The organism is Spirosoma gilvum, from assembly GCF_054776815.1.
The window spans coordinates 403,102-460,772 of the sequence record NZ_BAAHBH010000006.1 but is presented as its reverse complement, the minus strand read 5'-3'; the positions used below and the strand labels follow the sequence as shown (position 1 = coordinate 460,772).

53 protein-coding genes (2 of these 53 only partly in view) are annotated in these 57,671 nt (G+C 48.9%); 28 read left to right on the top strand and 25 right to left on the bottom strand.

The genetic code is table 11. The features are described 5' to 3' along the window. The 6 genes from ACYVFD_RS18415 to ACYVFD_RS18390 all read left to right on the top strand — a co-directional run. Nucleotides 1–1,684 carry the 3' portion of a RelA/SpoT family protein gene (locus ACYVFD_RS18415; protein ID WP_461091873.1) on the top strand. The gene continues 587 nt to the left of window position 1, outside the view, so the window shows 1,684 of its 2,271 coding nt (coding positions 588–2,271); the start codon falls outside the window, past its left edge; its stop codon occupies nucleotides 1,682–1,684. Between the two features lie 122 nt (nucleotides 1,685–1,806). Further along, nucleotides 1,807–2,316, top strand: a complete 510-nt coding sequence (locus ACYVFD_RS18410) for a Fur family transcriptional regulator (RefSeq protein WP_461091872.1) — start codon at nucleotides 1,807–1,809, stop codon at nucleotides 2,314–2,316. 169 nt (nucleotides 2,317–2,485) lie between these two features. Beyond that, nucleotides 2,486–2,716: a hypothetical protein gene (locus ACYVFD_RS18405; RefSeq protein WP_461091871.1), complete on the top strand. Its 231-nt coding sequence runs from the start codon at nucleotides 2,486–2,488 to the stop codon at nucleotides 2,714–2,716. Beyond that, nucleotides 2,703–3,101 carry an HNH endonuclease gene (locus ACYVFD_RS18400; protein WP_461091870.1) on the top strand — a complete coding sequence of 133 codons (399 nt, stop codon included), beginning with the start codon at nucleotides 2,703–2,705 and terminating at the stop codon, nucleotides 3,099–3,101. The genes ACYVFD_RS18405 and ACYVFD_RS18400 overlap by 14 nt, the downstream gene beginning before the upstream one ends. A gap of 11 nt (nucleotides 3,102–3,112) precedes the next feature. Next, nucleotides 3,113–4,399, top strand: coding sequence for an adenylosuccinate synthase (locus ACYVFD_RS18395; RefSeq protein ID WP_461091869.1), 1,287 nt, complete (start codon nucleotides 3,113–3,115; stop codon nucleotides 4,397–4,399). Between the two features lie 89 nt (nucleotides 4,400–4,488). Next, nucleotides 4,489–5,193 (top strand): hypothetical protein, encoded by a 705-nt coding sequence (locus tag ACYVFD_RS18390; RefSeq protein ID WP_461091868.1) that lies wholly within the window; start codon nucleotides 4,489–4,491, stop codon nucleotides 5,191–5,193. Here the strand turns inward: ACYVFD_RS18390 and ACYVFD_RS18385 are convergent. Then, nucleotides 5,190–6,200, bottom strand: coding sequence for an ankyrin repeat domain-containing protein (locus tag ACYVFD_RS18385; protein WP_461091867.1), 1,011 nt, complete (start codon nucleotides 6,198–6,200; stop codon nucleotides 5,190–5,192). The genes ACYVFD_RS18390 and ACYVFD_RS18385 overlap by 4 nt on opposite strands. Nucleotides 6,201–6,314: 114 nt before the next feature. Beyond that, nucleotides 6,315–6,749 (bottom strand): DUF3592 domain-containing protein, encoded by a 435-nt coding sequence (locus ACYVFD_RS18380; protein WP_461091866.1) that lies wholly within the window; start codon nucleotides 6,747–6,749, stop codon nucleotides 6,315–6,317. 291 nt (nucleotides 6,750–7,040) lie between these two features. Between ACYVFD_RS18380 and ACYVFD_RS18375 the strand changes: the two genes are divergently transcribed. Together ACYVFD_RS18375 and ACYVFD_RS18370 are read left to right on the top strand one after the other, a co-directional pair. Further along, a complete protein-coding gene (locus tag ACYVFD_RS18375) occupies nucleotides 7,041–8,117 on the top strand; it encodes a hypothetical protein (RefSeq protein WP_461091865.1) in 1,077 nt (358 codons plus the stop codon). A gap of 164 nt (nucleotides 8,118–8,281) precedes the next feature. Further along, a complete protein-coding gene (locus ACYVFD_RS18370; protein ID WP_461091864.1) occupies nucleotides 8,282–9,658 on the top strand; it encodes a hypothetical protein in 1,377 nt (458 codons plus the stop codon). A gap of 105 nt (nucleotides 9,659–9,763) precedes the next feature. Here the strand turns inward: ACYVFD_RS18370 and chrA are convergent, their stop codons facing one another. The 5 genes from chrA to ACYVFD_RS18345 all read right to left on the bottom strand — a co-directional run bounded on the left by chrA (nucleotide 9,764) and on the right by ACYVFD_RS18345 (nucleotide 14,043). Next, the gene (gene chrA, locus ACYVFD_RS18365; RefSeq protein WP_461091949.1) at nucleotides 9,764–10,969 is read right to left on the bottom strand and encodes a chromate efflux transporter; all 1,206 of its coding nucleotides are present in this window, start codon (nucleotides 10,967–10,969) and stop codon (nucleotides 9,764–9,766) included. A gap of 102 nt (nucleotides 10,970–11,071) precedes the next feature. Then, on the bottom strand, nucleotides 11,072–12,031 hold the full coding sequence (locus tag ACYVFD_RS18360) for an isopenicillin N synthase family dioxygenase (protein ID WP_461091863.1): 960 nt from the start codon (nucleotides 12,029–12,031) through the stop codon (nucleotides 11,072–11,074). 160 nt (nucleotides 12,032–12,191) lie between these two features. Next, on the bottom strand, nucleotides 12,192–12,884 hold the full coding sequence (locus ACYVFD_RS18355) for a superoxide dismutase (protein ID WP_461091862.1): 693 nt from the start codon (nucleotides 12,882–12,884) through the stop codon (nucleotides 12,192–12,194). Between the two features lie 164 nt (nucleotides 12,885–13,048). After that, on the bottom strand, nucleotides 13,049–13,660 hold the full coding sequence (gene recR / locus ACYVFD_RS18350; protein WP_461091861.1) for a recombination mediator RecR: 612 nt from the start codon (nucleotides 13,658–13,660) through the stop codon (nucleotides 13,049–13,051). Nucleotides 13,661–13,752: 92 nt separating this feature from the next. Continuing rightward, on the bottom strand, nucleotides 13,753–14,043 hold the full coding sequence (locus tag ACYVFD_RS18345; protein WP_461091860.1) for an ATP-dependent Clp protease adaptor ClpS: 291 nt from the start codon (nucleotides 14,041–14,043) through the stop codon (nucleotides 13,753–13,755). A gap of 165 nt (nucleotides 14,044–14,208) precedes the next feature. Here ACYVFD_RS18345 and ACYVFD_RS18340 point away from each other — a divergent pair, with 165 nt between their 5' ends. The 5 genes from ACYVFD_RS18340 (at nucleotide 14,209) to ACYVFD_RS18320 (ending at nucleotide 19,646) form a co-directional block, all read left to right on the top strand. After that, the gene (locus ACYVFD_RS18340) at nucleotides 14,209–15,672 is read left to right on the top strand and encodes a sodium:solute symporter (protein ID WP_461091858.1); all 1,464 of its coding nucleotides are present in this window, start codon (nucleotides 14,209–14,211) and stop codon (nucleotides 15,670–15,672) included. Between the two features lie 22 nt (nucleotides 15,673–15,694). Continuing rightward, on the top strand, nucleotides 15,695–17,587 hold the full coding sequence (locus ACYVFD_RS18335) for a redoxin domain-containing protein (RefSeq protein ID WP_461091857.1): 1,893 nt from the start codon (nucleotides 15,695–15,697) through the stop codon (nucleotides 17,585–17,587). 35 nt (nucleotides 17,588–17,622) lie between these two features. Continuing rightward, a complete protein-coding gene (locus tag ACYVFD_RS18330; protein ID WP_461091856.1) occupies nucleotides 17,623–17,985 on the top strand; it encodes a cupin domain-containing protein in 363 nt (120 codons plus the stop codon). A gap of 68 nt (nucleotides 17,986–18,053) precedes the next feature. Then, nucleotides 18,054–18,554 (top strand): GNAT family N-acetyltransferase, encoded by a 501-nt coding sequence (locus ACYVFD_RS18325; protein WP_461091855.1) that lies wholly within the window; start codon nucleotides 18,054–18,056, stop codon nucleotides 18,552–18,554. Between the two features lie 84 nt (nucleotides 18,555–18,638). Next, nucleotides 18,639–19,646, top strand: coding sequence for a bestrophin family protein (locus tag ACYVFD_RS18320; RefSeq protein WP_461091854.1), 1,008 nt, complete (start codon nucleotides 18,639–18,641; stop codon nucleotides 19,644–19,646). Nucleotides 19,647–19,650: 4 nt separating this feature from the next. Here the strand turns inward: ACYVFD_RS18320 and ACYVFD_RS18315 are convergent, their stop codons facing one another. Beyond that, nucleotides 19,651–20,676, bottom strand: coding sequence for an MBL fold metallo-hydrolase (locus ACYVFD_RS18315; protein ID WP_461091853.1), 1,026 nt, complete (start codon nucleotides 20,674–20,676; stop codon nucleotides 19,651–19,653). Nucleotides 20,677–20,812: 136 nt separating this feature from the next. Here ACYVFD_RS18315 and ACYVFD_RS18310 point away from each other — a divergent pair, with 136 nt between their 5' ends. The 3 genes from ACYVFD_RS18310 (at nucleotide 20,813) to ACYVFD_RS18300 (ending at nucleotide 23,569) form a co-directional block, all read left to right on the top strand. Then, nucleotides 20,813–21,466 carry a response regulator gene (locus ACYVFD_RS18310; RefSeq protein WP_461091852.1) on the top strand — a complete coding sequence of 218 codons (654 nt, stop codon included), beginning with the start codon at nucleotides 20,813–20,815 and terminating at the stop codon, nucleotides 21,464–21,466. Nucleotides 21,467–21,842: 376 nt separating this feature from the next. Continuing rightward, on the top strand, nucleotides 21,843–23,255 hold the full coding sequence (locus tag ACYVFD_RS18305) for a sensor histidine kinase (protein WP_461091851.1): 1,413 nt from the start codon (nucleotides 21,843–21,845) through the stop codon (nucleotides 23,253–23,255). Nucleotides 23,256–23,401: 146 nt separating this feature from the next. Next, entirely contained in the window at nucleotides 23,402–23,569 is a 168-nt protein-coding gene (locus ACYVFD_RS18300) for a hypothetical protein (protein WP_461091850.1), read from the top strand. A 340-nt stretch (nucleotides 23,570–23,909) separates the two neighbouring features. Here ACYVFD_RS18300 and ACYVFD_RS18295 read toward each other — a convergent pair whose 3' ends face one another. After that, a complete protein-coding gene (locus ACYVFD_RS18295; RefSeq protein WP_461091849.1) occupies nucleotides 23,910–25,979 on the bottom strand; it encodes a tetratricopeptide repeat-containing sensor histidine kinase in 2,070 nt (689 codons plus the stop codon). Nucleotides 25,980–26,321: 342 nt separating this feature from the next. On the opposite strand from ACYVFD_RS18295, the gene ACYVFD_RS18290 reads away from it, so the two are divergent. From ACYVFD_RS18290 to ACYVFD_RS18270, 5 genes are all read left to right on the top strand, one after another. Then, nucleotides 26,322–28,028, top strand: coding sequence for a trypsin-like peptidase domain-containing protein (locus ACYVFD_RS18290; RefSeq protein ID WP_461091848.1), 1,707 nt, complete (start codon nucleotides 26,322–26,324; stop codon nucleotides 28,026–28,028). Between the two features lie 104 nt (nucleotides 28,029–28,132). Beyond that, nucleotides 28,133–29,347 carry a serine/threonine-protein kinase gene (locus ACYVFD_RS18285; protein WP_461091847.1) on the top strand — a complete coding sequence of 405 codons (1,215 nt, stop codon included), beginning with the start codon at nucleotides 28,133–28,135 and terminating at the stop codon, nucleotides 29,345–29,347. Nucleotides 29,348–29,360: 13 nt separating this feature from the next. After that, complete coding sequence (locus ACYVFD_RS18280; RefSeq protein ID WP_461091846.1) at nucleotides 29,361–30,305, top strand: Stp1/IreP family PP2C-type Ser/Thr phosphatase; 945 nt, start codon at nucleotides 29,361–29,363, stop codon at nucleotides 30,303–30,305. Between the two features lie 20 nt (nucleotides 30,306–30,325). Further along, nucleotides 30,326–32,131 (top strand): serine/threonine protein kinase, encoded by a 1,806-nt coding sequence (locus ACYVFD_RS18275; RefSeq protein ID WP_461091844.1) that lies wholly within the window; start codon nucleotides 30,326–30,328, stop codon nucleotides 32,129–32,131. A gap of 39 nt (nucleotides 32,132–32,170) precedes the next feature. Then, nucleotides 32,171–32,809, top strand: coding sequence for a porin family protein (locus ACYVFD_RS18270; RefSeq protein ID WP_461091843.1), 639 nt, complete (start codon nucleotides 32,171–32,173; stop codon nucleotides 32,807–32,809). On the opposite strand, the gene ACYVFD_RS18265 is transcribed toward ACYVFD_RS18270, so the two are convergent. The 4 genes from ACYVFD_RS18265 to zwf form a co-directional block, all read right to left on the bottom strand. Next, nucleotides 32,806–33,297 (bottom strand): methylated-DNA--[protein]-cysteine S-methyltransferase, encoded by a 492-nt coding sequence (locus ACYVFD_RS18265; protein ID WP_461091842.1) that lies wholly within the window; start codon nucleotides 33,295–33,297, stop codon nucleotides 32,806–32,808. The genes ACYVFD_RS18270 and ACYVFD_RS18265 overlap by 4 nt on opposite strands. A 160-nt stretch (nucleotides 33,298–33,457) precedes the next feature. Further along, entirely contained in the window at nucleotides 33,458–34,186 is a 729-nt protein-coding gene (gene pgl / locus ACYVFD_RS18260; protein ID WP_461091841.1) for a 6-phosphogluconolactonase, read from the bottom strand. Nucleotides 34,187–34,317: 131 nt separating this feature from the next. Then, nucleotides 34,318–34,668: a cupin domain-containing protein gene (locus ACYVFD_RS18255; protein ID WP_461091839.1), complete on the bottom strand. Its 351-nt coding sequence runs from the start codon at nucleotides 34,666–34,668 to the stop codon at nucleotides 34,318–34,320. Nucleotides 34,669–34,780: 112 nt separating this feature from the next. Then, the gene (gene zwf / locus ACYVFD_RS18250; RefSeq protein ID WP_461091837.1) at nucleotides 34,781–36,280 is read right to left on the bottom strand and encodes a glucose-6-phosphate dehydrogenase; all 1,500 of its coding nucleotides are present in this window, start codon (nucleotides 36,278–36,280) and stop codon (nucleotides 34,781–34,783) included. Nucleotides 36,281–36,521: 241 nt separating this feature from the next. Here zwf and ACYVFD_RS18245 point away from each other — a divergent pair, with 241 nt between their 5' ends. From ACYVFD_RS18245 to ACYVFD_RS18225, 5 genes are all read left to right on the top strand, one after another. Next, nucleotides 36,522–37,685 (top strand): sensor histidine kinase, encoded by a 1,164-nt coding sequence (locus tag ACYVFD_RS18245; protein WP_461091835.1) that lies wholly within the window; start codon nucleotides 36,522–36,524, stop codon nucleotides 37,683–37,685. Further along, nucleotides 37,651–38,061: a response regulator gene (locus tag ACYVFD_RS18240; RefSeq protein WP_461091833.1), complete on the top strand. Its 411-nt coding sequence runs from the start codon at nucleotides 37,651–37,653 to the stop codon at nucleotides 38,059–38,061. Before ACYVFD_RS18245 ends, ACYVFD_RS18240 begins: the two co-directional genes overlap by 35 nt. A gap of 180 nt (nucleotides 38,062–38,241) precedes the next feature. After that, a complete protein-coding gene (gene rpiB, locus ACYVFD_RS18235) occupies nucleotides 38,242–38,676 on the top strand; it encodes a ribose 5-phosphate isomerase B (protein WP_020600763.1) in 435 nt (144 codons plus the stop codon). Between the two features lie 103 nt (nucleotides 38,677–38,779). Next, entirely contained in the window at nucleotides 38,780–40,543 is a 1,764-nt protein-coding gene (locus ACYVFD_RS18230; RefSeq protein ID WP_461091832.1) for an ABC transporter ATP-binding protein, read from the top strand. 15 nt (nucleotides 40,544–40,558) lie between these two features. After that, complete coding sequence (locus ACYVFD_RS18225; protein ID WP_461091831.1) at nucleotides 40,559–42,694, top strand: FUSC family protein; 2,136 nt, start codon at nucleotides 40,559–40,561, stop codon at nucleotides 42,692–42,694. A 108-nt stretch (nucleotides 42,695–42,802) separates the two neighbouring features. Here ACYVFD_RS18225 and ACYVFD_RS18220 read toward each other — a convergent pair whose 3' ends face one another. The 8 genes from ACYVFD_RS18220 to ACYVFD_RS18185 form a co-directional block, all read right to left on the bottom strand. Continuing rightward, complete coding sequence (locus ACYVFD_RS18220) at nucleotides 42,803–45,610, bottom strand: CHAT domain-containing protein (protein WP_461091830.1); 2,808 nt, start codon at nucleotides 45,608–45,610, stop codon at nucleotides 42,803–42,805. A 260-nt stretch (nucleotides 45,611–45,870) separates the two neighbouring features. Continuing rightward, nucleotides 45,871–46,314 carry a hypothetical protein gene (locus ACYVFD_RS18215; RefSeq protein ID WP_461091828.1) on the bottom strand — a complete coding sequence of 148 codons (444 nt, stop codon included), beginning with the start codon at nucleotides 46,312–46,314 and terminating at the stop codon, nucleotides 45,871–45,873. Nucleotides 46,315–46,326: 12 nt separating this feature from the next. Beyond that, on the bottom strand, nucleotides 46,327–47,151 hold the full coding sequence (locus tag ACYVFD_RS18210; protein WP_461091827.1) for a tetratricopeptide repeat protein: 825 nt from the start codon (nucleotides 47,149–47,151) through the stop codon (nucleotides 46,327–46,329). Beyond that, nucleotides 47,148–47,738, bottom strand: coding sequence for an RNA polymerase sigma factor (locus tag ACYVFD_RS18205; RefSeq protein ID WP_461091826.1), 591 nt, complete (start codon nucleotides 47,736–47,738; stop codon nucleotides 47,148–47,150). Before ACYVFD_RS18205 ends, ACYVFD_RS18210 begins: the two co-directional genes overlap by 4 nt. Before the next feature lie 60 nt (nucleotides 47,739–47,798). Further along, a complete protein-coding gene (locus ACYVFD_RS18200; RefSeq protein ID WP_461091824.1) occupies nucleotides 47,799–48,950 on the bottom strand; it encodes a site-2 protease family protein in 1,152 nt (383 codons plus the stop codon). Nucleotides 48,951–49,027: 77 nt separating this feature from the next. Continuing rightward, the gene (locus tag ACYVFD_RS18195) at nucleotides 49,028–49,639 is read right to left on the bottom strand and encodes an HAD family hydrolase (protein WP_461091823.1); all 612 of its coding nucleotides are present in this window, start codon (nucleotides 49,637–49,639) and stop codon (nucleotides 49,028–49,030) included. Nucleotides 49,640–49,735: 96 nt separating this feature from the next. Beyond that, nucleotides 49,736–50,689 (bottom strand): acetyl-CoA carboxylase carboxyltransferase subunit alpha, encoded by a 954-nt coding sequence (locus ACYVFD_RS18190; RefSeq protein ID WP_461091821.1) that lies wholly within the window; start codon nucleotides 50,687–50,689, stop codon nucleotides 49,736–49,738. A 107-nt stretch (nucleotides 50,690–50,796) separates the two neighbouring features. Further along, nucleotides 50,797–52,227 carry an MBL fold metallo-hydrolase RNA specificity domain-containing protein gene (locus tag ACYVFD_RS18185; protein WP_461091819.1) on the bottom strand — a complete coding sequence of 477 codons (1,431 nt, stop codon included), beginning with the start codon at nucleotides 52,225–52,227 and terminating at the stop codon, nucleotides 50,797–50,799. Between the two features lie 265 nt (nucleotides 52,228–52,492). Here ACYVFD_RS18185 and dacB point away from each other — a divergent pair, with 265 nt between their 5' ends. Then, a complete protein-coding gene (gene dacB / locus ACYVFD_RS18180) occupies nucleotides 52,493–53,908 on the top strand; it encodes a D-alanyl-D-alanine carboxypeptidase/D-alanyl-D-alanine endopeptidase (RefSeq protein ID WP_461091817.1) in 1,416 nt (471 codons plus the stop codon). A gap of 62 nt (nucleotides 53,909–53,970) precedes the next feature. Here the strand turns inward: dacB and ACYVFD_RS18175 are convergent, their stop codons facing one another. The 4 genes from ACYVFD_RS18175 to ACYVFD_RS18160 all read right to left on the bottom strand — a co-directional run bounded on the left by ACYVFD_RS18175 (nucleotide 53,971) and on the right by ACYVFD_RS18160 (nucleotide 57,075). Next, nucleotides 53,971–54,444: a response regulator gene (locus ACYVFD_RS18175; RefSeq protein ID WP_461091815.1), complete on the bottom strand. Its 474-nt coding sequence runs from the start codon at nucleotides 54,442–54,444 to the stop codon at nucleotides 53,971–53,973. Continuing rightward, nucleotides 54,398–55,843 (bottom strand): sensor histidine kinase, encoded by a 1,446-nt coding sequence (locus tag ACYVFD_RS18170; protein WP_461091813.1) that lies wholly within the window; start codon nucleotides 55,841–55,843, stop codon nucleotides 54,398–54,400. The genes ACYVFD_RS18175 and ACYVFD_RS18170 overlap by 47 nt, the downstream gene beginning before the upstream one ends. 61 nt (nucleotides 55,844–55,904) lie before the next feature. After that, nucleotides 55,905–56,444: an ATP-dependent protease subunit HslV gene (hslV, locus tag ACYVFD_RS18165; RefSeq protein WP_461091811.1), complete on the bottom strand. Its 540-nt coding sequence runs from the start codon at nucleotides 56,442–56,444 to the stop codon at nucleotides 55,905–55,907. A 157-nt stretch (nucleotides 56,445–56,601) separates the two neighbouring features. Beyond that, on the bottom strand, nucleotides 56,602–57,075 hold the full coding sequence (locus ACYVFD_RS18160; protein WP_080057511.1) for an Lrp/AsnC ligand binding domain-containing protein: 474 nt from the start codon (nucleotides 57,073–57,075) through the stop codon (nucleotides 56,602–56,604). A 482-nt stretch (nucleotides 57,076–57,557) separates the two neighbouring features. Here ACYVFD_RS18160 and lepA point away from each other — a divergent pair, with 482 nt between their 5' ends. After that, on the top strand, nucleotides 57,558–57,671 hold the 5' end (the start) of the coding sequence (gene lepA / locus ACYVFD_RS18155; protein ID WP_461091809.1) for a translation elongation factor 4. It continues 1,674 nt past the right edge of the window; 114 of the gene's 1,788 nt are visible here — the first part of the coding sequence; it begins with the start codon at nucleotides 57,558–57,560; its stop codon lies beyond the right edge, outside the window.

Below are 57,671 nucleotides of genomic sequence, written 5' to 3'. Positions count from 1 at the left end.
ACTGGGGCTGTACACGATCAAATCAGAGCTGGAAGACCTGTATCTGAAGCACGTTGAACCGGAAGCCTATAAAGATATTGCCCGAAAATTACGCGAAACCCGTCTGGCCCGTGATCGGTTTATTGGTCGTTTCATCGAACCGATCGAGAAAGATCTGGCCGAAACAGGGCTTAAATACGTGGTTAAAGGCCGGCCCAAGTCCATCTATTCGATCTGGAACAAACTGAGTAAGTCTAAAAAGCCGTTCGAAGAAATATACGATCTATTTGCGGTTCGTATTATTCTTAACGTACCGCAGGATGAAGAAAAAGCAGCCTGCTGGCGAGCGTATTCGATCGTTACTGACCACTACAAACCCAATCCCGACCGGCTAAAAGACTGGATTAGCACCCCCCGCGCCAACGGCTATGAGTCGCTGCATACGACCGTGATGAGCAAGCAGGGACAGTGGGTAGAGGTGCAGATTCGTACCGAGCGGATGAACGAAATTGCCGAGAAAGGCTACGCAGCCCACTGGAAATATAAAGGCAACGACACTCAAACCGGAGCAGGGATCGAAGCCTGGATCAGTCAGGTACGCGACATGATCGAATCGGCAGGTAGTGATGGGAAAAAAGCGGCTATCGAGTTCGTCGACGACTTCAGAAGTAATCTGTACAGCGAAGAGGTTTTTGTGTTTACCCCCAAAGGCGAATTACAGGTATTGCAACGTGGAGCTACGGCCCTCGATTTTGCCTTCAGTATTCATACCCAGATTGGGGCTCGCTGTATGGCAGCCAAGGTCAATAATACCCTTGTTCCGCTGAGTTATGTCCTGCAAAATGGCGACCAGGTAGAAGTGATTACCTCCAACCGACAGAAGCCCAATGAAGACTGGCTGCGGTTTGTGGTTACCTCCAAAGCCAAAACCAAGATTAAGGATTTAATCAAGGAAGAAAATAAGCGCTACGTGACGGATGGCCGGGATATGGTCAGTAAGAAACTCCGCTTATTAAAGGTGGACATGACTAATGAGGTCATTAACCAGTTACGAGCCTATTTTGGCTCAAAAACATCCGATGATTTCTTCTATCGGGTTGGCAAAGGGCACATCGATGTGGCGGAGCTGAAGAAATTCAAAGCCGATAAGGAAGCCAAAGAAAATCGGACCAATAAACTGAATACCGACGCGCTACCCGATGCCAAAGCATTCGTTAAGGAACTGAAGAAGATCCACGGCGAACGAGCCGATGCCGACATGCTGCTCATTGGCGAAGACATGGACCGGATCGATTACACGCTGGCCAAATGCTGCAATCCGATTTCTGGCGACGATGTGTTCGGTTTTGTAACTATCAATGAAGGGATAAAAATTCACCGGGTCACTTGTCCCAACGCCGTCGAACTGATGTCGAACCACGGCAACCGGATCATCAAGGCGAAGTGGACATCCCAGAAAGAACTGGCCTTCCTGGCGGGGTTACGCATTACAGGAACCGACCGGGTGGGGCTGATCAACGACGTAACCCGAGTGATCAGTAATGAGTTGCACATCAACATGCGCTCGGTAGCCATCGACTCGAAGGATGGCATCTTTGAAGGGAACATCAAACTTTACGTCCATGATACCGAACACCTCGAAACCCTGATGCGCAAACTAGAGCGGGTACCGGGTGTGTTTGAGGTCATTCGCTTCGACTCCTAGCGATTTCAGGTTTCAGGTTTAACGTTTCAGACGTCTTCCACCTATTGAAACTTTGAACCTGAAACTTGAAACCTAGAACGATAAACCTCTACCTTTGCACCTTAAACTAATCGGAACCGGATATGCCTGCGCCGAATCAATCTAATTTAGACGCGGCTCAGTCGATTTTTCGGGCTTACCTCGAACGGAAAGGCCTGCGAAAAACCCCTGAGCGCTTCGCTATACTCGAAGAGATTTACAACCGGCAAGACCACTTCGACGTGGACGAGTTATACATCTCGATGAAAAACAAGAAATACCGGGTGAGCCGGGCTACGGTTTACAATACCCTGGACGTACTGGTTGACTGCGACTTAGTGACGAAACATCAATTTGGTCGAAACCTGGCCCAGTACGAAAAATCGTATGGGTATCGCCAGCACGACCATCTGATCTGTACGGACTGCCATAAGGTCATGGAGTTTTGTGACCCACGCGTTCAGAATATACAGAATATGGTGGGTGATATGCTGAAATTTAACGTCATGCACCACTCGCTGATTTTTTACGGTTCCTGTACCCGCGACTTTTGCGAAAATCGTCAGGAAGCCGAAAAAGACGCTCAGGGCGTTCAGGTACCTGTAGAAGAATAAATGCTGAATACGGGAAATGTGAATCGCTGGTATCCGTTAATTCCCATAGGAGGAGACCTAAACGGTTTGATTAACGGAATGCCAATAAACCGAAGTGTGAAAGTTTACGTTTCGAGCGATTTACGATAACTGTCTAATTAGTAACAATAAAGCTACCTGGAGCTTGGTTATGAATCCATACGAAACGTTAGTAGATTTTATTCTCACCCATGTAAAACCAGAGGCAATCCTCCAGTTTAGAGCTTCGGAAGAGATGCATGACCACTTTTATAGTTTATTGGAAAAGGAAAAAAGTGGAACAACTACACGGGAAGAAACGGACCTGATCAACGACTTTATGAATGTAGAGCATATTATGCGGTTGGCAAAAGCCAAAGTGAAACAGCATGCCCACCAATAATATCCCTATCACCGCTACCGTTCGTAAACGTGTCGCCCAGCGAGCCTCTTACTACTGCGAGTATTGCCTAGCTCAAGACGACAACTCATTTATTGGCTTCGAAGTAGACCATATTATAAGCCGTAAACATAACGGCTCCAATGACGAACATAATTTGGCATATGCCTGCCCCGATTGTAATCGAAATAAAGGAACGGATATTGCCTCTATCGATTGGGATGATCAGCAAATTGTCCGTTTTTTTAACCCTAGAACCGACATCTGGGCTGAACACTTTAGATTAGTCAGTGGATTTATTGAGCCGCTCACTGGGATCGGAAAAGTTACCGTTACCATCTTTCGATTTAACGACAAAATACGACTACCAGATCGGGGCATTTTTTAAATTACTAAACAATGATCGATGTTTTATTAGGCCTCCAGTGGGGCGACGAAGGAAAGGGCAAAATTGTAGACGTACTGGCCCCAAAATATCAGGTGGTTGCCCGATTTCAGGGTGGACCTAACGCCGGACATACGCTTGAATTTAACGGCCTGAAGCACGTATTGCACCAGATTCCGTCGGGTATCTTCCGCGACGACATTCTCAATATCATTGGCAATGGCGTGGTGCTCGACCCTATTGTCTTCAAAAAAGAAATCGATGGGCTGGCAAAATATAACCTGGCCTTAACCCAGAACTTACAGATTTCCCGGAAGGCTTCTATCATTCTGCCCACGCACCGGCTGCTGGACGCTGCCTATGAACAAGCCAAAGGTGAGTCAAAAATTGGATCGACCTTACGCGGTATTGGCCCCACGTATCAGGACAAAGTGGCCCGTCAGGGTTTACGGGTTGGGGACATTCAATCGCCTAATTTTCGGGCTAAATACGACAAGCTGGTAGCTATTCATAAAATCATTCTGGACCAGAATAACTTCGACTATGCGGCTGTACTCCCCCAGGCTGAAGAGGAATTTTTCGGTGCCGTGGAGTTCATGAAGCAGTTCAAACTTACTGATAGTGAATATACAGTAAACGAAGCGTTGGCGGAAGGCAAAAAAGTACTGGCCGAAGGCGCTCAGGGCTCACTGCTCGATATTGACTTCGGTTCGTATCCATTCGTAACCTCGTCCAGCACCATGACGGCAGGAGCCTGCACAGGCCTTGGCGTGGCTCCCGGCCAGATCGGTGAAGTATACGGAATCTTCAAGGCCTATTGCACCCGCGTCGGTAGTGGTCCGTTTCCAACCGAACTCTCGGACGAAACCGGCGAACGCATTCGTCAGGAAGGGCGCGAGTTTGGCGCGACAACAGGACGCCCTCGCCGGACTGGCTGGCTCGATCTGCCTGCGCTCAAGTATGCCATTATGATTAACGGCGTGACGCAATTGGTCATGATGAAAGTCGACGTGCTGAATATTTTCGACGAGATCAAGGTTTGTACCCACTATCAACTGCCCGACGGTACCACCACGGAGCAACTGCCCTACGATCTTTGCGACACAGATGTAACGCCCGTTTACAAAGCATTTAAAGGCTGGCAGACTGACTTGACCAATATTCGTTCCTTTAGCGACGTGCCCGAAGCGCTGGCCGACTACGTTTATTTCCTGGAAGACACACTGGGCTTACCCATCAATTTCATATCAACCAGCCCTGATCGGGAAGCGATCATTCACCGGCAGGCTGTAATTGCTTAAGGTACTCTCTACGTTTATGATCCCGGCAAGGCGATTCACAAAACTCCCTGCCGGGATTATAGCAATAATCTATCTGTCCATTCTGCGCCATGTCAGTAACCGATTTTTACCGGACCTTCTATCAAACTGACCAGTTATATCGACTGGCCGATGAATTGTGGGAGCCATCCAGACCGGCTGAGGTAGTGGTTGCTGACAATCCAGACGCTACCCTGGTAGAAGTCGATTTACTGGCCGAACTGGATGTTCTGGCAACGAGTGGAAAATCCGTAAGGGTAGAACAGGTAGTTATTGAAGAGTTGCAACCAGCCGAAGAACCCGTCAGATTTCCAACGGAACCAATAGCACAAATGCCGGAGGTTTTGCCGGATCCTGCCCCGCGCCCTAAAGTCCCCCCAGTGGTTCCTCCTGTTCAGCAAAAGCCACAGGTGCCCCTGTTGAATCATAAGGTGCTGCTCCTGGCCGATGAAGAACTGGACCCCAGTAATCTGCTGTTTCTGGAAAAAATTCTGAAAGCCGTTAATCTGAATATTGAAGGGGTTGATCTGCTGAATCTGCACGGCGTAAAAGACCTGAACTTTGCGGAGTTGCTGCGGGGTAAATACATCAATCACTTTATCACCTTTGGCGTACCCTTCGAGCGAATTAATCTCGACATTATGATGGACCGCTATTCGCCCGTTCGCTTCGAGGGTATTACGTTCCTGATGGCCGATTCGTTACCGACTATCGAAGCCGACCAGAACCTCAAAAAACGTCTTTGGACAGCTCTGCAACGGGTATTTTTGCGCTAACGGCTCAGTCGCTTCAATTTTTTTACAACAGCTTTGACCTGATCGAATTCGGCTGGCCGGAGGTCATCGGCCCCTTTATAATGGTCTTCAAAAAAATCAATGTAAGTCTGGATGGTCGTCCCATCCGGCGATGCATACTGCGTATTGGCTCCCCGCTGAATCAGTAAGAGACAGGTATCCCAATAGCCAAAGGCAGATGCAAAAAGCAAGGGTGTATAGTCTTTTGTATTTCTGTCGTAAGTACCTACCATCATACAATCGGCCCCGCGATCCAGGAGGAGCCGAACTTTATCGATCGAATCTTCACCTCCTGAACGAATGGCTTCATAAAGGATGGGAACCCCATTGCTGCCAATAGCATTCGGGTCGGCTCCGTGATCAAGAAAGAACTTTAGCATGTCAGGAGTAGCGTTCCAGACCGATGCGGCATGGGTCGATACACGAGCTGGGTTTGTACTATTGATCGTTGCCCCGGCTTGCAGTAGAAGCTCCATTATCTGCTTTGTTTTTTCCCAATCATTCGAATATTGGCTATAGTGCGTCGCTATATAATCAAGTATGTTTTGTTCACCCTCCGTATCCAGATCATTGATTTGTGGCACGGGTTCCTGCAACAGCGTTGCTACTTTATCGACATCCTGATCGAAACTGGCAGCCAGTAATTTCTTAAGTGTAGGGTCCGAAAAATACTTTGAGCCATCGTAGTCGGATTGTGAATAGGTAATTGCGTTAACAACTTTTTTCAGTCCAGAACCTACGTTATTCAGCAACATGATCGCAAAGGGCAGCATGATCATGGAAAAAGCCACGTATTTTGCCCAGGCAAAGGGAATCAGATTAAGTACCAGTAAAACACCCAGCACGATACGGGCTAGTAGTTCAAAAGCCTCACCGATACCTCGCCCAGCCGCTTCGCCCCCCTTCGTCGGAGAAAGCAACGAGCCGATGACCAGAATCCCTAGAATCGCGATAGCAATCCAATTGATAACCGTAATGTATTTCAGCATAGCTGTGCGTTTCGTTTCAGTGAGCTTTATGGCTTGTTTTGACCCTATGGATTCCATATGTTTTCTTCTAAGCAGACGGATAACTGGTTAACGCCAATAAATCCTGATTCGCGGTTAGCCAGCTACCAGCCATTTCCAGATAGCCCCAAACGACTCCCCAATTGACCAGACAGATAGTAGCAGAAATACAGCCCCTATTCCTGAAAATACATACACCATCAAGTAATCACCTGCCAACTGAACCCTCTCAGGTTTTGCTGTATCGTAATATAGAGTCACCTCTTCACCAATGGAATAAGCAGGTGGATTACGCCCTTCCGAACTATGAAACACCAGCTCACGGCCATCCTGTGTGTGGTAGCGAATGGAAGGGGCGACTGGATATTCGCGCGGCTTCATCCGATGCATACCAATCACAATCCCTTTGGTCATGATACCCTTTTTGATCAATTGTTGATGATCATAATAGAGGTAAACGGCGATACTAATCAGCAGCAAGCCGATTAGAAAAAAGAGGGAAATTAACAGATCAGCCACGGGGAGTTTCATGAGTTGTACAACCAGAGCATACGACATGCGGAAACCGTATGGGTATTCTACACTACGAAACTGGTTGAAAACGCAGATTAAGTCCAGAGACAGTCAACAACTGGTGGCTTTGAGCTAACAGTTCACAGAAAACACTTCATTGAAAGCAATGCCAGGTTACGGCTTCTGATGAAATTAATTCTCCGTCTGTCCAGAATGATTTGCATTCATACGGTACTATTTCCGTATTTACAGCCGTTTTCTGTTTAACAACCTGATCCGGCCAGCCTATCCGATTGCCCGGCTTCGATAATGACGCTTTTTCAACGATTTCAGTCTTTTTTTTCCCGTAATACGCTCATTCCTGCGACGCTCCCTCCCGCTTCGCTGGTACCAGCACCCGTTTTAAGTCCGATTAACAAGGAACCGCTCAACGAGTCCCCTGCTTACTCGATTCCGGCAGTACCAGTTCCGGCCGATCCCCTGCCCCACTGGCTGGCCGACGAAGAAAGTTTACGCGACGAAGGGGTCCTGTTCGGCCTGTCGGATGCGCGACCAGACAGTAAACTCGCTCAGATTCGGGCTTATTTTGGGCAATTGACGGCTCCGCTGGAAGAAGCCGTTGAGCAGTACACCGAAAAAATCGGCGAACTCAACCTGTTCATCGAACAACGCGAAAACCGTCTAACGGCTCTTCGCGACCAGCTCGATACATTACGGAACAAACAGCCGATCCCCAATAACCTGTTTCGAAACTGCTTTAGCCTGGTACTTTCTCTGGCTCTGTGCGTCGGAAATTACTACCTAATCGACGAAACACTGCGCCCTGCCTTTGTCAATCGTTGGATTACCATTGGTGTATTTCTGGCGGGTATGTTCAACCTGGCAGGTCGTACCTCATTTTTCTACGAAACAGGTACTAGGCTAACGGTTCGTCGGCTTCTGGAAGAGGTTGGCCTACCCCTGGCAACCTCCGTTTTCATCTTTATACAAGCGCTTCAAAGCCAGTCTTTGAACAAGTCTGTCGGCTTGTTCATCTTTGTTTTTTTCCTGTTTTTACTGGCGGGCAAACTGCTACTGAACACGTTATCAGCCATCCAGACCGATCTCTCGGTTATTCAGCAAAATCGTCAGTTAGCTATCCAAAAAGCGCAAAATATAGCCGTCTGGGAGGCCGATATTGAACGGCTTACGCAGGAGATCGACGCCTTTCGGATGCAGAAGTGGCCAATCGTGACAACTCTGAATCATGTCGAAACTAATCTGACTCGTTTGAACACTCAGCGCGATGGCTTTGTTCATCTATTTATAAGCGAGTTTGAACTGGCCCGCAGCCTTCGGGATCGGCTCTCCGAACAACAGCGAAGCCGAATTATTAATTATGAATGATAGATGATAAAAATCTACTTAACCAGATAGAATCCCAATTCAGTGAATTGTTATAGTTGATTACGCATCAATGTAAAACGCTATAAATCAATGGCTCTTCATTCTGGTTTTCTTTATCTGAATTGCAAAATGCATCATTCATAATTTATCATTCATCATTAATTATGGAGCCAACGAATAATCCCGACTTTCAACATGGGTATACAAGCGGTGTTGAGGGCGTAAATCGGGAAACATACGAAGGATATTTATCGAGCCAGATTAACACCGATTGGCTAACGGAGCGCATTCAGGAAAAGCGTACCGAACTGGCCAATACCGAGCAACGACTGGCTGAAACCACCGAAGCAAACCGTACGGCCTTTGCCGAACTGCAAAACCATACGTTGCAGGTAGAACGGTTGGATAAACAGGTGAAACAGCGCGAAGCTGATCGGCAGGCGCTCGAAGCCGACCGCGAAGCCTTACGTGAACGGCGTACCAAAGCCGCTCCCGATTACTCGCTGCTGGCCGGAATTCTGTTTCTGATTGCAGGTATTTCCTTCCTGGCGGGCGATTTGATCATCTCCCACGAAATTGTTGCCTACGCGCTCAACATTCGTAATACGAACGAAGCCTGGGCCTTTGCTGTCGGGTTGGCGATGGTATCGATTCTGCTGAAGCCTGCCTACGACCGTCTGATTGAAAAGCCCTACCAGGAAAACCCAGAGCAAAATGAGCGTAAATACAGCCGATTTAAGATGGCTCTGGCCGTATTCGCCGTACTGACACTGGCCGTGCTGGGCTGGTTCCGGTATGAAGCCTATCGAACCGATCAGCTCAAAGCCGCCATCAACAAATCGATTCGGCAGTTGCAGGTGAACCCCGATCCGACGGCCGCTACTCAGTCGCTCAGTCCATCGGCCATGCATCAGATCGAGAAACAACTGAATGAGTCGAGTGAGTTGAATCTGGCGCTGGTCAATAGTCCCTGGGCGTTGTTGTCGTTTGTCCTGAGTGGCATTCTGTTCGCCATAGCAGGGGCTGTCTGTTTGGGTATTGCCCTGCCGGTTCTGTCGGCGTTCTGGTTTCGATGGTTGCAGGCCGATATTAAGCTCTGGAAGCTACGACGGCGGATAAAACGGGTGACAAATGAGTTGGCCCCTTTAGATGCCCAGTTAGCCGAGCAACGGACACAGCAGAATGTACTTCAGCATAATTTGGAGCTGCTCCCCTCGCTTACCGAGCTGAAAGCCCAACGGCAGACACTGAACGCCGAACTGGCCGAACTTCTGGCCGAACTCAAACTAGCTCAAACCGACAGTCGAATCAGCAATTTCAACGACGGCTATGGGCAGGGCGAAGCTACGCGCACGGGACTGACCGAAGAAGAGCAACAGCAGTTACGTAAAGAAATGCTTACGCTTCAAAACGGTAGCCGTAAGCGGGTTGAAGAACCCCGAATCAACGGGAATCAGCCCGCTAATGGAACAAATGGCAAAACCAATGGTATGCGACCGTACCAGACCATTCGAAAATTCCTTTCGGACGAGAATCTTTAACTAGCTTTTGTGCTTCATCACAACCTCTCTTCTGTGTTAATCTTGAAGGGGTTGGGGTGAAGCATAAAAGCTAGTTAAATTAGGTATTCGTATTTTCTGATAGTTTTAGCTGATCACCACGCCTGCCAGTAGGCCGCCTAAAATCAGCAGGTAAGGTGGGGTCTTGGTGTACAGTAGCATCAGAATTGTCAATACAACCACGACCACCGAAGGCCAATGGGGAGCCATGGGTTCGAACAGCGCAATGGCGGCCGCTGCCGTAAGTCCGGTACTAGCAGCATTGATACCCGCCAGCGACGCTCGTACTACCCGATAACGCTTAAGCTGTTCCCAGAACCGATACACAAAAAAGATCAGGAAGGTGCCGGGCAGGAAAATCCCTACTGTAGACACCAGGCTACCCCAAAGCTGCCCATGCCAGCCTGTTCCCCGCATCGATAAAGCCCCAATGTACGAGGCAAACGAAAACACCGGTCCTGGCATAGCCTGTACAAGGCCCAGTCCCGACAGGAATTCCTCATGCGTCAGGTAATGCTTAAACGCCACAAACTCGTTATAGAGCATTGGCGTCAGCACTTGCCCCCCGCCGAAAACGATACTGCCGTTCCGGTAGAAGTTCTCGAACAGTCGTACGGGTAGCGAACGGGTAAATGCCCCCAGCAACGCAGCGGTAATAAAAACGCCCATCCACAGAAAAAAATTAGCCCACTGCACGCGCAGGGGCTCTTTTTCCATTCGCTGTTGCTTTTCGTACGTGAGAGCCGTTGTCAGTCCCCCAACGGCAATTACTATGGGCGTCATTACGGGCGAGTGAAACACATAAGCTGCCAGGGCGGCCGTGAGTGCCAGCGCCAGACTGACTTTATCATGAATCACCTTCTGGCCAATCCGATACCCGGCAACAACCATGAACCCGACCGCCATGGGTTGGATAAAACGGGTAAAATGCAGCGAAAGCTGATGCCGTTCGAGGTAATAAATACCGATACCGGCGGCTGTCATAACACTGGCAGCAGGCAGTATCCAAATCAGCAGAGTTAGGTAAGCCAGGTTTGGCCCCCCGATTTTAAACCCTAAGGCCGTAATGGTTTGCGTCGACGTAGGGCCGGGCAACACCTGCCCTAACGCGTTCATTTCCAGCAGTTCTTCTTCTGTCAGGTATCTCCGCTTTTTCACCAGCCTCTCAAAAAACATAGCCAGATGCACCTGAGGCCCCCCAAACGTTGTACACGCCAGAATCAACACATCTTTTAGAAAGATGATGTAGCGTATTCGCCGTACTGGTTGATGAGCGGTCAGGTAAGGGAGCATCACAGAGGAGGTCATTGATGGTCAATTGCAGTCAGGCATAGTCAGAAATAGATGCTTATCTACAACTCTTGACCATTTCTGACCAAGCCTGACTACAATTGACTATTTTTTCTTCAACCCCAGCTCCATCAGGCGCTCGTCAAGGAATTCCCCCGCTGTCATGTCGACGTAAAGCTTGGGATGTTGCGCATCAATGCAGCTATTCAGACTGGTAAGGTCCATATCAGCGCGGGGGTGCATGAAGAACGGAATCGAGTAGCGCGACTGGTTCATCTTCTCACGGGGAGGGTTTACCACCTGATGGATCGTTGATTTCAGTTTGTGATTGGTCAGTCGGTCGAGCATATCACCTACATTGACCACCACCTGATCAGGCAAGGCCGTAATGCCAATCCATTTGCCATCCCTACGCAACACTTCCAGGCCATCGGCCGAGGCTCCCATGAGCAGTGTAATTAGGTTAATATCGCCATGCGCGGCTGCCCGGACTGCTCCTTCCGGTGTAGTTTCGGGATCGAGCGGGAAATAGTGTAGTGCCCGCAGAATGCTGTCGCCGTTCCGAACTTTGTCGTCGAAATAGGTTTCCGGCAATTCCAGATAAAGCGCGATGGCCCGAAGAAGTTGTTTTCCAGCATTTTCCAGTGTGGAGTACGCTTCCTGTGTGGTGTCACCAAATTCGGGATCTTCCTCCGGGAAGACATTGGCAGGCATGTCGCCTTCCGGCTCTGGCTGACCAACGTGATAAAACTCCTTTAAATCGGCAACTTTAAATCCTTTGGCGGTTTCTTTTCCTTTGCCAACATAGCCACGCTGGCCATTCAGTTCGGGATGTTCGTATTTTTGTTTAACGCTGTCGGGCAGCGAAAAGAATTTCTGGGTCGAATCGTACAGGCGCTTGACCAGGGCATCGCTTAAGCCGTGATTACGGATAGCAACAAAACCGATCTGATTGAAAGCCCGGCCTAAATCCTGGACAAATTTGGCCTTACGTTCGGGATCGCCTGAGGTGAAATCCGCCAGATCTAATGACGGGATTTCATTGTATAATTCTTCGGTTAACATAGACTAAATCAATTTGTACAAAAATACAAAAGTTTAAAGGCTAGTCACAGCGTTATAAAGGTATAGAGTCATAAAGTTATAAAGTTAACTGACGCATTTATATGAGTTTCGTCAGTCACCTCTACAACCTTATGACTCTACAACTTTATAACTTAGAAGGTTACGCGAAATTCTTCGCCACTTTGTTCCAGTCCACTACGTTCCAGAAGGCCGTAACATAATCAGGACGGCGATTTTGGTATTTCAGGTAATAGGCGTGCTCCCACACATCAAGGCCCAATACGGGTGTTCCTTTTTTCTCCGCTAAGGCCATCAGCGGGTTGTCCTGGTTAGGGGTTGAGACGATTTCGACATCGTTTCCGTTTTTGATCAGCCACACCCAGCCCGAGCCAAATCGAGCGGTTGCCGCTTTTCCCCATTCGGTTTTAAAGTTATCGAACGATGTGTATTTTTTGTTGATAGCTTCAGCGAGGGGCCCTTTTGGCGCACCACCTGCATTTGGCCCCATGATGTTCCAGAAGAATGTATGATTCCAATGGCCACCCGCATTATTCCGAACGGCGGCCGGAGTGCTAGCATTTACGCTTTTTACCAGCGCGTCGATACTCATTTTCGCCATGTCGGTTCCGGCAACAGCTTTGTTCAGGTTATCCACATAGGCTTTATGGTGTTTGCCATGGTGAATTTCCATCGTCATTTTATCGATATGCGGTTCGAGCGCATCGGTCGGATAAGGCAGCGCGGGTAAGGTAAACGGGCCTTCTGCCTGCGTGGGCGACAATCCAAAGGAGCGAAAAGCGATCAGCCCGGCCGATGCACCAAAAGCCAGTTTTAAAAACTCGGAGCGATTCATGCGAATGATTGGTTTTGGGAAAACAAAAAGCGTTTGATGAACAAACCTGTTTTCGGAGCAGATGTTCATCAAACGCAAATAAACGACATTTTTACCTCTAAGGCTATGTCCTTACCGTTATGTTTTCAACCTGTAGAGCCGACGATCATCACTTATCAGCCCTCCTATTCGTAGGCGATCCGGCTCAGGATGCTTCGACCCAGTGTGATCTCATCAGCATATTCCAGATCGCCCCCAATCGGAACCCCACGGGCAATGGTCGAGATTTTCAGATTGAACGGCTTCAGTTTCTTCTGAAGATAAAACGCCGTTGTATCTCCTTCCATCGTCGGACTGATGGCCAGAATGATCTCCCGTACCTGTTCACGTTCAGAACCACGCAAACGTTCCATCAACGACTCAATCTGTAAGTCGCTGGGGCCAATGCCTTCCACGGGCGAAATAATACCCCCAAGAACATGATACAAGCCTTTATACTGCGCTGTGTTTTCAATGGCCAGTACATCACGGGTATCTTCCACCACACAAATCAATGACTGATCACGTTTGTGGCTGGCACAAATCGTACACAGATCGTTGTCCGACAGGTTATGGCATTTCTGGCAATATTTGACGTTAGCCCGCATCGCCGTCAGGCTCTGGGCAAGCAATTCGGTTTGATCTTCGTCGCGTTTGAGCAAATGGAGTACAAGCCGAAGAGCCGTTTTCTTCCCGATACCCGGCAGCTTCGACACTTCATTCACCGCGTCTTCGATAAGTTTGGATGGATACTCCAAGAGAATTATGAATTATGAATGAGTGAATGATAGAATGACTGAATGAATCGTGCGGCAGCTATTCTATCATTCACTCATTCTATCATTCAAAATTAATTTAGGACTTCCGCTGAGATGCCCCGGCGGCAGATTTCGTTCCGCATCGGGACCAGTTCGTCCCAGGAACCATTTTTGACCGTACACTTGCCTTTATAATGGATCAGTAACGTACACTGCTCGGCCTGCTCGGGCGTATGCTTGCACACATCAATCAGTGTTTCGATAACATGATCGAACGTATTTATATCATCGTTGAAAACGACGAGGTTATGCACGTCAGTTTCAATCACTTCGTCGAGTACATCGACATCCGTCGACCAGTCGTTTTCTTCAAAAGGTTGCATGGGAGCGAAAAGCGTATTTACTTAGCAAATTTACAAAAAAACGGCCACTTTTGAAAGTCGTTCCTGTATTCAAAAAACCTGAATCGGGGCCGAAAAGTTGCCAGAATTAGGCTCCCTGTCTCACAATTTGTACCGCGTTTGCGGACCGTTTCGTAAATTTCCTTCATGAACACAACGCTTGCTTTAGTTATCCTGATTGTCTATTTCGGTGTACTCATTGCCGTTTCGTTTTATACCGCCCGTGGAGCCGATACCAATACCTTTTTCACGGCCAACCGGCAATCGCCCTGGTGGCTGGTGGCTTTCGGTATGATCGGCACGTCGCTGTCGGGCGTTACGTTCATTTCAGTGCCGGGTGCGGTGGGCAAAATTGGGTTTTCGTATTTTCAGGTCGTGCTGGGCTACATCGTCGGCTATTTTGTGATTGGCTCCGTACTGATGCCGCTCTACTACCGACTGAACCTGATTTCGATTTACGGTTACCTCGAAAAACGCTTTGGCTTCTGGTCGTATAAAACCGGGGCTGGGTTCTTTCTGCTTTCCCGAACGGTCGGCTCGGCGGTGCGACTCTACGTAGCGGCCGGGGTACTTCAATTGGCCTTGTTCAATTCGCTGGGCATTCCGTTTAGTGTTTCGGTCCTGATCACCATCGGACTCATCTGGATTTATACCTTCAAAGGGGGTGTAAAAACCATCATCGTTACCGATACCCTGCAAACGGTGTTTCTGGTCACCGCCGTTATTTTAACCATCATTCTGATCTCACGCGAGTTGGGGTTATCCTTCAGCGGACTCATCAAAACCGTGAATGACAGTTCAATGTCGCAGATTTTCTACTGGGAGGGCAACGACCCCAAGAACTTCTTCAAGCAGTTTATTTCGGGTGCTTTCATTGCCATTGTGATGACGGGTCTCGATCAGGATTTGATGCAGAAAAACCTGACCTGCAAAAACATAGGGGAAGCCCAGAAAAATATGTTCTGGTTTACGGTTACGCTGGTCTTTGTGAATTTTATGTTTCTATCGCTGGGGGTGCTGCTCTATGTTTATGCACAACGTGAGGGGATTCCTATTCCGGAACGCACTGACGATTTATACCCAACATTAGCGCTGAATAACCTCGGTCTTATGGTGGCTATTACGTTTTTGCTGGGCATTACAGCCGCTACCTACGCCAGTGCCGACTCAGCCCTGACTGCGCTGACGACTTCGTTCTGTGTAGATTTTATGAACGTCGAGAAACGTCCCGAAGCCGAACGGTCGCGAATCAAGCACATTGTCCATATTGGTTTCTCGCTGCTCTTTTATGTGGTGATCATTGTGTTCCGCCAACTGAACAGCAAAGAAGTCATCACGGCTGTTTTCGACATTGCCGGATACACCTACGGGCCTTTGCTGGGCTTGTATGCGTTCGGCATTTTTAGTAAACGTCCGGTCATCGATGGGTTTGTTCCGTTCATTTGCCTTGCTTCGCCCGTATTAACCTACATTATCAATGAAAATTCAGCAGCCTGGTTTGGCGGCTATCAGTTTGGTTTCGAACGGTTATTATTGAATGGTCTGATCACCTTTTTAGGGCTGCTGGCCGTTTCGAAGCCAGTCCAAGAGGAAAAGTCTGTAGCGGTCTAAATGGCCCTTTTACCTTTACGTTATGAAATTAGTTTTCAGTCTATCCTTCCTATTCCTGACTGGTTGCCTGTCTGCCAGCGCCCAGTTATGCTTCTCGCCCGAACGTCCGCAAATTGGGCAGGTCGTGTCATTTACGTATACTCCTACGGCATCGCTGGCTCAGGACAGCACACTGGAAGGGCGTTATGTACGCTACGGAGCTCCATCGGTGATGCACATTAGCCGCCCAACTACGGTTACGCTGGTTCGTCAGGGGCGCGATTATGTGGGCGAATTGTTCATCCCTAAAAAAGATGTGACGGGTACGATGCTGTATTTTCGAAACAGCAAACAGCCCCAGCGCACCGATCTGAACAACGGGCAGTTCTATGTCGTTCCGGTTTATGATGCGGCTGGTCGGATTGTCCCACACGTGACGGGGGGGCAGGCATCGGTATTCACCAGAAGTCATTTTATAAATGAAACGACTGTACGGCCCGATCCAAACTGGGTCGTAACCTTGTACGAACACGAACTGGCCATGAATCCCGACCTGCGTCCGCTGTACTGGTCCGATCACCTGGCAGCACTCATCAAGCAGCGAAAACCCGGTTATGGTCCGAAAGTCAAGGCGGCTATAGAAGCGTACCTGGCATCGCGCCCAACACCCACGGTTGCCGAACTGACCGATGCCTCGCGCTTATACGAAAGCATGGGCGATTTCCAAAAAGTGGCGGCTTTGCGCGAACGCCAGAAGACGACCGATCCAGCCGGTTTACTCATGCAGAAAGATCGCGCCATTGCCGTCCGAAACGAAGCCGACTGGACACGCAAAAAAGCGGCCTACGAAGCCTTCGTCAAGGATTACCCAACCTCGGCGCAGTTGCCTGATCTGGCAGCCGTTATGCTCAATAGTTACTTTAAAAATAACGACATAAAGGGATTAATCGCCTTTGCTGAAAAGCAACCAGCCTCTCAAACGGATGTCCTGGTTCTGAACACCATTGCCAACCAACTGGCCGAAGAACGTCGGTCCTTGCCCGAAGCAGAGCAGTTGATCAAACATGCCCTGACAGTACTGAATAGCCAAACAAAACCCCGTTATGCACCCAGCAGTTGGGAGACTGACAAGCAAACCCGACTTCGGCAATTAACGAATACCTACGCCCGAACGCTCGATCAGCAGGGAAAAGCCGCGGAAGCCTTTACGACTTACCAGTCGGTGGTCAATCCCGATGATGTCGAGAACAGTGATCCTCGAACAACGGAACGGTATTTCCTCTGCGCCCTTCGGACCAATCATGCCGCCGAAGCGTTGCCGATGGTTGAAGCGGCCATTCAGGTGGGCAAAGCAACCCCTACCCTAAAAAATACACTCCGTGACTGGTATGCCAAACAACCCGGTAACGACCTGATCAAAGCCAAAGCCTATCTGGCGAATCTGGAATCCGATATTAAGGCCGAACAACGCGATGAACTGCTGCAAAAACTGATCAACGAACCGGCTCCGGCCTTCGCCCTGACCGACTTACAAGGACGAACGATCTCGTCGTCGGCGTTTAAAGGCAAAGTGATTGTACTGGATTTCTGGGCCACCTGGTGCGGGCCATGTATTGCATCATTTCCAGCTATGCAACAGGCAAAAAACCAGTACCAGGATGATCCTAACGTCAAATTCCTGTTTGTCAATACCCGCGAAGGTGGGCCCTTATCTCGGGTGCACTCGTTCATGGAAAAACACCCCTACGATTTTACGGTACCCATCGATGGGCAGCAAAAGGTATCCAAGGCCTATAAAGTGCTGGGCATACCGACCAAGGTGGTGATTGGCCCCAACGGGCGGGTGCGATACCGAACCATTGGCTACTCCGGCGATCCCGAAGCGACTGTTAATGAATTGGCCCTGGTCGTCGAGTTGCTGAAAGAAGGAAAGTGAAGAGTCCATGCCTAATTGACAATAGAACATACATAATGGATATAAAGCCGACGGGTATTATCAACACCGGTAACGCTGAACACTATACGTGGGGAGAACAATGTGATGGCTGGCATTTGGTCAAATCCGATTCGCTGAGCATCATTCAGGAGCGAATGCCACCGGGTACTTCTGAAGTAAAGCATTATCACCAGCAGGCCCGTCAGTTTTTCTTCGTCCTTTCGGGCGAAGCCACCATGGAAATTGGAACCGAACCCTATGTGTTGAAAGCTGGCGATGGCGTTGAAATTCCACCTTTGCTGGCCCATCAAATGCGTAATGACTCGACCACTACCGATCTGTATTTCACGGTAACCTCAATGCCTAAAAGCCATGGGGATCGGGTTGTGGTGGATTGAGCATTAGTACCCCTCTTTTATAGAATTAAGAACTAAGAATCTGATTAACAGAGACTATACAACTTACTATGACCATTCGCCTTGCTACCACTGCTGATCTGCCTGCCTTGCAGGCTCTTTTGAAACGTGTGGTTCCACTCATGCACGAAACCGGAAATTTCCAGTGGGATGAGCATTATCCTAATACAGCAGTCTTTACGAAGGACATTGAAAACGATCAGTTGTGGGTTGCCGACATCGATGGCCAGATAGCGGGCGTAGCCGCTCTAACCGAAGATCAGGAGCCGGAATATGCACAGGTCGGCTTCGATCTGACTCAACGGGCTGTGGTCACCCACCGTCTGGCAGTCGATCCTGCTTTTCGGGGGCAAGGAGTGGCAGCCGCGCTTTTAGCCCAGGCCGAACAACTTGCCCTGGAGCGGGGAATTGCTTTTCTGCGCATCGACACCAACTCAGAAAACCAGTCGACGCAAAAACTTTTCCCCAAAGTGGGTTATAGCTATGCCGGAGAAATAACGCTGGGATTTCGGCCAGGTCTCCGGTTTCTGGCCTACGAAAAACGGCTGTAGTTGTGCCTTGAAAATCACAAGTGTCGACTTTGTGCGTAGCCTATCAAAACACATCTTTAAAACCACTATAGACAAACACGACTCATGCATGCCGGAAAAAACTATACCCTAAAAGAATTCTTATTCTGGACCCGCCGAACGATCTATTGGCTGCTAGGCATTAATGTAGGCATTACGCTCCTGTATGAAGTAGCTGGTTTCACCTGGATTGGGATGCCTTGGGTACCTGTTGCGTTGCTTGGTACAGCAGCCGCATTCATTGCTGGTTTTCGTAACAACGCTACCTATGCTCGTGCCTGGGAGTCGCGCCAGATTTGGGGAAGCATTATCAATAGCAGCCGTAGTCTGGGTATTATGGTTCGGGATTTTATCAGAGATCCATCCGGTTCGAATGCAGCCTCAAAGCAGATTCACCAACAACTTATTTATCGCCACATTGCCTGGCTGACAGCGCTACGATTCCAGCTACGAGACCCGCGGGTTTGGGAAAATATGGATAAGCCCTACAATACCGAGTACCGACAAAACTATAAGATCCCCGAACGGGAAGGTAATCTGGCCGATGAACTTCGGAAGTTATTACCTGCTGAAGAAGCCGATTATGTTTTGAGCAAGAAAAACCGCGCGACGCAATTGATTGGTCGTCAATCCAGTCAACTTCGTGAGTTAGCCGACAAGGGATGGATTGACAATCACCGTTATATTGAGTTGGAGCTGATGTTGAAAGAACTGTATGACCATCAGGGGAAAAGTGAACGGATCAAAAATTACCCATACCCGCGTCAGTTTGCCACCATCAGCACGCTGTTTATCCAGCTCTTTGCGGGGCTAGTACCCTTTGGGCTCTTAAAAGAATTCGACAAACTGGGGGATCATATGGTTTGGCTGACGATTCCATTTGGTGTACTGGTATCCTGGGTGTTTATGAGCCTTGAACAAGTAGGTGAAAGTACCGAAAATCCGTTTGAAGGTAGCGCCAACGATACGCCCATCACAAACATTAGCCGCACTATCGAAATCGACCTGCGCGAAATGCTCGACGAAACGGACATCCCACCGGCTCTTACTCCTGTGTATAATATCTTATTGTAATTATTCACTTAAACACCATCGGCATCCCTTCCTTCGGTACCAGAAATTTGCTTTCGGGGATAGCCTTTTCTTTCAGGGATTTCCGTAAATCATCGACGGGCTCGAATAACCCATCGTCGCCCTGTTGAAATGTTCCAAAATGGATACCTACGGCTTGCTGGGCTTTCAGATCCATAAACGCCTGAACCGCTCCCGCTGGTGATACGTGTACCGGCGCCATGAACCACTCGGGCCGATAGGAGCCAATGGGCAGTAACGCCAGTTTTATCGGGCCACCCGCCTGCTCTGCAATACGCTTGAAATGAGGACCGTAGCCGCTATCACCACAGAAATAGGTAATCCCAAAACTTGTATGGAGAAGATAGCCGCACCAGAGGGTTTCATCGCGGTCGCCCATACCCCGATTGCTAAAATGCTGTGCCTGTGTACAGGTAAGCCGGAGCTTATCATTGATCGTGAGCGTATCGTTCCAGTCGAGTTCGCGGGTTGTTCGTCCGTCAACCGATTTGGGCAGGTACGATACACCCAGTGGCGTAACAAACAACGGGTTATGCGCTTTTACCAGCTTTTTGATGGTTGGCAGATCGAGGTGGTCGTAGTGGTTGTGGCTCAGCAGAACAACATCAATCGGTGGTAGCTCCTCGAAACGAAGTCCGGGTGGGCGTTTCCGCTTGATACCCAGCCACGACGTAGGGCCTACCCGATTCGACCAGACTGGGTCGGTCAGGATGTTCAGCCCGGCTGTCTGAATCAGAAACGTAGAGTGATTGACGAATGTTAGTACCACACTATCGCCCTCGATGCGTGTAGCGGGTCGGTTGCCAACGTAAGCATCTGGTTGTTCGGGCCAGGGGCCTTTATCACGGTTGAGCAGCCATTTCAACAGGCTACCTGTTCCTCGTTCCGGCATTCCCGGATTGAAAAATTTCTTACCATCGAAATGATCCGTCACAGGGCCTTTGTACCGTGGAGCGCAGGCCGACACCAGTAGAATCACACTTGAAATGAGAATGGGGAGCAGATAATACATGCTGTCAATCTACGAATGAACCTGAATATAAATCGCATAGACTCCCGAATGTTCAAAACTTTTGGGAAGTTCGTGATTACCAAAACACTGCTTATCTTTGACTTAAACTCGTTCCTCTTTATTGACCCATAGCCTTATGTCCTCGCCAATTCGCGTTGTTTTAACGGATGACCACGAAATCATTTTAGATAGTTTATCCCTACTTCTGGGCCGAATTGACGGTGTAGAGGTCGTTGGCACCTTAAACGACAGCCGGGATGTTGTCGATTTCCTGCATGGCCACGAGGTCGATATTCTGCTTACCGACATGGATATGCCCGATCTGAACGGCATTAACCTAACGCTACAGGTTCGTCAGCATTTTCCGCAGCTTCGGGTATTGATGCTCACCGTGTCGGAAGATGCCGACCGTATTCGCGAGGCTTTCCGGGCTGGGATCTCGGGTTATGTGATGAAAAAAGCGGGTAAAGCCGAACTCGAACGGGCGATTAAAACCCTGGCTCGTGGCGAAAAATATTTCTCCGAATCGGTGATGACGCAGTTGATGGCGCTCCCGGTCGAATCGCCCCGCCCCACCGACGAGGCCCCTGCTCCACTGGTTCCTCTCACCGATCGTGAAATTGAAATCATCAAACTGGTAGCGCAGGAACTATCGACCAATGCCATCGCCGACAAACTATTCATCAGTCCCGGCACGGTTGAAACACATCGACACAACATTCTCCGCAAATTAGGCGTCAAAAACTCGATTGGCATTATCAAATATGCCGTGAAGCACGGGTTGTTGTAAGTCTCATCGCTCAAGATCTATAGCGAATCAATGCATCCACTTCTCTGAGTACGAACCTGTTTAAACTTTTCCTTTTAGAGAAAAATTAGGTGTGAATTTGTCATTCCGACCGGAGGGAGGAATCCCAAGTTTGCCTTATAGGGATGTTGAGATTCCTCCCTCCGGTCGGAATGACAAATTCACACACTTATTGATCGAACAATATAAGTTTAAACAGTCTCCACTTATTGATTTTTTATCTGAAGAGTTTCTGGATTGGTACTTTTATAAATCAATCCAGTTTAAAAGACTGACCTACTCTCTATAAAAAGATTGGTTCGGAAATCTTATATTGCCGGTTGTTCGTCCAAATTCCGTAACAAATCAACCTGACTTCATGCATTTTACGACCTGGAACCTGCTGTTTACGGGTATGGTCAGTTCGATTCTACTATTAAATTTAGTACAGTGGAACATCTATCGTGAACGGATCTATGGGCTTTACGCCGTTTATATGCTGGCCTGGCTAGTGTACTTTAGCCTTCGGCTCGATGGTGTTTCTGCTTATACCTCACTCGGTATGCAGAACTTCGTTCGGGGTACTGCTCCCATGTTGGCGTATATTGTCTATTTCGATTTTATCGATGCGCTGGTTCACCTCCGCGATACTATTCCGTTCCTATTACGGTTGTTCCGCATCGCCCGAATTATCATTCTGGTTTATATCGTCCTGATTGGAATTTTGTGCTTCGGTTATTGGAACACAACAATTTATAATATTGCCCATACCGCCATTCGACTGCTCATTATCGTATTAGCCACGTACGCTATCCCCAAAATCAATCAGCTCAAAGGCACCGTACCTCGTTACCTTGCCTTGGGGTCAAGTCTGTTGCTGTTAGGCGCTATTGCCTCCATGTTGATGTCGACCGGCGAGGTCTATAAACTAAACCCGAATTCATTCCTGTTTTCTCCCCTGAGTTACCTGGAATTTGGGATTATTGGCGAGTTAACCTGCTTTACCTTACTGCTCGGCTATCGGCAGCGACGAGGAGCTATTCAGAGCGCTATTATTGAGCAGGAACTTGCCCGCGAACGAGAACAGCACCATCGGGAACAGGTGGAAGCCGAACTGGAAAACGAAAAGCTACAGCAGCAAATGTCGGCCGTGCAAATGAAAGCGCTACGGTCGCAGATGAACCCTCATTTTCTGTATAATTCCCTGAATGCCATCCGGTTGTTTGTCCTGCAAAACGACAGCGACAATGCCGATAAATTTTTGGTGAAGTTTTCCCGACTGATGCGGCTGATTTTGGAAAACTCGCGTCAGGAATGGGTGACGCTGGCCAGTGAACTCGAGCAACTGGAGCTTTACCTCGAACTGGAACAGCTTCGATTTGACGACAAATTCGACTTTTCGGTGGAAACAGATGGCTCGATTGCCCAGGAAAGTGTCTCGATTCCGCCCATGATTATTCAGCCCTATATCGAAAACTCAATCCTGCATGGCATTGCCCATAAACCAGGCCGTGGGCATATATGTGTATGCGTCCGGCAAAACGGTGACAGCCTGCAATGCATTGTCGAAGACGATGGGGTTGGTCGCCAGAAAGCGAGTGAACTAAAGAGCAGAACCGTATCGTCGCACAAAAGTGTCGGCCTGAAAGTGACCGAAGAGCGGCTTCAGCTCATTAGTCAGCAGACCGGCAAACAAAGTGCCGTTACCATTGTCGATAAAACCAACGACGATAACCAGCCATCCGGCACCATCGTCGACATTCAACTCCCCCTGATGGCCGTTGAAGTGTAACCGTTATAAGGGCCGCGATTATTGCCTATTTTCCTTACTCTGTCGGTCCCTCTTGTTGTAAACTATTAGTCCTTTCTGTACGTTTGCGAAGTACAGAGGTGTATGCATCTATCTTCTTTTTGCCGAATCATTTATACTGAGTTGCTATGAACAAGCTCGCAAATCGACCAAAAACCGTTAATCAAAAGCGGTTGGCGGATAAAAGAAAGATACTGGAGTATCTGAAAACAGGTGATGAATCCAAGCTACCTCAAGGCGCTAAATTTGCCGCACTTATCCCCGTATCCGCTTGTAGTCCAACCTCTAAAGCCTAGGCCTGGACTTGTTTATTTATTTACCACCGATAGCGGCATCACTTACAGGTTACCTTTCTCTTCTGACTCGGAATACCTTACCGACTACCCCTTCGCCGATTCTGTTTATTCTTTTGCAATTAACTCCGTAACAGGAGAGGTTGGCAAAGCCGATACCGTATTAAAGAAACGGTAGTGTATGCATTCATGCAGGTATTTGAAGCATATCCCGAAACAATTATCACCTACATCTGTAGTAACGAAAACCATCAGGAACGCCTTAGACGTATTCTATTCGGGCGATGGTTTAGGGAGTATAGCGATAGTATAAACAATACTACTTCAAACTCTCCCATCACCCCTACGCAGCTACGGGAATCTGTACAAATACCTGGGTGCCGCCTTGCTCTCGGTTAATGATCTGACAGGTGCCACCCAATCGTTCCAGACGCGATTGAATGTTTTGCAGGCCGATACCATTTTTCGGTTTTCCCGAGGAAATTCCCTGCCCGTCGTCTTCAACAGTTAACGCTAGAATCCCATTCTGACGAGCCAGTGTAATATCGGCCTGACGCGCTTTGGCATGTTTCAGAATGTTGTTGACCAGTTCTAGTGTGATGGCGTACAATTCGTAGGCCGTTTTGCCCCGGACATCCTCACCCGACTCGCTTACTTCGAGTTGGAACTTGGTGCGATTCTGCACGTTCAGTGTGTCGGCCAGCTTGATGAGTGCAGCCTGCAATCCCTGCTTCTCTAAAATCTCAGGCATCAGGTTATGCGAAATGGCCCGAATATCGTCATATACCTCGCCCAGATGGTCCAGCAAGCGGTTGTGTTCGCGCATCTGCAGATCGTCGAAACTTTCAGTATCGAACGCTTCAAAGCGCCATTTCAGGGCCGACACTTTAGCGGCTACACTGTCGTGCAGTTCGCTGGCTACCCGCTTACGCTCGATGGTTTGCCCCCGATAGAGAGCGGCTTCAATTTCAGCGTTCTTTAGGGAGAGTTCCTGGTTTTTGCCCTTCAATTGCCGGTTGAACCAGATCACGTACCCCAGAATACCCGCAGCCGCAACCAGCAACGCAATCAGGAAATTACGGAGTTGTTCGAGTTTGTCATTTTCCAGCGACTGGATACGCGCTTCCTGCTGGACCTGTTTCAGTCGAACGCCCTGCTGTTTTTTCTCAAAATCATAGGTCATGCTGGCTACCGTCGCCTTTTGCATAGCCTCTTCATTCAGCATGGTATCGGCTTCGGCTTTGTACCATTTGTAATAGGAGAGCGCCTTCGCCGGTTGTCCCAGATGATAGTACGCTTCGGCCAACTGCCGGATGTATTCCGTCCGCTCCGGCCGCATCTCCTTCACGCCTTTCGTCCAGTCGAGCCCCACTTTTGCCGAAGCAGCCGCTTTATCATACTGCTTTAAGGCCAGATAGATCTTTCCGAAATTACTCTGGGCATTATGCTCAACCACATCCTGTGTTTTTTCAACCGTCTTCCGGTATGTTTCCTGCGCCAGTTTACTGTATTCTAGTGCCTGTTCATACTGTTTAAGCTCCAGATACAATCGTCCGGTGATGCCATATGCCCTGGCAAGCGAAGCGGGTTGGTAGGGGTCGGAATAAGCTTTAACCAACGTTAGCATCAGTGGTAACGCTTTGGCATACTGACCTTTTCGTTCCATGATTTCCGCCTGGCGACCTGTCAGAAAATGTTGCACCATCTGATCGTTTAGTCGTTGGGCCACGGTTTTAGCTTCCGTGAAGCAGGTCATCGCTTCGTCGTAGCGATTCAGTTTTATATAGACAGCCCCTAGATTCGGCAAGGTCGACCGCAAGCCTTTCCAGTCTTTTATCGACTCCTGAAGCCGTCGGGCATTCAGCCATAGGTTGATAGCCGCCACATAATTGCCTTCGCCCATTTTCATGATCGCCATTTCGTTGTAGGCCTGTGCTTCCCACTTCTGGTCATGGCCCTGCTGAAATTTTTTCAACGACTGCTCCAGCAGGGTTCGAGCCTGGGGCAGTTTGTCCATGATGTTTTCGTAAAGCTGGGCTCGTCGAAGGTAAACCTGCCCCTCCAGCGATAAATCATGAATAGCCGTAGCCATGGTCAGTGCTGTGTCCAACTGAGCGTGGGCCGATTTGGTATCGGACAGATAATCGGCTTCAATACGGGCAAGGGCCAGTCGGGCGCGAATCTCCCCTGGCTTATAGGCTACTTTTCTGGCTACCTGCATCGCCTGCATCAGTGTCTGACGAGCGAGTGAATCATACCCATTCCACCACAGGTTGGTTGCCAGTTCGTGCATCGTTTTCACGCGATTGCTATCGGCGGGCAATTTGGTTAACTGAGTCTTTAAGGAATCAATGATGGGGTTCTGCGCAACGGCCATCGTACAGGTCAGGCAGAGAAGAAAGAGGTAGCGCATAGGTGGTTAGGAATGGTCAGGAATAGTCAAAGATAGTTAGAATCGGTCAAGAATGGTTAGGTGCTATCAAAGGCAATCAAACCAATTACTGCCAAACAAATTCACCTCTAAAAGTTTGATTATCAACAACAAAAGACACCCACTAGCTCATCCCTACCCTTGACCATTCCTGACAATACCTGTCTACTCCTGACTTCCCTACAGGTTTTCCTATAGATGCAAAATATAGGTTTTTCTGAGCGGAAATCCGGGCATTTCCCGATTTCCCACCAAGGCTCCATCCGCCAACTTTGTATCAGTCAAAACGACAACAACTTTTCACCTCAAGATACATAAGAAATCATGGCAACTATTGTAAACCGCTACGTAATCCGCCACTTGTCTGGCACCAAAGCTAACCAAGTCGAAGAGTTCGACTACAAGAAGTACAACGAACTGACATTCGGGCGGGCTACCTCCAATGTGGTTCGGTTCGATCCTGAGCGCGACGCGGCCGTTTCCCGCGAACATGCCAAAATCGTTCGGGAAGCTGGCAAACAACTTGGCTTCACCATCATCGACAACAATTCCCGCAACGGCATCTTCGTCAACAAAAACCGGGTTAGCGGATCGGCAATGGTTGAACCCGGCGACGAAATTCAACTGGGTCAGGGCGGTCCTACGTTTCAGTTCGATCTGAACCCACGGCCTGCCGAACTGATGATGAGCACCCGTGTCGTCGACATCCCGGTATCGGTAAAACCTACAACCGAGTTGAGCTTCACCGAAACCGCTGCTCCTTCATCAAGCGATAACGACATGACGGTTCCGCATAAAGTAGGTCTGGGCAAACAAACCGTTGAGCGGATGATGATGACTGAGCGCCGGAAAACGAACAAGTCGGTTCTGGTAAGCGTAGCGGCCGTACTGGTTGTGCTGTCTGGTTTAGCGTACGCCTTCAAAGACAAGTTCAAACCCGAAGTTAAAACGATCACGATTCACCACCACGATTCTACTAAAGTTATTGAGCCTGTCAATAACGGCTTAACAGCCGAGCAGATTGCCGCCACCAACACCAGCAAAGTTGTGTTCATCGAGTTTGGCTACAAACTGACGCACACCCTAACGGGCGACGATATTTACCACGAATACATGCCGATCAAACTAGCAAATGGCCAGGTCGTGAACAAGGCGGTTTACATCGAAACGGCACCGGGAAAAATTGAGCCACTGCTGGGTCTGAAACGGAATGTAAGTGTCGGCAAGCCCATCGCGATGGCGGGTGCCAGTGGTTCAGGGTTCGTGGTGTCGCCACAGGGGCATATCATGACCAACCGGCACGTTGCCGCAGCCTGGAACTCCTACTATAGCTTCCCGCAAGATGCCTTCCCCGGAATTCTGCTGGTGCAGGGTGCCAAAGGATGGGAAATCAGTTCTGAACCCGTACAGGAATTCCGCTGGGTACCGGGCGAAACGCAGTTCTTCGGCAAAAAGCCAATGTCGGGTAAAATCATCGAAGGCGTAAACACCTACATGGACGTAACTTTCAACAAGAACGAACAACGTTTCCCTGCACAGGGCAAGCCGGTAGTATCGCCGAAACACGACGTAGCCATTATCAAGATCGATCTGGCCGAAACGCTGACGCCGGTTAAACTCCTCGACGCCGACAAAACGATTGCCCCTGGTCAGCCAATTACGGTAATGGGTTACCCTGGCATCTCTCCCGACGTGTATGTAGGTGAATACTCGGGCGACTTCTCGAACCGGAATCCGCAGATCGTGAAAGTGCCTGACGCAACGGTTACCCCTGGCAATATCGGCAAAGTACTGCGTGGACAGGCTTCGGGCAAGGCAGCCGCCTACTACAGTGAGTTCGGTGACTACTACCAGCTTACGGTAAACGCAACGGGTGCCGGTAACAGTGGTGGGCCAGTGTTCGACAAAGACGGCAACGCCATCGGTATCTTCTCAGCCAGCACCAGCCGCGAAGACGCTACCCGCATCACTTTCGCCATCCCCATCAAATACGGTCTCGAACTGATGGGACGCCGGCAAGTAGTTGAATAAACTGTCCTCTGTCTCCTGTCCTCCGTTTACAGTTAGCTGACGCCTGATTTACTTGCGTCAGCCAACTGTAGACAGAAAACTTTAAACTGAAAACGAATACAACCATGTCACCCGCTCATTCCTTCCTCTACCGTATCGTTGCTGGCTATCGCCTGATCGAGTTTGTCGGGGCAGGTGGCATGGGAGAAGTCTTTAAAGCCACTCATCTGGAAACGGGTCGGCTGGCAGCGGTGAAAGTGTTATACCGGCCCGAATTTGTCGCCCGGTTCCGCAACGAAGCATCGGTTCAGGCATCGGTTTCTCACCCCAACATTGCCGCCCTGTACGATTATAGCCTACTCGACGACCGTCCGGCACTGGTGATTGAATGGATTGATGGACTCTCTCTGGATGAGTTGATTCGACGGAGAGAGCGCCTGAACAACGACGAGGCTACCCGAATTATCAAACAAATTGCCACGGCCATTGCCTACCTGCACCAGATGGGCATCGTTCACCGGGATCTGAAACCATCGAATGTTCGGATTCGGCCTAATGGTCAGGTAAAACTAGTCGATTTCGGAATAGCCAAAGGGCGCTTTACTCCCCAATTGACCAAAGTAGGTCATGCCGTCGGGACCACGGAATTCATGGCTCCAGAGCAATTTCGGGGCCAGGTTGATCTGAAATCCGACATCTGGTCGCTCGGTGTATTGCTTTACGAAATGACAACGGGTCATTTACCTTTTGACGAGGCTAATCCGCTTCTGCTACGCCACCAAATTGAACGAGGGCACTATACCCGTCCTCACCTGCTAAACCCAACCCTTTCGCCCAGGCTGGCCGGTCTGATTGCCAATTGCTTACATACTAACCCGGCCAAACGCCCAGCCGCCGACGAACTGGAAAGCGAATTAGATAAACCTGTTGATCAAGGCCTTTCTGTTCAAAATATCCTTTCTTTTGTTTCATTACCCGCTTTCGAGCTGTCCGCTTCTATCCACTCCATTCGTTATTGGCTAATTGCTTTGGCAGTCGGCCTGGGAATGCTTATTTTGGTTAACAATATCCATACTGGCCCTGAAAAATCGGGGACCGATGGCCCCCATCCTCCCCCTCCACCTGTGCATTACGAGCAACTCCAGGTGGAGGTACTCAACGTAGATTACGACATTCAACTGGTGATGCCAGACGGCACAGTACAGTCCAGCGAACCATTTGTGGTCAAACGCCGACCGGGTGAGCGCCTGCCAATCACCATCCGCCATCAGGGCATCGAGCAACAGTTTACCATTGAACCCGAAGTACAACAACTATATCAGTGTTATTTCGACCGATAGCAACGACATCAGCATGAAAAATTTCTTCAAATGGCTATTCGGGCAAGACGAGCCAACAGCGCTTCCGGAAACAGCCGAATCGGAACTCCAACCACCGACTCAGGGAACTACCCCACCGGACAATGCCCCCGCGGCCGACGAAATCAACGCCGTTGTACTTTCTGACCTGGGTAATATTCGCAAGAACAATGAAGACACCGGTCTGTTTGTTCGGCTGGCCGATGAAAATCTTCGCCGGATCAAAGGGCACCTACTGCTGGTAGCCGATGGCATGGGGGGGCATCTGGCCGGGGAAGTGGCCAGTCAGATGGCGGCCGAAATCGTGAACCGGGAATATTTCCAGCACAGCGAGAACATCGAAAAAAGCCTGGGTCGATCGTTTCAGTTGGCGAACCGGCAGATTTTTGACGAAGCCCGGCTACACGATGCTTTCCGGGGTATGGGCACCACCTGCACGGCCATTGTCGTCCACGACCATCAGATCTACTTTGCCCACGTTGGCGACAGCCGGGCCTATCTGTTCAAATCAGGTCAGTTGATTCAGTTGACCCAGGATCATACCTATATTCAGGAATTGCTACGGAAGGGCGGTATAACCCCTGAAGCAGCCGCCAGCCACCCAGAGCGCAACGTACTGACGCAGGCAATGGGAACCAAAGCCGATATTCGGGTCGATCTGGGCCGTTGTATTTTGCCCTTCGATCTGGGCGACCGGCTGATGCTCTGCTCCGACGGCTTATATGAATACTGCCTGGAAGCCGACTTTATCCGGGTATTGCAACAGACTGATTTACACGATGCTGCCGACGAACTGGTTACTATGGCCAAAAGCCGGGGTGGTCACGACAACATTACGATTGTGCTGGCCGAACGCATCAACACCGATTTGGGCGCTACTCCCAAAGAAACCCGCGAATTCGATTTACCTTTCACCCGTGATGTCGAACTTCCTCAATGACTACCACCATGCAATCCCCAATGAAAGGCCGACTAATCCATCATTACCGCGTTGAATCGCTGCTGGGCGAAGGCGGAATGGGTACCGTTTATCAGGCCATTGATACGCATCTCGAACGACCTGTGGCCGTCAAGATGCTGCATACACACCTCGTCAGTCAGACCTCGTTTATGGAACGTTTCCGCAACGAAGCGCTGATTCTGGCCCGGCTCAACCATCCCAATATTGCCGTCGTTTACAATTTCCTGCAGGATGGGTCGGACTACTTCATGGCCATGGAATTTGTGGAAGGTGATAGTCTGGAAGCACTGATCCGCAAAGCAGGGGCCTTATCGGCTACGGTAGCAGCCGAAATTGTCCGACAAGGTCTTGAGGGCCTTTCTCATGCCCACCGGAAAGGTATTTTACACCGTGACATTAAGCCCGCCAACCTGATGCTAACGCCCGAAGGGACCGTGAAGCTGATGGATTTTGGCATTGCCCGCGTGATTGGCAACCAACGCCTAACGCAGGTGAACCGCATTGTGGGTACGCTGGAATATATGGCTCCCGAACTGGTACAGGGCGAAGCACCATCGGCCGCTTCCGACATCTACGCTATGGGTATTCTGCTGTATGAATTGCTCTCGGGCAAACTACCTTTTGCCAGCCGGACCGATTATGCCCTGATGCAGGCTATCGTGCAGGAAAAACCCATTGCTTTGCGCAAACTGAATCCGCAGGTTCCTAAAGAACTGGAAGCGATTGTTCACAAAGCCCTTGATAAAAATCCAGCCAAACGATTTACCGATGCCAAAGAATTTCAGAAAGCGCTCCAACCCTATTATTCGCAACTGTCGATTCTTGACCCTGCCAAACTAACACTATCAAAACCCGCCACGACTACCGATGTCTGGAATATTCAACCCGTACGAAACACGGTGTTACTGGCCGAAACCAAAGTAACACCAGCCGCCACGGAGTCGGTTATGGCGCATCCGGCTATGCGCTGGGCTTCGGATAACTGGCAAACGTTGCTGGCGGGTGGGCTTACGCTGGTGGCATTACTATTTATTAGCCTGATCGTTTTCGACCAGACCGATACGCCATCAACCACGGCGGATCAAACGAAAACGGTTGTTCCTCAACAGGAAGTAAAACCGAAGCCCAAACAACCCGAAACAACAGTAGATCAACCGACTACCGGTGTTGCACTGGCTCAGGAAACACCAGCAACTATTTCGACACCTCAGCCTGCGCAACCGAAAACCGAAACACCCGCTCCGGTTGAGAAAAAGGAGAAAATCCAGCAACCCAAAACTGTAGCTCCCAAACAATACATTGCGGGTCCGGTAGAGGTGAAAAAATCAGGCGTTAGCTCACCCGTTGCCCCAACGGAAACACCCGCCAATCCAGTTACACCGGCTGTCAAATCCGAACCGGCTCCCGAAACCGTTGCCCCCAAAACAACCACCCGGAAATCAATCGCGATTCGGCGCTTGCGGGTCAATCTGGCACTGGTGGATGGGCTGTCGTCGGATGCCGCTCAGGAAGGTCAGTCGATTCGTTTTCGGGTCACTGAACCGGTTATGAGCGATGGCGAAGTAGTCATTCAAAGCGGGGCCATTGCCTATGGCGAAGTGAGCCGCATCAAACGGGCCGACGGTGAGGTGTTCCGCAAACGGAGCTTACTGGAATTCCGAATCAACAGCGTCGAAGCCGTCAATGGTAAACGCATTGCGCTGCGGTCGGCTACCATCAGCGACGAAGCGAAAGGACAGCCCGTTATTTTTCGCTCCGGCCAAACCTTCGAAGTACGTACCAGCGACGATGTATTGAATTTTTAACCCGAACCATTTAGTCACCTCACATAACTCATCTTCCTCATGCAACTCCTTCGTTTTACCATTTTTCTTTTCGGTGTTAGTTTGCTCTCATCAGGTATGCTTCAGGCGCAAACCATCCGTCAACAATCGACCACCGAAGGGCTGAGCCTGAGCTTACAGGGGCACTACATGGGTTGGTCGTCGGATTATTTTCAGTTTCTGGACGAAAATTCGGGTTCAGGGCCGGGCATTGGTGAGCGCATTGGTTACGGTCTGAATCAACGCTACGAACTATTCGGTCAGTATGACTTTACAAGCCTGAATCCTGATAAAATAGCGGGTAAATCGTTTCATTTTTCTCATCTAACAGGGGGAGTTCGCTTCAATTTTTCGGCAACTACCCGCGCCCTACGTCCCTACGCCGAACTGGGCTATGTATACCAGACAGGTAAAGCCGACCAGGTCCTTAACGGCAATGGTGGACGGGATAACCTGATTTTTAAAGGGGGCGCTTTACATGTTGGCGCAGGTCTCCAATACTTCGTTGCCCTTCCGGTAGCCATCACCCTGAACGGCAGCTTTCAGACCCTGGGTAAGTACCCTGTATCGGTGAACGGCTTCGACCTCAATCAAAAAGCCGATGTAACGTCATTCCGCATATCGGCAGGGGTAGCGGTGTATTTGAGTGAGTTATTTTAAAACAAACTCAACTGTCCTGATTTGGCAAAGGCACCTTCGTGTTCCAGTAGCCATTGCTTTCGCCATAGGCCGCCTGCATAACCCGTCAGGGAGCCATCAGAGCCAATAATTCGGTGGCAGGGCACCACGATCCAGAGTGGATTTCGGCCGTTGGCGGCTGCCACCGCCCGAATCGCTTTCTCATCGCCAATTCGTCGCGATAGGGATAGATACGATTGTGTTGTCCCGAACGGCACATCAAGCAAGGCTTTCCAAACCGATTGCTGAAATTCGGTCCCTGCCGGATTCATTGGAAAATCAAATGTTTGCCTCGTTCCGGCAAAGTACTCCTGCAATTGCTGAACCGCCTGCTGAACCGGCTCGGCAATTGCCTGATCAGACGTAGTTTCTGACGGGGAAACATCGGTACAGGAAATTACCGACACCCCATTGGCATCGCCCGCAACGCGAACCCAACCCAATGGCGATTTAAAAACGATTGTGTCCATTATTTCGCTTTACAAAAGTTTTTTCTCCTTTCCCCATGTCTGTGTCCTCACAGACACCCGTGCGTCAGCCATACGCTACCATTCGGAGGGAGGACACAGACACGGGAAGAGTTTTGCTTTAAAGCACGTTGCGCCCTTGCGGTTTAATTTATTACACTGCTTATTTTTTCGTAAGCAATTCAGCCGCCTGGGTGTCAACCAGCCAAACGAGTTCCCCCTCCGTCGGCTTAATAACCTGCGAAGGATATTTATCCGGGTTGTACGCTCCTTTCAATACTTCTCTGAGTGGCTCTGCTTTTTTCGGTCCAGCCACCAGAAACAATATACAACTAGCCCGATTTACGATGGGGGCCGTAAGCGTAAGCCGGTACATATCCTGTTGTGTAAGGAAATAAGCTTTAGTCCAGGCCGTTTGCTCATGGACAACTTCGGTACCGGGAAACAGCGAGAGCGTATGCCCATCGTCACCCATTCCTAGTAATACCAGATCGAAACTGGGTCCAGATGTTCCAAAATACTCATGTAAAACCCGGTCATAATCGGCCGCTGCGGCATCGGGTTCCAAATCGGTTCGCCAAACGTGTATCTGCGATTCGGGTGTATAGACATGCCCAAGCAGTGTATCATAGGCCATACCGGCATTATTCTGCGGATCGTCGATCGGTACGTATCGTTCGTCACCCCAGAACACATGCAACTGCAGCCACGGAATTTGCTCAGCGTAAGGTGATTTTGCCAGCAGTTCGTGTAGGGCTTTGGGCGTACTTCCTCCCGATAAGGCAATTGTAAATCGATCCTGTTTTTTCAGAACCTCTTTGATCTGCTTGGCAATAAATTCGGCTGCCGCCTTCGCCAGATCGGCTGGGTTCTTTTTTACAATCAGTTGCATAGATTATTATTTTTTGAATTAAACACATCGGACCGCCGAAGCGGAGGCACAGAGAACACAGAGATTTTTAATTTTATCTACTCTGTGTTCTCTGTGCCTCCGCTTCGGCGGTCCGATGTGTTTAATCTTATTTATTTAGTCACCACGAAGTCTTCGCGCATAGGGGTAAAAATATCGACCAGTACACCTGCTTCGACGCAAACGGCCCCGTGCCAGACATTCGATGGAATGTAATAGGCATCGCCCTCCCGAACCGTCCGGGTTTCGTCCCCGATAGTAATGTCGAACGCTCCACTGGCCACATAACTCATTTGCGTATGATGATGACTGTGTGGAGTACCGATCCCACCCGTTTCGAAGGCCACTTTCACCATCATCAGACCCGCATCGTAGGTCATGATTTTACGCTTTACCCCTTCGCCTACCGTTTCCCACGGCAAAGCCTGATCATCCACAAAAAGAGCAGCTAGTTGGGTGGTCATACTAACAGTTTACAGTTTACAGTTTACAGTTTTCTGTTCACAGTTTACTGACGCAGCAACAATTGACACGTTAGCCAACTGTAAACTGTGAACAGAAAACTGTAAACTTTCCTTATTTCATCATCCAGTGAAACCCATCCTTCTCGACCAGTTGAGTAGCGGCTTCGGGGCCCCACGAACCTGGTGCATAGTTCGGGAAATCAGGCGTTTCGGCCTCCCAGGCATCCAGAATAGGCGTAACTACTTTCCAGGCTGCTTCGACCTGATCGGCCCGCATAAACAGCGTCGCATCGCCCGTCATTACGTCGAGCAGCAGCGTTTCGTAAGCTTCCGGCTCCTGACCAGCGTAAGCATCTTTATAGCTGAATACCATTTCGACAGGATCAATGGCCAGCGTCTGGCCGGGCCGCTTGGCCTGGAATCGTAACCGAATATCCATTCCGGGCTGGATACCGATCGTCAGCCGGTTCGATTGCCAGCTTTGCGTCGCTTCAGAGGGGAATGCGTAATACGGGGCCGGTTTGAACTGGATGGTAATGACGGTTGCTTTTTCGGGCAATGACTTACCCGTCCGCAAATAGAACGGCACATCTTCCCACCGCCAGTTATCGACAAATAGCTTGATAGCGGCAAAGGTTTCGGTGGCTGAATCAGGCTTTACACCTTCCTCCTGTCGATAGCCAGGAATAGGTTTCCCATCTTTTTCGCCGGGGCCATACTGTCCCCGAACGGCAACATCTTTTACCTCTTCGGGTTTGATGCGACGGATGGCGTTGAGCACATCCACTTTTTTGTTTCGAACCTCATTGGCATCAAACGAGATCGGTGCTTCGGTAGCTACCATACACAACACCTGAAGCAGGTGATTCTGAATCATGTCGCGTAGGGCACCGGAGCCTTCGTAATAGCCGCCACGTCCTTCCAGGCCTACCGTTTCGGCTGCCGTAATCTGCACATAATCGACATAACGGCGATTCCAGATGGGCTCAAAAAGCGAATTCGCAAAGCGGAGTGCCAGAATATTCTGTACCGTTTCTTTACCCAGATAGTGGTCGATACGATAGATCTGTTCTTCGGCAAACAATCCACCCAACAGCGCATTTAACTCCTGTGCCGTCTTCAAATCACGCCCGAACGGCTTCTCCACAACTACCCGAACTCGTTCTTTATCACCACAAAGAGCGAGCTTTCCGAGGTTTGTAGCAATGCCCGGCACCAGTTGTGGAGCCACGGCCAGATAAAACACCACATTCGCCTGAACACCCCATTCGTTCTCTTTGCCCGTGACGAAATCCGACAGCTTGGTATAGGAAGCACTATCGCCAGCATCCATCTGGAGATACGACACCGTAGGTGCAAACGACTTCCAAGCATCGTCGGGACCATTTTTCCGCCGGGAAAACGATTGAACTCCTTCGAGCAGGTGCTCCCGAAACGTCTCGTCGGTATAATTACTCCGGCCAAGTCCAACGACGGCGAACCGATCGGATAGGTACTTATCCAGATACAGATTGTAGAGAGCGGGTGTAAGTTTACGGAGATTCAAATCGCCACTGCCACCAAAAATGAACAGAATCGTAGCAGCCGGGCGCTGGTTAGTTGCAGGAATCATTAGAAAACAGATTGTTGTCTGACTGAAAGACGGTGCAAGTTACCCGCCTTCCCGTTGTCGAACAAGTTTTAGTGTGTTTGCGTGATGCAGAGGATCGGCATGACCTTTGCATTTACTCCCTCAAACCAATTCCATTAACTTTTTTGTTCATTCCGGTCACGATTATTTAATTTACCGAATTACCTTTAACGATTAAAATCAAGGTTACTTTTTACGTATACTGTACTTTTCAGGTCTTCTTATGGAGCAGGTCATTGACTTTTTCCGACGACTTACTGATACGAGCGACTGGCCACCCCGCTGGTTTTGCGGCACCTGGAGCGATTTCCACGGCTGGCTCTATATCGGCTCTGATCTGATGATCTGGCTGGCCTACATGGTCATCCCGATGATTCTGGTTCGGTATCTATTTGTTAAAAAAGGGATACCCCTACCTGGTGTTTTCTGGCTTTTCGGTGCGTTTATTCTGTTGTGCGGACTGACCCACTTGCTGGATGTCATTATTTTCTGGGTACCTATTTACCGTATTAGTGCGTTGGTCCGCTTCCTGACAGGGCTGGTTTCCATCGCTACTGTGCTGGCATTATTCAAGTATTTCAACGAAGCCGTCGGCCTGCGTACATCCAAAGAATACGAGCGGGAATTATCGTTCAGGCAACAGGCCGTTCTGGAGCTTACTCGATCAAACGAAGAATTACAGCAGTTTGCCTACGTAGCTTCGCATGATTTGCAGTCGCCCCTGAAAACCATCTCCAATTACCTGAATCTGCTAAACAACAAGTATGCACCGCAACTTACTGATGATGCCCGCAAGCTGATTACCATTTCGATGAGTGCATCTGAGCGGATGCGCACCCTGATCGACGATCTGCTCGACTTTTCGCGAGTAGGTTCCAATGTGGTCTTCGCGCGGGTTGATCTGAATAAGACCGTTGCCGAAGTACTGGAAGAACAACAGGACGAGATTCGGGCTAGTGGCGCGAAACTGGATGTAGGCTCACTTCCCACGATTACGGCCCATCCAACCGACCTTAAGCAGGTGTTTCAGAACCTGATCTCCAATAGTCTCAAATACCGGAAAGCTGGCGTGGCGCCACAAATTACGATTCGGGCTATTGATGAATCCAACCAGTTTTGCTTTGCGGTCCGGGATAATGGAATCGGTATCGAACAGCAGTATTTCGACCGGGTTTTTCAAATTTTTCAACGCCTGCATGGACGAAATGAATACTCCGGCACTGGAATCGGATTAGCAACCTGCAAAAAAGTTGTTCATATTTACGGCGGACAAATCTGGATCGAAAGTGAGCCCGGTATAGGTTCGACTTTTTACTTTACAATTCCCAAGACTATCAAAACGACGCATCATTATGCCCAAACCGATTCGGTGCATTCTATTGATTGACGACGACCCCGACGATAACTTTCTGCATCAGATTGTGATCGACGAGTCCGGTTTGTGCGATCAGGTCAGGATCACCACAACCGGTACGGAAGCCCTGCGATATCTGACCGATACCACTCATCCGAACTATATTCGCCCTGATTTTATCCTGACCGATATTAACTTACCAGGTATGAATGGGTTTGAGTTTATGGAACGGTATCAACAACTGGACGATCAAGTGAAAAGCCAGCGTGCCGTATTGATATTGACCACATCGCTCAATCCGCTCGACACCAAACGGGCGGCTCTGTTTCCGGATATTAAGGGTTATTATGCCAAACCGCTTACCGAAACCATTCTACAATCCATTGTCGATCAGCATATAAAGGAATAAGGGCGTCTGCTAACCCATCAAAACGTCTTCTGTGGTGTTGGATCGTCAAAATTCAGCACTGCAGAAGACTTTTCTTCGTATTGATAGGGACACCATCAAACTACAAGCTAATTTTGTAGCTGTTGACGAGTTGTTTTGTTCTCTAGTTCAATTCCATTTTTTACTAATCAAGATTACCAGATGAAAATTGCCATTGGCTCCGATCATGCCGGTTTCCAGTACAAAGAAGCCATCAAACAAATGCTTATCGACCTGGGTCACGACGTAATCGATAAAGGTACTTATGCGGCTACGCCTTCTGTCGATTATCCCCTGTTTATTCGTCCGGTTGCCGAAGCCGTTGCTGCGGGTGATGTTGAACGGGGGGTTGTACTGGGCGGGTCGGGCAATGGCGAAGCCATAGCCGCCAACCGGGTTCGGGGGGTTCGGTGCGGCCTGTGCTGGAATGAAGAGTCGGCCCGGTTGTGTCGGCAGCATAACGATGCCAACGTGATTTCACTGGGCGAACGCATGATGAGTCAGGAAACCGCCCTTAAACTGGTTCAGATCTGGCTCGATACGCCCTTTGAAGGTGGTCGTCACCTCGCTCGCATTCAGGAGTTGGATAATTATTGATGAATAATGAACAATGGATAATGTAAAATGGATAATTAAAGTGTGTAGAAGCTCCTTCTCCCACTCCATTATTCATTTTACATTATCCATTGTTCATTAGTTTATGCGCATTCTCTGGCAGTATCTGAGGCCTTATCGCTGGCTGGCACTGGCGGCTCTGGCGCTGGCCGGTGTTGCTCAAATCCTCGCCCTGGTCGATCCCATCATTTTCGGTAAGATCATTGACCAGTACGCCACCCATCCCGGCCAGAAAACAGAGTCAGAAAAGGTTAGCGGAGTACTACACTTACTGGCGATTGCCGTTGGGGTTGCCATTCTGTCGAACATCACCAAAGCGTTTCAGGAATATTTCACCCGGCTGGTCGTGCAACGATTCGGTACGGATATTTTTGATGCAGGGCTACGTCAAACACTCCGGCTGTCGTATCAGGAATTTGGCGACCAAAGCAGTGGAGCCACCTTATCGACCCTGCAAAAAGTGCGCACGGATACCGAGAAGTTTATCAACTCCTTCGTAAATGTGCTGTTCTCATCTATTGTTGGTATGGGGTTCCTGATCTGGTATGCCATCACCAAACACTGGGCACTTATTCCGGTATTTCTGATCGGCGTGTTGCTCCTGGGCGGTCTTACTGGTCTGCTCAGTAAACAGATCAAAACCACGCAACGCACCATCAACCGCGAAACGGCCCTACTGTCGGGCGTTATCACCGAATCGCTCCGCAATATCGAACTTATCAAAAGCCTGGGACTTACCTTCCCGGAAATCCGCCGTCTGAAAGGATTGACAGCCCGAATTTTCGATCTGGAAATGACCAAAGTCCGTCGGGTAAGGTTACTGACGTTCTGGCAAAGCACCACACTGAACGTCCTGAAACAGTCGGTCTTATTTACGCTCCTCTGGTTGATTTTTCGGAATGTGCTCAGCACGGGCGAGCTGATTTCCATGCAGTTCATTTCCGTGTCGATCTTCAACCCCTTGCAGGATCTGGGTAATATTATTTTAGCTTATCGGGAAGCCGAAGCGGGATTGAACAGCTTCGAAAAACTAATGGAAAAACCCATCGAGCGGAACCCGGAAGCCGCCATTGAAGTAGGACCAATTGAACACCTGCGTTTTGCGGATGTAGTTTTCCGGCATAATGGGGCAAGCCAGAACGCCATCGATGGGGTATCGTTCGAAGCCTCATTAGGCGATACCATTGCGTTTGTGGGACCATCCGGTTCAGGTAAATCGACGATGGTCAAACTGCTGGTTGGCCTGTATCGACCTGTCGACGGGGAGATTTATTACAACGACATTTCTACCAAAGATATTCGGTTCAACCCCATGCGTCGGCAAATTGGGTTTGTTACGCAGGAAACGCATCTATTTTCGGGAACCATCCGCGAAAATCTGGCTTTTGTCAAACCCGATGTAACCGAAGCCGAGATGCTCGACGCACTGGATAAATCGGCCGCCGAGCACCTGCTGACTCGATCGGATAAAGGGCTCGACACCCCAATTGGCGAAGGAGGACTGAAGATGTCGGGTGGCGAAAAACAGCGGTTGTCGATTGCCAGGGCATTGGTTCGGCATCCGCGTCTGCTGATTTTTGATGAAGCTACTTCCGCGCTCGATTCGCTCACTGAAGAAGAAATTACCGAGACCGTTCGACACGTTTCGGCGCTTCAGGAACAAATTACGGTTTTAATTGCTCACCGCCTATCGACAATTATGCACGCCAACACCATTTTTGTCCTTGAAAAAGGAAAGATCGTTGAGACCGGTAGCCACGATGCATTGTTAGCGCAGAAAGGTCTATATTACGCCATGTGGCGGCAACAGATTGGCGAACGTAAAACCGGCGTTGCCCCAGCGATCTAATCCTCCATTTCCTGCATGAACAAACGCACCCGACAAGTCAGTTACTTCTTGTCCAGTCAGTACTTTTCTGACGGGTTGCGCACCACGCTCTCTATTTTGCTGCCCTCGCTGTTGTTCATGCAGTTTGACCAGCTACAGACAGGTCTGGCCATGTCGCTGGGGGCGTTGAATGTCAGTATCAGCGATGCCCCCGGCCCGGTTGCCCACCGACGTAATGGCATGACCGTTACCGTTCTGTTTGCATTTCTGGTCACGCTCATCACCGGGTTCGCTCGTATGAATCCGTACGTATTAGGGGCAGAAATTCTGCTGTTCAGCTTTTTCTTTTCGATGCTGGGTATCTACGGTAACCGAGCTACCTCCGTCGGAACGGCAGCCATACTGATCATGATCCTGATGCTCGACCGGCCACTCGACGTGGCTGGGGTAATCCACGAAAGCGGTTGTGTGCTCATTGGCGGACTGTGGTATACGGCTATCAGTTTGCTGGTATCCCGCTTACAGCCCTACCGGCTGGCGCAGCAGGCCCTCGGCCAATGCATCCATGAAATAGCGAAGCTCATGGCCATAAAGGCCGATTTTTACAGCAGTTCCACCGATCTGGACGATGATTATCGGCGACTTATTACTCAGCAGGTAGTGGTGAGCGAAAAGCAGGATGCCGTACGGGAAGTGCTGTTCAAAAGCCGACGCATTGTAACCGAATCCACTCGAACGGGCCGGTCACTCCTGCTTACATTTGTGGATGTAGTCGACCTGTACGAACAGATTACGGCCATGTATTACGACTATAGCGCTATCCGCGAACGGTTCGGCGGCTCGGGAGTTCTGGAAAAAATCGCCCGGGTTATTCGGCAACTCTCCGTCTCGCTCGATCATATTGGTCTTGCTATTCAGTCGCCGGTACCGCTAACGCTGAAGCAATCGGATGACATAACCCGTTCACTGGATCGGTTAAAACGGCGCATCGATACCCTGGGTGATCAGGAAGGGAGCAACCTTGTCCTGAAAAAAGTGCTGGTAAGTCTGCGGGCTGTTAGTCAGCGATTAACAACCCTGCAAAATAGTCTGGCCATGCCGGCCACTGACTCGGCTCGCACCGACAATCTGGAATATGGCCGTTTTGTTTCCCACCAGGACATTGAGCTAAAATCGTTGCTGGATAACCTGACGTTCGATTCAATCGTTTTTCGGTATGCAGTGCGGTTATCAATGGCCATGCTGATAGGTTTTGTGCTGACCAAACTCCTCCCCTATGGCCATCATAGTTACTGGGTGCTGCTGACCATTGCTGTGATTCTGAAACCCGCATTCAGCCTGACCAAACAACGGAATATCGAACGCATTATCGGCACCTTCGTAGGGGGGCTGATGGGGGTGCTGGTTCTGACGTTAATTCCCGACAAAATGGTTCATTTCTGGTTCATGGTGCTGTTTATGCTCGGTACGTATAGCACCCAGCGAACCTATTACATCGTGATGGTGATCTGCGTAACGCCTTTTATCCTGATCCTGTTCAGTTTTCTGGGTACCAGCTATTTAGGTGTTGCCGAAGAGCGTTTTTTCGATACATTATTAGGCGGAGCAATTGCACTGGTTGCTGGCTACCTGTTTTTCCCGCAATGGGAATCCGATCAGCTTGTGCCCCCTATGAGTGCTGTTTTGAAGGCGAATGTTCGGTATGTCCAACTCCTGCTCGATAGTTTGTCAGGACGTTCTATTGCCTTGGTCGATTACAAGCTGGCTCGAAAAGAGGTGTATGTGACATCAGCCAATCTGGGAGCCGCCTTCGAGCGGATGGTGTCGGAACCTAAACATAAACAACGCAATGAGAAACTAATTTATGAGTTCGTTGTCCTGAACCATGTGCTGTCGGCCAATATAGCCACCATCACCTCAACCCACGTCAACAGCGGCTCGAAGGGCTATCCGGCAACGGTTATACGTCCGATCAAACGAGCCTTACACACCTTAACTGAAAGCCTCCGCCGGTTAGAACCCAAGACAATACCGTCGACGGCAGAACTCATTGCTATAGATACGCCAGCGCCCGCTACGCCACTCAACGATCCAGCATTACAGGAGCAGCTCAATTTCATCCAGCAAATCAGCAGCGACATTAGTAAGTTAGTGGAACGGGCTAAACAGTAATCTATCATAAGTACGCCTTCACAATAGACCGTATTGTTACCAGCAAACGCACGATGGAACTGCTGTACTAAATTATCCAATACTTACTTCAATCCCGATCCGGCTTTATTAGACCTCTTTGGGCGCTAAGATATACGCCTGACTTTGCTGTTTCCGTTTGCGCCAGAGCCACAAGCCTACACTACTTAAAAGCAGAATTGGCAGGATAACCCATAGCCCAACGAAATTAGTTACCATCGGCTCTGCATCGCCCACGATGATCAGCCCAGCCCAGTAGTTGGGAAGTTGGCCTGCACCCTCAGCCGTTTTGAGCCAGTCCTGCTTTGCCCGTTGCAGAGCAATATCTTTGGTTAGTCCCTGGTCCAGATAGGTATAAAAAAGGTCTGTTAGCCGGTAGGTGGCTTCGTTTTCAACACTCCAGAGGGTAGTGAGCACACTGGGTACACCTAATGCGGCAAAACCCCGTGCCAGGCTAAAAACCCCCTCTCCGCGTTGATTAGCGCCAATCCCGGTCTTACAGGCTGCCAGCACTATCAACTTCGCATTAGGCAAGGCACCATCGGACAAATCAGACAATTTCAGAGTGGAATCGGCAAAATACAGTTTCGGCTCTTGGTCAGTACTATCGGCAACCGCGTGCGTGAACAGGTGAATAATACGAGCAGTGGATGCTTTGGACAGAAAAGCCTCGCGGGTAGCGGTTTCATGCGTCAGTAGTTTAGCCGAGCGGAATCGTTTACCGATCAGGGTTAAAGCAGCATCTGAATTAGGCAGCATCACCTGTCCGAGCGAGGGAGCGAAATCGACCGGCGCAATACCTAAAAAATCGTATGTCCGAAAGCCCGTAATCTGTCTATCAGGAGCCTGATTTTTCAGCAACAGACGAGCCGAATACACATAACTGAATGCATAATCAGCGACCAGATATTGTGGTTGACTAGCCGATCGGCTCAAGGCATCGAATGGAATAAAGAATCCATCGGGCGAGACTATAACCCGGCCTTTTGGCAAATTGAGCGGAGTCAGGAGTTGTTGATACAGACTGTTGCTGAGGATCAGGTACCGATTTACTTCCGACGTTTTGCGCATGGCTTCGGCAGTAGCCAGTAAAGGAGCAAACTGTTTCAAAGCCTGGGTATATGGACCGATTGGCTGCTTTTTCAAAATAGACTTACCACCCGAAACTGCCATCAGGTACAATGCACTATCCCCAACAAAATACGTAACCAATGAACTTCCCTGTTTCGTCAGATACCTTTGCAACTCAGCAAGCGACGGTGTAGCGTTATCGTATTTATACCGATAATAGGCCGGATTCGACTGTTCCAGTTCTTTCAGGAAACTGTTCAAGCTATCCTGACAGGCATTCAAAGCCATACGTACAGGCTCATAGTGAGTGCTGTCAGGGGTCAATGTAGCGATTTCTGCCTGTCGTTCACTCACTCGCTTATGCAAGCGCTTTTCTTCTGCAGCCTGTTTGGGGGAGAGTTGTCGTTTAGCTCCCAATTCGTTCAGTTTATCAGCCAGCATAACCGCCCGGCTTTTTTCCATAAACCGAAATGCCTGCTCAGTACTCCCAAGCCGATAGCAGGTTTCGATGGCGCGTTCATACATTCCCCGTGTTTTCTGTCGCCAAAATAGTTTGGATTGCTGGCCAATATGCTCCCACCGCATTATGTCAATCATCTGATCGGCTATTTGGTATGTAGATAGAGCATACTGCAACCGCTGAAGGCTTTTAGTTTCCTTAGCATAAGTCAGCCAGGTATTAGCCTTATCCTGAATGAGTGTCAATAGATATTCTTTATCCACTGCCAATTGCATAACTGCTGCAGACGGATTGTAGCGGCTATTGGATTGGTGGAAGTTAATAGGCAGCGTTAGTAGAGCTTTTTGGTATGTCACTAATGCTTTGTCGAACTGTTTTTCACGAGAATAAATAACTGCTATATTATTAAGTACCCGAGCTTTATGATATGGACTAGTAAATGTTTCATAAGCACGCTGAAGATAAACAATAGCTTTCCCGTAATCCTTGTATACATCCATGTATAAATACCCAAGATTACCAAGTGCATGAGCCGCTTGCTCTATCTGTCGATTTTGCTGATAATATGCGATTGCATTCAGATATAATGTAATCGATAAGCCAGCATTACCAGTATTAGCGGCTATTTCAGCTTTGATAACAGTAAAAAAAATGCGTGTATTGGTAGCACCTTTGATGGACTGAATAAGTTGAATAGCATTTTCTATAACAGGTAATGCTTCTTCGTATTTTCCTATTGACTTCAGATCACGAGCCTCTTCACCCAAACATAACGCTTCAAGCGTCTTATTGGCACATAACCGGGCCTGATATACACCCTGTTGCGCTAAATTTAATGCATTTTGGTAATCGCCCCTTTCCTGATATAAAAACGATAAATACATCAGCGCAAAGCCAACTGTCTGGTGGCTTTTATTGTATAATTTACCCAAATGAACGCAGGTTTTATAGAAGTTAATAGCCCCCGATTCATCCTGTAATAACTGGCGGATAACACCTAGATAGAGATAGCTATCGATTTGTAGAGTAGAATTTACATCATACTTCAGTTGTTGATTGATCGCAATACTTTCTTTAAATTTTTGAGTAGCCTTCTCATATTGCCCCGATGTATAGTACGCTAGGCCCAAATAATGTAGAACATTTGTGTAATTGGAGTCTAGGCAGTTATTCTGTTGAAGCTTTTTCTGTAAATCGGTTAACAGATTAATTTTCTGTGTATTTTCTTTCTTTCCGATTTCGACAAGTTGTGTATGAACTTCTGTAGGAGAAGGGCATTGTGCATGAGCAGTCGTTCCGACTAACCTAAGCATAATGATGCTGCTGCTGAGTAGACGAAAGACAGGAGTTAGTAGTTGTCTAATCATACAGCATCTAATTCTAATAGACAGGACTTTCATTTAACCCATTACTACAGCTATCATTAACCGTAGTAATAATGGGCACCTTGAAAGTCCTGCTGTATTAATTGGATTATTCCGAAAAATGGAAGCCTATGTGCTTCAAACAGCCAATTCTAATAGCCTAAGCAACCACATATATATCAATGAACTTTCGCTGAACGTTGTGCCTCGGTTCTGGATGACTCTCTTAATAAACATGACACAACGCTCAGCGAAAGTCCTGATCAAAATAAAAGTTGGGATTCAGGAAGAACTGTTTCAGTTAAACTTAAATCAGATTTAAAACCAACTACCAGTAAGACAGAATCATACTTTATTTCAAGAGCTCTTGTGCCAGGAGGTGGAGGGGGTGGAGGGTTTGTTGTTCCACCATTGCCTCTAACGACTACTCGCATATCTGTCCCATAGGCAATTACAGTTCCATCTGTTTTTACGGATAGGTTACTCAACGAAGCTTCTTTGGGAATTCCCCGACTCTTTAAAATAGCATTCGATGCATTTACGTAATGCAGTACAGATTCCAGAATATTCTGTTCAGGGGTTCCAGGGTCAAATTTGAAAAGAATTTGATCTTCCATATGGAAGACCCCTGTGTAAGGATCTTTTTCAACTTTAAAAGTTGGGTCGACACTTGCACGCAGAGCAATTAAGTCTTCAATTTTAGGCATTATTAGGTACGTTTAGTGTGAGATGGTAGTTATTATTGGTTCAGCGTCAGCTTTACCCTCTAAGTTCCTGGTAATCACTTCCTCGAACAACTCCTTGGCCTTCACTTTATCTAACGGTTGATTTCGCTTCAGATAGGTGAGTGCTTCGTAGAAGGTGCCGGGGTTGGCGAACAGATCGGTATGCTCACTGAGCCGATGAAAATAGGTAATCGCTTGGTCGTATTTCTGTTGGCGCAGGGAAACAATACCCGCGTATTTTAACGCGCTATCCGAATTAGGCTGCCGGGAAAGTACCTGCTGAAACACGGCATCAGCTTCGGCCAACTGGCCTTTGTTGAATAAGCCAATGCCCATTTTCAAACTGTCGATCGTAGGCGAACCCGACGAACCACCATCCATTGTGGTGGGAAGCTGCATAAAATGTTCGTTTACGTATTGATCGGCCAATTGACGAGCATCAGCACCAGAGCTTTTAGGTGAAAGAAAATACCAACCCAACCCTAATAAGAGTACGATACTGGCAGCAGCTACCCAACGCATCGGGAAACTCCGGGAGGGCGCGAGCTGACGAACTATTTCTCCACCAACCAAATCGTCGGTTGAAATCGATTGACTCTTTTTCCGCAACGCATTGAGTTCGGCACGGCGTTGATCACGGTCTGCGGATTGTAAGGGTTGCTGTACATCTGCTTTTACAGCCTGCCAGGTCAATAGATAAAAAGCGAGCGCTTCGGCTACTGCCGGGTCATCATGAAGGGCTTGCTCAAATGCCGCTCGATCGGCGGGCGAGAGCTGGCCATTCACATAGTTTTCGATCGTTTCCAGATCCTTGTTCATCGTATGTTAAGAAAGCGTTCGCGCAGGCGTTCCAGGCACCGCAAACGACTGGTTTTAGCTACAGCAGCCGAGTTATACCCCATCGCCACAGCAATTTCTTCATCGGAATATCCCTCCCCCCACGACAGAATCATTTCGCGACATTTATCGCCTAACTGACGCAGGTTTTGGAGCAATTTATCAACATCGCTCTGAGCAATCAGCCGTTGTACTACCGATCGGGCCTGATCGGGCAGTTGCATCAGCGAATCGTCGAGCGAAAGGGCATCGTGCACCTTACTCCGATTAGTCGTCTTTTTTCGAATTTCGTCAACACATTTGAACGTAAATATTTGATAGAGATAGGTCTTCAGCTCCGAACGTCCCTCAAAACGGCCACTATCAAGATGATCGAACAGGGCCAAAACAGCGTCAGAATACGCACTGGCGCATTCGTCTTCGGTCAACCGATGTTTACGGGTACCATCGTCGATCAGGTACTGATATTTTTCGTAGAGCTTATTTTCATAGAGTCGGCGCTCGGGACCACCAGCCCGGATGCCAGCCATAAGTTCATCATCCGAGAGTTGTCGAGGAAGGGGTCGCATACAGCAAGGTTAGGTTACACGACCGTAAGGTAGGTAAATTTGCCGAATTCGGACCTACTTCTAGGCAATCAAAAAGGGCTGTGGACTAAAACATAACACAAAGATTAGCAGGGCAATCCACCCCAATATCTGTCGCTTCAGATCAAGCGGTTCTTCCAGTTCGGTTTCGGGATGATATACGCCCAAAAACCGCCCCAGTACAAAGATAAATACCGTAAAACCAAAATAACCGTTTACCGTTGGCAACATCCAGGATACAATCAGTTGGCCCACGACTACGCTAAGCGTAATCAGTAGGTTGGTAGTTCGATTATCGCTGATGCGGCCAAAAGCAAGGTATAAGAAGACAATGTACAGCGCAAAATTTCCTAGTTGTGAAAAGAACGCTTCGTCAGTCGGTACGGCAAAGTCGGTCGGTTTGAAAGCTCCTAAACCAGCATAAAACGCAAACCCGATAAACAACACCGGAGCTACCCACTGGAACCGTTTGCGTCCAATCAGGGCATACAGGATATGTCCGCCATCCAGTTGACCGATCGGTATCAGATTGAGCGAAGTGAAAAATAAGGCCAGATAACCCGCCAGTATATACGGATAGTGTACCATTTCGTAGGGGTGGGGCACCCGAGCCGGATCGGCTACGTACGTTTTGAAGAAATGGAACAGTAAGTTATCCCCTAACCCTATAGCCGCTCCTTCTGGTAAGTTCTGATAGGCGTACAGGCCATAATCGAGTCCCCATTTCTGATATTCAGGGTGAATGGTAAAAATAAACTCGGGTGGAGGTAAATGCGTAAATCCGTACCATAGCACAACTAACGCTAACATAAATCCGGCTAGAGGCCCGGCAATGCCAATATCGAAGTATTTCCGTCGGCTATTGATGTAATCCTTTATTCGAATAAAAGCGCCCAGCGTTCCAATACTTTGCCCAATACCAAACCAGATCGGAATATAAAACGGTAAGGTGACCCGTACACGATTAGCCTTTGCCGTAAAATAATGACCAAACTCATGTACTGTCAGAATAGCCAGAAAGGGTATTGAAAATTGAAAACCAGCCAGAAACTCGTTCCAACCCAACGGGGTTGTTCCTTCAAACGGGATGAATAACCGCCCAAACATCCATTCAGCTCCCGCCAGGGTTGTCGTTATGAGCGTGATCAAAAAAAGACCTCCGTGCAGGAGGTAAGTACGGATGCGAGGGCTCATTCAGTTTAATGGATAATGACTAATGAACAATGGATAATGACTGGTCACTCTGCCAATTATTCATTATCCATTGTTCACTATACATTCATTAAGTAGTCAAGAATTGTCTTGGGAGGCTGTACATGCACCGCCTGAATACCTAACACAGCAGCCGACTGGATGTTTGCCGCATTATCGTCGAAAAAAGCGGTTTCTGAGGCTACAAGCCCGGCTTGATCCAAAACATGCTGGTAAATCGCAGGCGATGGCTTGGCCAGTCCCACTTCATAGGAATAAAATACCCGCTCGAAGAGTTCCTCCAGCGCTGGCTGATTCAACCCTTTTAACACGCCATTCACATGCTGAATATGAATCGGGCTTGTATTGCTTAGCAGAAATAACCGATGATTTTGCTTCAGTTCCTTAATACGTTCGATCCGCTCAACAGGAAGCTCCAGTAGCACGGTATTCCAGGCTGTATCAATCACTTCATCGGCCCAGCTATCATTCTGCAACAACTGCCGAATCTGCGTTCGAAAGGCCGTATCATCAATAAGACCTGTTTCGTAGCGATTGATAAAGTCGTGTTGTTTCCAAATGGCCCTAACTTCGTCTTCCGGCAAATTAGCCAGCATGGCAAAATTCCGAATGGGAGCCGTCAGGTCAATCGGGATGATCACATCACCGAGGTCGAAAATTAAGTTTTTCACAGCTATTTGTTTCAGGTTTCAGGTTTTAAGTTTCAGGTTGGCTGACGCAAGTACAATCATGCGTCAGCCAACCTGAAACTTAAAACCTGAAACAGTTTATTCAACAACAACGCCCATTTCGCAGAACTTCTCAATTCGTTGATTGATGCGTTCTTCGGGTGATAGGGCATTTAGCTCAGCAAGTGCCGACAGGATAACTTCTTTGAGGTGATTAGCCATTTCCTGGTGATTGTTGTGGGCACCACCTACAGGTTCTTCGATAATTTCATCGACCAGTTTGTTGAGCTGCATATCGCGGGCGGTCAGTTTCATGGCTTCGGCTGCCTGTTCCTTAAAATTCCAGCTCCGCCACAAAATCGTAGAACAGTTTTCAGGCGAAATCACCGAGTACCAGGTATTTTCGAGCATCCACACCCGGTCACCAATGGCAATGCCGAGGGCTCCACCTGAAGCGCCTTCACCAATGATGATGCAGATAACCGGAACCGTCAGCATAAACATCTCTTTCAGATTGCGGGCAATGGCCTCACCCTGACCCCGTTCTTCGGCTTCCAGCCCAGGAAACGCTCCCGGCGTATCGATCATGGTGACGATCGGCTTGTTGAATTTTTCAGCCAACTTCATCAGTCGCAGGGCTTTCCGGTACCCTTCGGGATTGGGCATACCGAAGTTCCGATGCTGACGCTGTTTGGTATTCCGCCCTTTCTGCTGGCCAATGATCATTACGGTTTGGCCACCCAGTTCGCAAAAGCCACCCACCATAGCCGGATCATCGCGAACGGTACGATCCCCATGGAGTTCGACAAACTGATCGCACATGAGCGAAATGTAGTCGAGCGTATACGGCCGATCGGGATGACGGGAAAGCTGAACCCGCTGCCAGCGTGTCAGATTCTGGAAAATCTCCTGCCGGAGTTTATCAATACTTTGCTCCAGAATAGCCACGGCTTCACTCACGTCCACGTTGCTGCTCTGGGCCAGTTTCTTTGTCTCTTCCAGCCGCGCTTCCAGGTCGGCAATGGGTTTCTCAAAATCGAGGTAAGTTCTCATGAAGTAGTAATTAGGAGCGAGGAGCGAGGAGCGAGGAGTGAGAAGGCTGACGCACTTAGAAAAACATGCGACAGCCTTCTCACTCCTCGCTCCTAACTTCTCACTTCTTAAAGTTCATATTTCTCTCCTTTCTTCGGAATAATCACCTGTGGGTAGCCTTCTTCGGCCAGTGTGTTGCGAAACGCTTCCATGCTCTCATATTCGCCATGAACCAGGAAAACCGATTTGAGGGTATCGGGTGATTGCATTCCAACAAAATTAATCAGATCGTTGCGGTCGCCATGACCACTAAACACATCTATCTTCTCAATATTAGCCAGCACCTGATGATCATTGCCTTTGATAGTCAGCGTTTGCTGTCCATTCAACAGTCGCCAGCCGAGTGTTCCTTCAGCGCAATAACCGATAATCAGAATTGTCGCATATGGGTTACTGATGTTTTCGGCTACGTGATGCTCGACCCGTCCGCCCTGCACCATTCCCGATGATGAGATGATGATACACGGTTCGTTGAAGTTCGAAATGGCTTTGCTGGCTTTCGACGACTCTAAAAACTGAAAGTTCTCGAAGTCGAATAAGGTTTCGTTTTCCTTATAAAATTCCCGGGCCTCGTTGTTCAGCATCCGCACATGCTGCATATAAATCTTGGAACTTTCGAATGCCATCGGGCTATCCGAAAATACTTTTATTGGCGGAAAATCCCGCTCGGTATACAACCGATTCAGGGTGTACAAAAGCGCCTGCGTACGACCAACGCTAAAAGAGGGTATGATCAGTCGTCCAGGAATATCGACACAGGTACGCTGGATGATGTCGGCCAGGGTATCTTCGGGCGAGAGGTGATTGTCGTGCAGCCGGTTGCCATAGGTACTCTCGCAAATTAAATAATCGACAGCAGGCACCGGAGCCGGATCGACCAGCAGTGGATAGTTTTTGCGGCCAATGTCGCCGGAGAAACAGATACTCTTGCGAACACCACCCTCCAGTACGTTAATGACGATATGAGCTGCGCCCAGTAGGTGGCCTGCCGGAATAAAGGTAACGTCGACATTGTCGGCAACCCGAAACTTTCGGTTGAAGGCAATCGGAACCACACTCTCCATGGTATCCCGCACCTGCTTATCCAGATACAAATCTTTCTGCATCTGCAATTGTCGTTCCTTTACACGCTGCTTTTTACTGGCATTGAGTTCGTTGATTCGCTTCTGATTGAGCGAAGCTGCATCTTTAAGCAACACATTGGTTAGCGCAAAGGTTGGTTCAGTACACAGTATTTGCCCCTCATACCCTTCCCTAAACAGGTTAGGCAGATTTCCCGAATGGTCGACGTGCGCGTGTGTAAGCAGGACCAGATTGATACTTGAAGCCTCAAACGGAAAAAATCCTGGATGAGTAACGGCGGGGGCCGTTTGACCATTCGAACTGGATCGCTCCATATCCGAACCACAGTCAATCAGGATGCGGTAGTCATCCTCCAGTTCCAGCAGGTACATGCTACCTGTTACCTGCCGGGCTGCCCCCAGAAATGATAATTTCATGCGTACAACTTTAACTTACCAGTGTTCTTTCTTCCGATAATTTGTGAAGGTGGATTTGCGTAAACTGGATGGCTCGTATTTCGTAAGTTTGCAAAGGTAAGCAATACCCATCGAATCGCCTAACCGTTCTTAAATGCGCATTCTCCCCCATTTTTCGGTCCATTCTGTCATCGTTGTACTCATCTGTTTTTTTGTTAGTTATGTCGAGTTGAAAGCACAGCCGCGAGCGAAGCGACTGATTGATTCTCTGGCAACACAACATCTAATGGAACAGATAGAAGCGTTTCAGTCGAGTCCGGCAACTCGGTTCGGTACCGTTGCCCTCTCGGTCCGACGCGTAAAGGATAGCGAAGAATTGATTGGCTACAATGCCCGGCTTAGTTTACCCTCGGCATCGACACTTAAGCTCATCACCACGGCTACAGCCCTGGCCGTGCTGGGCCCTACTTACACCTACACGACCACACTTGAATACGATGGAACGATCACAGACAGTGTACTGACGGGTAACCTCTACATTCGCGGAACGGGCGACCCTTCGCTGGGGAGCTGGCGGTTTCCGGGTTATTATGACGTAACAACGTTGGTAAAAAGCTGGGGGGATGCCGTAAAAGCCGCCGGAATTCGCCGGATTCAGGGAACAGTCGTGGGTGATGCCAGCCTATACGACGACCTGACTACCCCTAACACCTGGCCGTTTGGCGATTTGGGCAATTACTACGGAGCCAGTCTGAGCGCCCTGAATATCAATGAGAATCTGTATCGCGTATTTTTCCGGCCCGGCAAATCGCTCCACGCGCCTACCAGTGTTTTACGCACCGATCCTCCAGTACCGTACATCGCTTTTCGAAATACGGTCACGACCGATGCGGCTAATACGGGCGATCAGGTGAATATTTACGGAGTTCCGTTTATGAACCAGCAGTGGCTCACAGGCAAAGTACCAATGGGAGAACCAGCCAATGAATTTAGTGTAAAAGGTGCCCTACCCGACCCTGCCTATTTTGCCGCCTATGCCCTTCAAAATCAACTCTTCCAGCAGAATATTACGATCAGTAATCCACCCGCTTCGATTGGTGGTGGAATACCAGCCACAGTCCCGGTCAACACAAAACGAACGGTGATCAATCAGCACAAATCACCTGCCTTACCCGACATAATCCAGCAGACGAATTTTCAGAGCATTAACCTCTATGCCGAAGCACTCCTACGAACAACGGCTTTAGCCATCAACAAAAATGTCAGAACAACGGACGGAAGCGTGGAAGCAATCACTTCTTACTGGAAGACCAAAGGAGTTAATCTGGATGGATTCCGCATTCGGGATGGTAGCGGCCTGTCGACCGTAGGCGCTCTCACAGCCGATAATATGACCGGTATTCTGAGCGCGATGGGACGCGACAAAAACTTCCCACAGTTCTACGAGACCATTCCCATCGTTGGGCAAACCGGCACCGTCCGAAGCCTGGCCCGTGGAACGGCAGCCGCTGGAAACATTCGGGCCAAAAGTGGATCGATTGAGGGCGTACGGGCCTATGCTGGCTATTTTACAGCAGCCGATGGCGAACCCATGAGTTTCTGTATTCTGGTGAACAAATTCACACCCGGCCAAAGCAGAACTGTCACTAACGAACTCGAAAAGATTTTTGTAAGCCTGGTTGGCCTGAAAGGAGGAGAGTGATTGGTTAACTGGTTCGTAATCAACAAACCAGTTAACCAATTAACTAACAAACCAATCAACTACTACACCCGATTCCCTTCCTCTGGGTGTTCGCAGACGGTTACAACACTGAACCAGTACTGTCCGATGGCTTTGGTTACTTCACTCAGGCGTTGAAACGTAGAAGGTTTTGTAATGAAGCTATTAGCCCCATTGAAATACGATGTTTCTATATCTTCCTTGGCATCGGAGGTGGTCAGCACAATAACTGGGATGTGCCGAAACAGATCGTTCGATTTAATTTCGCGCAGCACTTCCCGCCCATCTTTACGGGGCATATTCAAATCCAGCAGAATCAACTCAGGCATGACATGGGTTGATTCTGCGTACCGGCCATTATAATTTAAGAAATCCAATAGATCTTCCCCGTCTTCAGCAAACGAAATACGGCTGGTCGGGTAATGCTGATGAAAAGCCTCACGCGTTAAATAACGATCGTCTTCGTCGTCATCAACCAGCAGGATATGAATAGGTTTCGGCTGAAGTTGGTCTGTCATAATGTTGTAGTAATTGGCTTTCTGGTAGGACAACCACAAAAGTAGTGCCCTCATTTGGTTGACTCCGTGCTGTAATAAGGCCGTGATGCCGCATAACGACCCGCTTGCAAATGGCTAATCCTATGCCGGTACCTTCGAATGCAGTTTTACCATGCAATCGTTGAAAAACTTTAAAGATGTGATCTAAATATTTCTCCTCAAAACCAATTCCGTTATCCTCAATGGTAATTTCGAAATAAGACCTGCCCGGAACCAGTTCGGTATAGTAATTGCCCTCAGCAGGCCGGGACTGAATCCGAAGTAAAGGCCGAACACCAGGTCGGGTAAATTTAAGCGCATTCGAGATCAAATTGTTAAAAAGATGATCCATTTGGCTGGAAACGGCCTGAATAGTGGGTAATTCACCCACTTCGAGCTGAACATCCATCCCTTTGATCCGCAACTCCTGATCGTCCAGAATCCGCTGAACAATATCGGCCAGCGACACGGGTTTAAAGCTCTCCTGATGATTTGATATCCGCGAAAAGTTTAGCAAATCCTTAATCAGCTTCGACATGCGCTCGGCTGAATGCGAAATCTTGCTCATAAACATCAGGCTGTCGGCGTCGAACAGGCTGCTATACCGATCCGTAATCAGATTGGAGAACGACTGAATTTTTCGGAGCGGTTCCTGTAAATCATGACTGGCTACGAACGCAAATCGTTCCAGCTCTTCATTCGAGGTTTCGAGTTGGCGGATTTGCCCCCTTAACTGATCCTCATATTCGCGAAGTTGATCTTCCGTTTCCTGACGTCGAATCAGTTCCTGCTCCAGCAATCGGTATGAAATGACCAACGCCATAAAGGTCAGCAACGACAAGGCAAAAATCACGGTCAACGTATTCCGAAACGAACGGGTCGCCAGTTTATTCCGCATTTCCATGAGCGTCTGTTCCGTTTCGACCATAATCGACACATGCTGACGAATAATACCCATGAGCCGCTTGCTTTGGGTACTTATTGCCAGATTCCCTTTGTCGGCAAGGCTTGTCCCAATTCGTACCTGCGTAACGGCTAGTTTATCGTTGATCAGTTCGGTTAGTACCTGCTGGCGTTGTCGTTGAAGTCGATTATCGGTGGTTAACCCCTCTAGTTTCCTGAGTTCAACCGGTAACTGAATCACGGCCTTCCGATACGGCTGCAAATACGACGTGTCGCTGGTGATCAGGTAGCCACGTGAACCCGATTCCAGGTCTTTAACCAACGACAGGATTCGCTCAAGCGTGCCGGTTACTTCATACGTATGCCGAACCCGCTGCGTATCCTCACCATGCTTGTTATAGCTATAAAACGATATAATAAACCCTGATGCAATCAGCACCATAGCCACAATAAACCCCAGGGCTATTCGCCGATTCATAAGTCTGGGACCGAATTGTGGAGCAATCTTCATAACGTCAGAATTCTAATCAACTACTCCACTATAACGATTCAACGACCAAATTATGGTTCGTATAAATACATACATCGGCAGCAATGTGCAGGCTTTCTTTCACCATCTCTTCGGCCGACAGCTCAGAGGCATGTTTTTTTAGGGCAATCGCTGCCGATTGGGCATACATACCCCCGGAGCCGATGGCCGCAATATCACTATCGGGTTCGATCACATCGCCCGTACCCGATACGATGAGCAGGTCGTCTTTCGATGCGACAATGAGCATGGCTTCCAGCTTCCGCAGGTAACGATCTGTCCGCCAGTCTTTCGCGAGTTCGATAGCGGCTCGTTTCAGGTTGCCGCCATAGGCATTTAATTTCTCTTCAAAGCGCTCGATCAGCGTAAACGCATCGGCGGTTGAACCGGCGAAACCAGCCAGAACCTTCCCCCCCATCAACACCCGAACTTTTCGAACATTACTCTTGGCAATGGTATTTCCCATAGTGGCCTGACCGTCGGCACCTAGAGCCACATGGCCATTGTGCCGAATCCCGACCACCGTCGTTGCATGAATTGTAGGCTGCATAAATTAACTTGTATTGGTGGGTATAACATGTTTAGGACCGTTTAGGGTTCAACGCGTGGAGCAAGGGGCGTGGGGCTGGGAGCGTGGAGCTGGGATGGCGGGGAAGTTCTATCCCAGCTCCACGCTCCATGCACCACGCCCCTTGCTCCACGCTTTTTCACTCTTCCGAAAACGGGATTGAGCGATTAATGCTCTCTTCAAGTGAGATAAAGGTCTCTGTTCGCTGTACGCCACTCACTTTCTGGATCTTATCGTGGAGTACTTCCCGTAGGTGCTGGGTGTCGCGGCAAACGATTTTAGCGAATATGCTATAAATGCCGGTAGTATAATGGACGTTGACGACCTCCGGAATTTTTTCCAGTTGCCGGGATACGTCTTCGTACAATGAACTTTTATCTAAGTAAATACCCAGAAAGGCACTGATGTCCCAACCCAGTTTGGCGTGGTCGATCACCAGTTGCGATCCCCGAACGATCCCCATCTGCCGAAGTTTATTCATCCGCACATGAACTGTCCCCCCCGAAACGAAGATTCGTTTCCCAATTTCGGTGTACGGCATGTTGGCGTCCTGCATTAGCAGGCTCAGGATTTTCAGATCGGTATTATCAATTTCTAAATTTTTTTCCGCCATTTCAATCAATTATTCGATGAAGCGTAACAAATCTACTCCATTTTTAAATGAATTATAAATTTTAAGAAAATTTTATGTGAAATTTGCAATGAATAGACAATATAACTTAACTTTGTATTGTCAAGTTGATCGAGCGGGGTCACACGCCGGTCTTCTTGACATTTTTTCCTCACACTGTAGGATGTCGAAATTGGCAGACGTGCCCTCCTGTCTCGGGGGTGGTGATAAAGGATAAACGCAGCATAATGCCGTCCTTGTGGCGACTGGGGTTGACCACCAGAGTTGTACTGTAGCTAACTGCACCGTGGGCGGTTCGAGTCCCCCTCCTACAGCATTTGGTTTTTAGTTTGTTGATGAAGTGTAATTGAACACGCCGGCTCCCCGATGAGTCCGGCGTTTGTTTTTTATGCGTATTTTTGCAATTTAAAAAGTAGTTTGGCCCGTAGCGTTTGAACTACAAACCTCAAACAGGATTTTCCTACGTGAAACACATCCGTAATTTTTGCATTATTGCTCATATCGACCACGGCAAAAGCACCCTGGCCGATCGATTATTAGAATTTACCAAGACAGTAGGAGCCCGCGATATGCAGGCC

What these genes read in the sequence shown, in the direction of transcription:
- ACYVFD_RS18410 (WP_461091872.1), top strand. Translation starts at nt 1,807, where the DNA reads ATGCCTGCGCCGAATCAATCTAATTTAGACGCGGCTCAGTCGATTTTT.
- ACYVFD_RS18405 (WP_461091871.1), top strand. Translation starts at nt 2,486, where the DNA reads ATGAATCCATACGAAACGTTAGTAGATTTTATTCTCACCCATGTAAAA.
- ACYVFD_RS18400 (WP_461091870.1), top strand. Translation starts at nt 2,703, where the DNA reads ATGCCCACCAATAATATCCCTATCACCGCTACCGTTCGTAAACGTGTC.
- ACYVFD_RS18395 (WP_461091869.1), top strand. Translation starts at nt 3,113, where the DNA reads ATGATCGATGTTTTATTAGGCCTCCAGTGGGGCGACGAAGGAAAGGGC.
- ACYVFD_RS18390 (WP_461091868.1), top strand. Translation starts at nt 4,489, where the DNA reads ATGTCAGTAACCGATTTTTACCGGACCTTCTATCAAACTGACCAGTTA.
- ACYVFD_RS18385 (WP_461091867.1), bottom strand. Translation starts at nt 6,200, where the DNA reads ATGCTGAAATACATTACGGTTATCAATTGGATTGCTATCGCGATTCTA.
- ACYVFD_RS18380 (WP_461091866.1), bottom strand. Translation starts at nt 6,749, where the DNA reads ATGAAACTCCCCGTGGCTGATCTGTTAATTTCCCTCTTTTTTCTAATC.
- ACYVFD_RS18375 (WP_461091865.1), top strand. Translation starts at nt 7,041, where the DNA reads ATGACGCTTTTTCAACGATTTCAGTCTTTTTTTTCCCGTAATACGCTC.
- ACYVFD_RS18370 (WP_461091864.1), top strand. Translation starts at nt 8,282, where the DNA reads ATGGAGCCAACGAATAATCCCGACTTTCAACATGGGTATACAAGCGGT.
- chrA (WP_461091949.1), bottom strand. Translation starts at nt 10,969, where the DNA reads ATGCTCCCTTACCTGACCGCTCATCAACCAGTACGGCGAATACGCTAC.
- ACYVFD_RS18360 (WP_461091863.1), bottom strand. Translation starts at nt 12,031, where the DNA reads ATGTTAACCGAAGAATTATACAATGAAATCCCGTCATTAGATCTGGCG.
- ACYVFD_RS18355 (WP_461091862.1), bottom strand. Translation starts at nt 12,884, where the DNA reads ATGAATCGCTCCGAGTTTTTAAAACTGGCTTTTGGTGCATCGGCCGGG.
- ACYVFD_RS18345 (WP_461091860.1), bottom strand. Translation starts at nt 14,043, where the DNA reads ATGCAACCTTTTGAAGAAAACGACTGGTCGACGGATGTCGATGTACTC.
- ACYVFD_RS18340 (WP_461091858.1), top strand. Translation starts at nt 14,209, where the DNA reads ATGAACACAACGCTTGCTTTAGTTATCCTGATTGTCTATTTCGGTGTA.
- ACYVFD_RS18335 (WP_461091857.1), top strand. Translation starts at nt 15,695, where the DNA reads ATGAAATTAGTTTTCAGTCTATCCTTCCTATTCCTGACTGGTTGCCTG.
- ACYVFD_RS18330 (WP_461091856.1), top strand. Translation starts at nt 17,623, where the DNA reads ATGGATATAAAGCCGACGGGTATTATCAACACCGGTAACGCTGAACAC.
- ACYVFD_RS18325 (WP_461091855.1), top strand. Translation starts at nt 18,054, where the DNA reads ATGACCATTCGCCTTGCTACCACTGCTGATCTGCCTGCCTTGCAGGCT.
- ACYVFD_RS18320 (WP_461091854.1), top strand. Translation starts at nt 18,639, where the DNA reads ATGCATGCCGGAAAAAACTATACCCTAAAAGAATTCTTATTCTGGACC.
- ACYVFD_RS18315 (WP_461091853.1), bottom strand. Translation starts at nt 20,676, where the DNA reads ATGTATTATCTGCTCCCCATTCTCATTTCAAGTGTGATTCTACTGGTG.
- ACYVFD_RS18310 (WP_461091852.1), top strand. Translation starts at nt 20,813, where the DNA reads ATGTCCTCGCCAATTCGCGTTGTTTTAACGGATGACCACGAAATCATT.
- ACYVFD_RS18305 (WP_461091851.1), top strand. Translation starts at nt 21,843, where the DNA reads ATGCATTTTACGACCTGGAACCTGCTGTTTACGGGTATGGTCAGTTCG.
- ACYVFD_RS18300 (WP_461091850.1), top strand. Translation starts at nt 23,402, where the DNA reads ATGAACAAGCTCGCAAATCGACCAAAAACCGTTAATCAAAAGCGGTTG.
- ACYVFD_RS18295 (WP_461091849.1), bottom strand. Translation starts at nt 25,979, where the DNA reads ATGCGCTACCTCTTTCTTCTCTGCCTGACCTGTACGATGGCCGTTGCG.
- ACYVFD_RS18290 (WP_461091848.1), top strand. Translation starts at nt 26,322, where the DNA reads ATGGCAACTATTGTAAACCGCTACGTAATCCGCCACTTGTCTGGCACC.
- ACYVFD_RS18285 (WP_461091847.1), top strand. Translation starts at nt 28,133, where the DNA reads ATGTCACCCGCTCATTCCTTCCTCTACCGTATCGTTGCTGGCTATCGC.
- ACYVFD_RS18280 (WP_461091846.1), top strand. Translation starts at nt 29,361, where the DNA reads ATGAAAAATTTCTTCAAATGGCTATTCGGGCAAGACGAGCCAACAGCG.
- ACYVFD_RS18275 (WP_461091844.1), top strand. Translation starts at nt 30,326, where the DNA reads ATGAAAGGCCGACTAATCCATCATTACCGCGTTGAATCGCTGCTGGGC.
- ACYVFD_RS18270 (WP_461091843.1), top strand. Translation starts at nt 32,171, where the DNA reads ATGCAACTCCTTCGTTTTACCATTTTTCTTTTCGGTGTTAGTTTGCTC.
- ACYVFD_RS18265 (WP_461091842.1), bottom strand. Translation starts at nt 33,297, where the DNA reads ATGGACACAATCGTTTTTAAATCGCCATTGGGTTGGGTTCGCGTTGCG.
- pgl (WP_461091841.1), bottom strand. Translation starts at nt 34,186, where the DNA reads ATGCAACTGATTGTAAAAAAGAACCCAGCCGATCTGGCGAAGGCGGCA.
- ACYVFD_RS18255 (WP_461091839.1), bottom strand. Translation starts at nt 34,668, where the DNA reads ATGACCACCCAACTAGCTGCTCTTTTTGTGGATGATCAGGCTTTGCCG.
- zwf (WP_461091837.1), bottom strand. Translation starts at nt 36,280, where the DNA reads ATGATTCCTGCAACTAACCAGCGCCCGGCTGCTACGATTCTGTTCATT.
- ACYVFD_RS18245 (WP_461091835.1), top strand. Translation starts at nt 36,522, where the DNA reads ATGGAGCAGGTCATTGACTTTTTCCGACGACTTACTGATACGAGCGAC.
- ACYVFD_RS18240 (WP_461091833.1), top strand. Translation starts at nt 37,651, where the DNA reads ATGCCCAAACCGATTCGGTGCATTCTATTGATTGACGACGACCCCGAC.
- rpiB (WP_020600763.1), top strand. Translation starts at nt 38,242, where the DNA reads ATGAAAATTGCCATTGGCTCCGATCATGCCGGTTTCCAGTACAAAGAA.
- ACYVFD_RS18230 (WP_461091832.1), top strand. Translation starts at nt 38,780, where the DNA reads ATGCGCATTCTCTGGCAGTATCTGAGGCCTTATCGCTGGCTGGCACTG.
- ACYVFD_RS18225 (WP_461091831.1), top strand. Translation starts at nt 40,559, where the DNA reads ATGAACAAACGCACCCGACAAGTCAGTTACTTCTTGTCCAGTCAGTAC.
- ACYVFD_RS18220 (WP_461091830.1), bottom strand. Translation starts at nt 45,610, where the DNA reads ATGATTAGACAACTACTAACTCCTGTCTTTCGTCTACTCAGCAGCAGC.
- ACYVFD_RS18215 (WP_461091828.1), bottom strand. Translation starts at nt 46,314, where the DNA reads ATGCCTAAAATTGAAGACTTAATTGCTCTGCGTGCAAGTGTCGACCCA.
- ACYVFD_RS18210 (WP_461091827.1), bottom strand. Translation starts at nt 47,151, where the DNA reads ATGAACAAGGATCTGGAAACGATCGAAAACTATGTGAATGGCCAGCTC.
- ACYVFD_RS18205 (WP_461091826.1), bottom strand. Translation starts at nt 47,738, where the DNA reads ATGCGACCCCTTCCTCGACAACTCTCGGATGATGAACTTATGGCTGGC.
- ACYVFD_RS18200 (WP_461091824.1), bottom strand. Translation starts at nt 48,950, where the DNA reads ATGAGCCCTCGCATCCGTACTTACCTCCTGCACGGAGGTCTTTTTTTG.
- ACYVFD_RS18190 (WP_461091821.1), bottom strand. Translation starts at nt 50,689, where the DNA reads ATGAGAACTTACCTCGATTTTGAGAAACCCATTGCCGACCTGGAAGCG.
- ACYVFD_RS18185 (WP_461091819.1), bottom strand. Translation starts at nt 52,227, where the DNA reads ATGAAATTATCATTTCTGGGGGCAGCCCGGCAGGTAACAGGTAGCATG.
- dacB (WP_461091817.1), top strand. Translation starts at nt 52,493, where the DNA reads ATGGAACAGATAGAAGCGTTTCAGTCGAGTCCGGCAACTCGGTTCGGT.
- ACYVFD_RS18175 (WP_461091815.1), bottom strand. Translation starts at nt 54,444, where the DNA reads ATGACAGACCAACTTCAGCCGAAACCTATTCATATCCTGCTGGTTGAT.
- ACYVFD_RS18170 (WP_461091813.1), bottom strand. Translation starts at nt 55,843, where the DNA reads ATGAATCGGCGAATAGCCCTGGGGTTTATTGTGGCTATGGTGCTGATT.
- hslV (WP_461091811.1), bottom strand. Translation starts at nt 56,444, where the DNA reads ATGCAGCCTACAATTCATGCAACGACGGTGGTCGGGATTCGGCACAAT.
- ACYVFD_RS18160 (WP_080057511.1), bottom strand. Translation starts at nt 57,075, where the DNA reads ATGGCGGAAAAAAATTTAGAAATTGATAATACCGATCTGAAAATCCTG.